The organism is Microbacterium sp. SWDP-B6, assembly GCF_059803615.1.
The window spans coordinates 56,724-104,417 of sequence record NZ_JAPFGV010000014.1; the positions used below are offsets into that span (position 1 = coordinate 56,724).

Annotated in this window: 46 protein-coding genes and 1 pseudogene; 21 read left to right on the forward strand and 26 right to left on the reverse strand. The window is 69.5% G+C overall.

Translation table 11 applies throughout. The features are described 5' to 3' along the window. Positions 1-45: 45 nt before the first annotated feature. The gene (locus tag OPU70_RS15260; RefSeq protein WP_498558160.1) at positions 46-480 is read right to left on the reverse strand and encodes a DUF3237 domain-containing protein; all 435 of its coding nucleotides are present in this window, start codon (positions 478-480) and stop codon (positions 46-48) included. Then, the gene (locus OPU70_RS15265; protein ID WP_498558161.1) at positions 477-2,135 is read right to left on the reverse strand and encodes a CocE/NonD family hydrolase; all 1,659 of its coding nucleotides are present in this window, start codon (positions 2,133-2,135) and stop codon (positions 477-479) included. Before OPU70_RS15265 ends, OPU70_RS15260 begins: the two co-directional genes overlap by 4 nt. Positions 2,136-2,282: 147 nt before the next feature. On the opposite strand from OPU70_RS15265, the gene OPU70_RS15270 reads away from it, so the two are divergent. Further along, entirely contained in the window at positions 2,283-2,852 is a 570-nt protein-coding gene (locus OPU70_RS15270) for a TetR/AcrR family transcriptional regulator (protein ID WP_042541471.1), read from the forward strand. Positions 2,853-2,901: 49 nt separating this feature from the next. Beyond that, positions 2,902-3,588 carry a hypothetical protein gene (locus OPU70_RS15275; RefSeq protein WP_498558162.1) on the forward strand — a complete coding sequence of 229 codons (687 nt, stop codon included), beginning with the start codon at positions 2,902-2,904 and terminating at the stop codon, positions 3,586-3,588. 47 nt (positions 3,589-3,635) lie between these two features. Here OPU70_RS15275 and OPU70_RS15280 read toward each other — a convergent pair whose 3' ends face one another. Genes OPU70_RS15280 through OPU70_RS15290 form a run of 3 tightly spaced genes read right to left on the reverse strand, consistent with a single transcriptional unit; the run spans position 3,636 to position 5,881 of the window. After that, positions 3,636-3,983: a cupin domain-containing protein gene (locus tag OPU70_RS15280; RefSeq protein WP_498558163.1), complete on the reverse strand. Its 348-nt coding sequence runs from the start codon at positions 3,981-3,983 to the stop codon at positions 3,636-3,638. Beyond that, entirely contained in the window at positions 3,980-5,386 is a 1,407-nt protein-coding gene (locus OPU70_RS15285; protein ID WP_498558164.1) for an NAD(P)/FAD-dependent oxidoreductase, read from the reverse strand. Before OPU70_RS15285 ends, OPU70_RS15280 begins: the two co-directional genes overlap by 4 nt. Positions 5,387-5,413: 27 nt before the next feature. Continuing rightward, complete coding sequence (locus OPU70_RS15290) at positions 5,414-5,881, reverse strand: Lrp/AsnC family transcriptional regulator (RefSeq protein WP_042541475.1); 468 nt, start codon at positions 5,879-5,881, stop codon at positions 5,414-5,416. Positions 5,882-5,981: 100 nt separating this feature from the next. On the opposite strand from OPU70_RS15290, the gene OPU70_RS15295 reads away from it, so the two are divergent. The 4 genes from OPU70_RS15295 to OPU70_RS15310 all read left to right on the forward strand — a co-directional run bounded on the left by OPU70_RS15295 (position 5,982) and on the right by OPU70_RS15310 (position 10,859). Continuing rightward, the gene (locus OPU70_RS15295; RefSeq protein WP_498558165.1) at positions 5,982-7,415 is read left to right on the forward strand and encodes a gamma-aminobutyraldehyde dehydrogenase; all 1,434 of its coding nucleotides are present in this window, start codon (positions 5,982-5,984) and stop codon (positions 7,413-7,415) included. Between the two features lie 77 nt (positions 7,416-7,492). Further along, complete coding sequence (locus OPU70_RS15300; protein ID WP_498558166.1) at positions 7,493-8,632, forward strand: ROK family transcriptional regulator; 1,140 nt, start codon at positions 7,493-7,495, stop codon at positions 8,630-8,632. Beyond that, the gene (locus OPU70_RS15305; RefSeq protein WP_498558167.1) at positions 8,629-9,537 is read left to right on the forward strand and encodes a polysaccharide deacetylase family protein; all 909 of its coding nucleotides are present in this window, start codon (positions 8,629-8,631) and stop codon (positions 9,535-9,537) included. The genes OPU70_RS15300 and OPU70_RS15305 overlap by 4 nt, the downstream gene beginning before the upstream one ends. Beyond that, positions 9,534-10,859 (forward strand): MFS transporter, encoded by a 1,326-nt coding sequence (locus OPU70_RS15310; RefSeq protein WP_498558168.1) that lies wholly within the window; start codon positions 9,534-9,536, stop codon positions 10,857-10,859. The genes OPU70_RS15305 and OPU70_RS15310 overlap by 4 nt, the downstream gene beginning before the upstream one ends. 2 nt (positions 10,860-10,861) lie before the next feature. Here OPU70_RS15310 and galE read toward each other — a convergent pair whose 3' ends face one another. From galE to galT, 3 genes are all read right to left on the reverse strand, one after another. Next, positions 10,862-11,839: a UDP-glucose 4-epimerase GalE gene (gene galE / locus OPU70_RS15315; protein WP_042541478.1), complete on the reverse strand. Its 978-nt coding sequence runs from the start codon at positions 11,837-11,839 to the stop codon at positions 10,862-10,864. A 64-nt stretch (positions 11,840-11,903) separates the two neighbouring features. Then, complete coding sequence (galK, locus tag OPU70_RS15320; protein WP_042541479.1) at positions 11,904-13,088, reverse strand: galactokinase; 1,185 nt, start codon at positions 13,086-13,088, stop codon at positions 11,904-11,906. Then, a complete protein-coding gene (gene galT / locus OPU70_RS15325) occupies positions 13,085-14,308 on the reverse strand; it encodes a galactose-1-phosphate uridylyltransferase (protein WP_498558169.1) in 1,224 nt (407 codons plus the stop codon). Before galT ends, galK begins: the two co-directional genes overlap by 4 nt. A gap of 167 nt (positions 14,309-14,475) precedes the next feature. Here galT and OPU70_RS15330 point away from each other — a divergent pair, with 167 nt between their 5' ends. From OPU70_RS15330 to OPU70_RS15360, 7 genes are all read left to right on the forward strand, one after another. Continuing rightward, entirely contained in the window at positions 14,476-15,426 is a 951-nt protein-coding gene (locus tag OPU70_RS15330) for a LacI family DNA-binding transcriptional regulator (protein WP_042541493.1), read from the forward strand. Positions 15,427-15,787: 361 nt separating this feature from the next. Beyond that, the gene (locus OPU70_RS15335; protein WP_079113566.1) at positions 15,788-16,951 is read left to right on the forward strand and encodes a Gfo/Idh/MocA family protein; all 1,164 of its coding nucleotides are present in this window, start codon (positions 15,788-15,790) and stop codon (positions 16,949-16,951) included. A gap of 2 nt (positions 16,952-16,953) precedes the next feature. Next, positions 16,954-18,153, forward strand: coding sequence for a dihydrodipicolinate synthase family protein (locus OPU70_RS15340; RefSeq protein WP_498558170.1), 1,200 nt, complete (start codon positions 16,954-16,956; stop codon positions 18,151-18,153). Continuing rightward, positions 18,150-19,013 (forward strand): sugar phosphate isomerase/epimerase family protein, encoded by an 864-nt coding sequence (locus OPU70_RS15345; RefSeq protein WP_498558171.1) that lies wholly within the window; start codon positions 18,150-18,152, stop codon positions 19,011-19,013. The genes OPU70_RS15340 and OPU70_RS15345 overlap by 4 nt, the downstream gene beginning before the upstream one ends. A 332-nt stretch (positions 19,014-19,345) precedes the next feature. Further along, the gene (locus tag OPU70_RS15350) at positions 19,346-20,104 is read left to right on the forward strand and encodes a sugar phosphate isomerase/epimerase family protein (protein ID WP_455905547.1); all 759 of its coding nucleotides are present in this window, start codon (positions 19,346-19,348) and stop codon (positions 20,102-20,104) included. Between the two features lie 81 nt (positions 20,105-20,185). After that, on the forward strand, positions 20,186-21,241 hold the full coding sequence (locus tag OPU70_RS15355; protein ID WP_498558172.1) for a LacI family DNA-binding transcriptional regulator: 1,056 nt from the start codon (positions 20,186-20,188) through the stop codon (positions 21,239-21,241). After that, positions 21,241-22,341, forward strand: a complete 1,101-nt coding sequence (locus OPU70_RS15360; RefSeq protein WP_498558173.1) for a glycerate kinase — start codon at positions 21,241-21,243, stop codon at positions 22,339-22,341. Before OPU70_RS15355 ends, OPU70_RS15360 begins: the two co-directional genes overlap by 1 nt. Positions 22,342-22,882: 541 nt before the next feature. On the opposite strand, the gene pgm is transcribed toward OPU70_RS15360, so the two are convergent. Further along, complete coding sequence (gene pgm / locus OPU70_RS15365; protein WP_498558174.1) at positions 22,883-24,526, reverse strand: phosphoglucomutase (alpha-D-glucose-1,6-bisphosphate-dependent); 1,644 nt, start codon at positions 24,524-24,526, stop codon at positions 22,883-22,885. 62 nt (positions 24,527-24,588) lie between these two features. Between pgm and pheA the strand changes: the two genes are divergently transcribed. Further along, entirely contained in the window at positions 24,589-25,539 is a 951-nt protein-coding gene (gene pheA, locus OPU70_RS15370; protein ID WP_042541487.1) for a prephenate dehydratase, read from the forward strand. 13 nt (positions 25,540-25,552) lie between these two features. Here pheA and OPU70_RS15375 read toward each other — a convergent pair whose 3' ends face one another. The 11 genes from OPU70_RS15375 to OPU70_RS15425 all read right to left on the reverse strand — a co-directional run bounded on the left by OPU70_RS15375 (position 25,553) and on the right by OPU70_RS15425 (position 36,535). Then, positions 25,553-27,619: a molybdopterin oxidoreductase family protein gene (locus OPU70_RS15375; RefSeq protein WP_498558175.1), complete on the reverse strand. Its 2,067-nt coding sequence runs from the start codon at positions 27,617-27,619 to the stop codon at positions 25,553-25,555. Continuing rightward, positions 27,616-29,157, reverse strand: a complete 1,542-nt coding sequence (locus OPU70_RS15380; RefSeq protein WP_498558176.1) for an FAD-dependent oxidoreductase — start codon at positions 29,155-29,157, stop codon at positions 27,616-27,618. Before OPU70_RS15380 ends, OPU70_RS15375 begins: the two co-directional genes overlap by 4 nt. A gap of 2 nt (positions 29,158-29,159) precedes the next feature. Then, positions 29,160-30,551: an MFS transporter gene (locus OPU70_RS15385; RefSeq protein ID WP_498558177.1), complete on the reverse strand. Its 1,392-nt coding sequence runs from the start codon at positions 30,549-30,551 to the stop codon at positions 29,160-29,162. Between the two features lie 127 nt (positions 30,552-30,678). After that, positions 30,679-30,963: a DUF6457 domain-containing protein gene (locus OPU70_RS15390; RefSeq protein WP_309691381.1), complete on the reverse strand. Its 285-nt coding sequence runs from the start codon at positions 30,961-30,963 to the stop codon at positions 30,679-30,681. Then, positions 30,960-31,655, reverse strand: coding sequence for a molybdenum cofactor guanylyltransferase (mobA, locus tag OPU70_RS15395; RefSeq protein ID WP_498558178.1), 696 nt, complete (start codon positions 31,653-31,655; stop codon positions 30,960-30,962). Before mobA ends, OPU70_RS15390 begins: the two co-directional genes overlap by 4 nt. After that, positions 31,652-32,917 (reverse strand): molybdopterin molybdotransferase MoeA, encoded by a 1,266-nt coding sequence (locus tag OPU70_RS15400; RefSeq protein ID WP_498558179.1) that lies wholly within the window; start codon positions 32,915-32,917, stop codon positions 31,652-31,654. Before OPU70_RS15400 ends, mobA begins: the two co-directional genes overlap by 4 nt. A gap of 91 nt (positions 32,918-33,008) precedes the next feature. Continuing rightward, positions 33,009-33,218: a methyltransferase gene (locus OPU70_RS15405; protein ID WP_042540132.1), complete on the reverse strand. Its 210-nt coding sequence runs from the start codon at positions 33,216-33,218 to the stop codon at positions 33,009-33,011. A 309-nt stretch (positions 33,219-33,527) separates the two neighbouring features. Then, positions 33,528-34,451: an endonuclease domain-containing protein gene (locus OPU70_RS15410; RefSeq protein ID WP_498558180.1), complete on the reverse strand. Its 924-nt coding sequence runs from the start codon at positions 34,449-34,451 to the stop codon at positions 33,528-33,530. A gap of 262 nt (positions 34,452-34,713) precedes the next feature. Beyond that, positions 34,714-35,754, reverse strand: coding sequence for an LLM class flavin-dependent oxidoreductase (locus OPU70_RS15415; protein ID WP_498558181.1), 1,041 nt, complete (start codon positions 35,752-35,754; stop codon positions 34,714-34,716). A gap of 64 nt (positions 35,755-35,818) precedes the next feature. Then, positions 35,819-36,055: a DUF2795 domain-containing protein gene (locus OPU70_RS15420; RefSeq protein WP_498558182.1), complete on the reverse strand. Its 237-nt coding sequence runs from the start codon at positions 36,053-36,055 to the stop codon at positions 35,819-35,821. Between the two features lie 57 nt (positions 36,056-36,112). Continuing rightward, a complete protein-coding gene (locus OPU70_RS15425) occupies positions 36,113-36,535 on the reverse strand; it encodes an Hsp20/alpha crystallin family protein (protein ID WP_498558183.1) in 423 nt (140 codons plus the stop codon). Positions 36,536-36,657: 122 nt separating this feature from the next. Between OPU70_RS15425 and OPU70_RS15430 the strand changes: the two genes are divergently transcribed. Then, the gene (locus tag OPU70_RS15430) at positions 36,658-36,942 is read left to right on the forward strand and encodes a MerR family transcriptional regulator (protein WP_498558184.1); all 285 of its coding nucleotides are present in this window, start codon (positions 36,658-36,660) and stop codon (positions 36,940-36,942) included. Between the two features lie 69 nt (positions 36,943-37,011). Beyond that, positions 37,012-38,742 carry a cation:proton antiporter domain-containing protein gene (locus tag OPU70_RS15435; RefSeq protein ID WP_498558185.1) on the forward strand — a complete coding sequence of 577 codons (1,731 nt, stop codon included), beginning with the start codon at positions 37,012-37,014 and terminating at the stop codon, positions 38,740-38,742. A gap of 62 nt (positions 38,743-38,804) precedes the next feature. On the opposite strand, the gene OPU70_RS15440 is transcribed toward OPU70_RS15435, so the two are convergent. After that, positions 38,805-40,232 (reverse strand): dicarboxylate/amino acid:cation symporter, encoded by a 1,428-nt coding sequence (locus OPU70_RS15440; protein ID WP_498558186.1) that lies wholly within the window; start codon positions 40,230-40,232, stop codon positions 38,805-38,807. Positions 40,233-40,376: 144 nt separating this feature from the next. After that, entirely contained in the window at positions 40,377-40,715 is a 339-nt protein-coding gene (locus tag OPU70_RS15445; protein WP_056374211.1) for a hypothetical protein, read from the reverse strand. Positions 40,716-40,822: 107 nt separating this feature from the next. Here OPU70_RS15445 and OPU70_RS15450 point away from each other — a divergent pair, with 107 nt between their 5' ends. After that, on the forward strand, positions 40,823-41,194 hold the full coding sequence (locus tag OPU70_RS15450; protein WP_042539917.1) for a YbjQ family protein: 372 nt from the start codon (positions 40,823-40,825) through the stop codon (positions 41,192-41,194). A gap of 1 nt (position 41,195) precedes the next feature. Here OPU70_RS15450 and OPU70_RS15455 read toward each other — a convergent pair whose 3' ends face one another. From OPU70_RS15455 to OPU70_RS15465, 3 genes are read right to left on the reverse strand one after another with little or no spacing between them, the layout of a single operon-like run. Further along, positions 41,196-41,426, reverse strand: coding sequence for a helix-turn-helix domain-containing protein (locus OPU70_RS15455; protein ID WP_042539919.1), 231 nt, complete (start codon positions 41,424-41,426; stop codon positions 41,196-41,198). Continuing rightward, positions 41,423-42,058 (reverse strand): hypothetical protein, encoded by a 636-nt coding sequence (locus OPU70_RS15460; protein ID WP_498558187.1) that lies wholly within the window; start codon positions 42,056-42,058, stop codon positions 41,423-41,425. The genes OPU70_RS15455 and OPU70_RS15460 overlap by 4 nt, the downstream gene beginning before the upstream one ends. Continuing rightward, entirely contained in the window at positions 42,058-42,678 is a 621-nt protein-coding gene (locus OPU70_RS15465) for a hypothetical protein (RefSeq protein ID WP_498558188.1), read from the reverse strand. Before OPU70_RS15465 ends, OPU70_RS15460 begins: the two co-directional genes overlap by 1 nt. Before the next feature lie 227 nt (positions 42,679-42,905). Between OPU70_RS15465 and OPU70_RS15470 the strand changes: the two genes are divergently transcribed. From OPU70_RS15470 to OPU70_RS15485, 4 genes are all read left to right on the forward strand, one after another. Next, positions 42,906-45,431, forward strand: a complete 2,526-nt coding sequence (locus tag OPU70_RS15470; protein WP_042539926.1) for an ATP-dependent Clp protease ATP-binding subunit — start codon at positions 42,906-42,908, stop codon at positions 45,429-45,431. Between the two features lie 122 nt (positions 45,432-45,553). Beyond that, entirely contained in the window at positions 45,554-46,057 is a 504-nt protein-coding gene (locus tag OPU70_RS15475; protein WP_079113549.1) for an amino-acid N-acetyltransferase, read from the forward strand. Positions 46,058-46,066: 9 nt separating this feature from the next. Then, the gene (locus OPU70_RS15480) at positions 46,067-46,732 is read left to right on the forward strand and encodes a hypothetical protein (RefSeq protein ID WP_079113548.1); all 666 of its coding nucleotides are present in this window, start codon (positions 46,067-46,069) and stop codon (positions 46,730-46,732) included. A 279-nt stretch (positions 46,733-47,011) separates the two neighbouring features. Next, on the forward strand, positions 47,012-47,422 hold the full coding sequence (locus OPU70_RS15485; protein WP_498558189.1) for a dehydrogenase: 411 nt from the start codon (positions 47,012-47,014) through the stop codon (positions 47,420-47,422). Positions 47,423-47,453: 31 nt separating this feature from the next. On the opposite strand, the pseudogene OPU70_RS15490 reads toward OPU70_RS15485, so the two are convergent. After that, positions 47,454-47,694 (reverse strand): annotated as a pseudogene (locus OPU70_RS15490) (DNA repair protein RadA); the annotation flags it as partial.

Consider the following 47,694-nt stretch of genomic DNA (forward strand, 5'->3'; position numbering starts at 1 on the left):
TGGAGCGGATGGTGCGGGCAGTGCGGGTGTTGCGGGTGCTGCGGCTCATCTGACGACGTAGACGCGGATGCAGATCTGCTCGTCCTCGTCGCGGGCGAGGCCGATGAACTGGTTGCGGCTCAGCCAGCTGTGCTCTGGTGCGTCGGTCTGGAAGACGGGGGCGGTGCGGAAGTACGACGTGCCATCGGCCTCTTCGCGGTAGTAGCCGCGGTTGAGGATGTCGATCGCCGATCCGTCCGATGCCCGCAGCAGGTAGCGCGCTTCGAGCTGGAAGGTGCCGTCGCGCTCGACCGACCAGTCGCCGCCGCCCGCGATGACCGAGCCCTGCAGCAGCGGGCCGTCGACGGTGCCGCCGGTGATCGGTGTGAAGGCGAGCACTTCGTGCGGGCCGCGGCCGAGGTGGATGTCGGTGTCGACGTCGACGCGGATCTCGAAGGCGTACTCGAGGATCGGTTCGGGCTGAGGGGAAGGCGTGGTCATGACAGTTCTCCATCCAGGACGGGAAGGTGGATCGTGAGGCCGTCGGATCCACCGATCGTGAGGTGCTGCAGGTTGGTCGCCGTCGGCCCCCAGGCCCAGGGGTCGGCGCCCGTGCCGGTCTGCGGCACGAACTCGGGGTAGTCGCTGCTCGACACGTGCACCCGAAGGCTGTGTCCGGCGCGCAGCCGGTAGCCGACCTGGCCCAGGTCGAGGTCGAGGGCCGCAGGTTCTGTGGCATCGGCGACCTGACGCTGCCCGCGGGCGATGCGCAGTGCGGTGCCGTCGGGTGCGAGATCGAGCAGCCGGACGAACAGATCCATCACGGGGCCGTCGGAGCGGACGGTCGCGGTGGCGGTCACGGGGCCCGCGAGGTCGACATCGGCCGCGACCGGAGCGGAGGTGAAGACGAGCACGTCGTCGCGTGCGCCGATCGGCGCCTCGTCGGGGAGTTCGAGCAGGAACGAGAACGCATCCTCGGCGCTCGATGGCACGAGGTCATCGGGGTCGTGGGTCCACGTCAGCTCGGTCGGCTGCGCCGCGGCATCCTGTGCCAGTCCTCCCTCGGCGGTCGCCTGCAGCGCGACGGAGCGGATGCCGGCGGGCGGCCACGCCGCATCCGTCCGCTCTTCTTCGGTGCCCGCGAGGTTCCAACGCACGGCGGGGATGTCGGCGGGGGAGCCGTTGCCGCGCACGTACACCTCGAAGAACTCGAGCGTCGGGTCGAGGGTGCGGGGGAGGAGCGCGCGGAGCTGCTCGTCGGTGCGCTCGGCGACGCGGTCTGCCGGGGCGCTCAGCAGCTCGTAACCTTCGTGATCGATCGACTCGATGCGCAGGTGGTGGTGTGCGGCCCACGCCGGGTTCTTCGTGATGTCCGCGACGTCGGACCACGACAGGGGCGAGCAGTTGTCCCACCAGCCGATCGTGTGCAGCGCGGGAACCGAGCGCGCGGCGAAGGGGGATCCGAGGGGGAAGCGGGGCAGGTGCACTGGGCGCGGGTACCACTGGTCGTACGAGATCGATCGCTCGCCCGCGTCGGCGAGGAACTCCTCGACCTGAGCTGCGAAGTCGCGTCGCGTCCAATCGGGCTCCCACATGTAGGTGTCGTTGCCGTGGAAGTGGCTGACCGGATACAGGTAGGTGATCGTCCATTCGACGTTCGAGGTGCGCTCGCCGGGTGCGCGATGCACGGGCTCGCCCAGGCCGGTGCCGGTGACGCGGGGTGCGATCGCCTTGAGGGCGGGGTGGCCGCTGGCGGCTGCCGCCCACTGCGTGTAGCCGTAGTAGCTGTCTCCCCACATCGCCACGCGGCCGTTCGACCAGGGCTGCTGCACGATCCAGTCGAGGGTGTCCTCACCGTCTCGCACCTCGTTGACGAAGAGCAGCGCCTCGCCCTCGGAGCGGAACTTGCCCCGCACGTCCTGCGCGACCACGCGGTACCCGTGCGCCATCAGGTATTCGGCGATCAGCGGGATGTAGGTGTAGCTGCCGCTCTTGTCGTAGGGCAGGCGGATGAGGATGGTGTCGCCGGCCGCATCGCCGTCGTCAGTGGGGAGATAGATGTCTGCCGCGAGCAGCACTCCGTCACGCATCCGGACGCGGGCGGGGCGTGCCAGATCGCTCTCGGGAGCCGCGGGAATGCGGATGAAGCTGGTCATGACTCTCCTTCTGGACCTCGGCGCCGGGGAGACCGCGGTGCTCGATGAATCACAACGTAAGTCCGGCGCAGTTAATAGTCAAGTCTGACTAGACTAAAAACTTGTAACATCTATGTATCCTGCTGATGCAGGGAAAGAGGGGGACCGATGGCACGTCCGACCGTGGCCGCAGAACGCCGCGACCAGATCATCGAGGCCACGTTGCAGACCGTGGCGGAGCACGGCATCGCCGGCACGTCGCTCGACCGCATCGCGGAAGCCGCCGGGATGTCGCGCGGACACGTGCGCCACTTCGTCGGCAATCGTGATCAGCTGCTCGCCGACACCGCCCGGCACGTGTTCGCCGACGAGACGGGCACCCTGACGATCCTGCCGTCGACGCTGGTGACGTTCACCGACGCGCTCGACTATCTGTTCGGCGAGGAGTTCACCCGATCAGACACCGAGAACGCCGTCGTCCTCGGGTTCGTCGAGCTCTCGCGTACCAACCCGCCGATCGCCGAGGTGCTCACCGAGGCCTATGGCCACACGCGCACCACCCTCGCCGAGCTCGCCGCCGCTGAGTACCCGAAGGCGGATGCCGCGACATGCGAGCTCGTCGCCGACGGCACGCTCTCAGCCGCGCTCGGCAACGTCTTCATGGGCGACTTCAACCCCGACGAGGTCCGCACCGCCCGGGTGCGCCGGGCCGTCGAGACGCTGCTCGCCGCCCTCTGACGTTCGACGTCGGGGGCCGCTGCGGGCCCCGACACGAGAGGATGGTTCGGTGCCGATCTCCTCCGACCGTCCGGATTGCTTCCGCCTGCCGGCCGTCGACGCCGCGGCGATCCGGACGCGCCCGGACCAGCTGCACCTCGTGCCGCCGGACAGCGAGGCTGACGCGTCGGCGATCATCGAGAGCCACCGGCGAGCGCGCGTCGCCCGCGGCAGGAGCGATGCGATCGGGTGTCTCGTCCCGATCGCCGGCGGTCTCCTGCTCGCGGTCGTGGCCGGCGTGGTGATCGCGTCGCTCCGACTGCCGTTTCGAGACGCGGCCATCGCCGTCGGGCTGCTGTTCGTCCTGGGTGCCGTGGTGACCGCAGTCATCGCCTCGCGCGCGCGACCGACCGTCCTCACCCCGAAGCCCTTGCCGTCGGTGCTGATCCATCCCCTCGTGGTGGCTGGGGCCCCGGCGGACCTGACCGCCCGGGACATCGAGCTCGCGTCGCAGGTGCTCGACGAGCGGGATCGTGCCGACGCCGACCTCCGAAAGGCCCGCGCCGACGCGCAGCTCACCGACGAGGAACGATACGTCTCCCCGGGAGACCGATCGACCTGGTACTTCCGTCCGGAAGACCTGCCCGGCCTCGAGCGCACAGAAGACGACGCGGAGAAGCAGGCGCGTGCTGTCGCCGACCGACTCGGTATCGTCCTCGGTTCGGACGGCGGCAGCGGCTCAGCACCGGAAGCCTGACGCCGCCTGCACGGCGATCCCCGCATTCGCGGCGATACCGGCACCCCTCAGGCGATGTAGATCTTGCGCAGCGTCTCGGTGACCGTCCATGCGGTGCGCTGACCCCCGGCCAGGCGCACGACAGACCCAGGGCCGACCTCGATCGCAGGCAGCGCCGGTTCGACGAACTCGATGCGAGCGTGACCTGAGAGCACGACGAACACCTCGTCGGCCTCGGTGTCGGATGCCGTGCCCGGCGTCATCTCCCAGATGCCGACCTCGACCTCGCCGAGGGTCGCCAGCGGGTGCGTGGCGGAGGTCGGCCGGCCGATGAGCACCTCGTCCGCCGGCAACGGGGCGTGCGCGAGCGGCACCACCGCGGCATCCACTCCGGTTCCCGGCACGAGCTCGCTCACGAGTCGAACCCCATGCCGACGGCATCCAGCGTCTTGAGAAACAGGTTGCGCTTGCCCTCGTTGTGGTCGGCCTGGTTCATCGCGGCGCGCACGAGGTTGACGCCGATCGAGGCGACGGGCTCGGGCGGGAACGGGATCGGCTTCTCGCGGACCATCGCGAGCTCGGTGCGCTCGGTCGGCTCACCCGACAGCTTGTCGAGCATGACGTCGGCGGCGAAGCGCGCCGCGCCGACGCCGAGGCCGGTGAAGCCGGTCGCATACGCGACCCGACCCTTGCGGGCGGTGCCGAAGAACGCGCAGAAGCGGCTCGACGAGTCGATCGCCCCCGCCCAGCGGTGAGTGAAGCGCAGGCCCTCGAGCTGCGGGAACGTCGTGAAGAAGTGTGAGGCGAGCTTGCGGTGGCTCTCGGCACGGTCCTCGTATTCGGGACGCACCTTGCCGCCGAAGTGATAGACCGCATCGTATCCGCCGAACAGGATGCGGTTGTCGGCCGTGAGCCGGTAGTAGTGGAACTGGTTGGCGCTGTCGGCCAGGCCCTGACGGTTCGACCATCCGATCGAGGCGAGCTGCTCGTCGGTCAGCGGCTCGGTCATCAGCACGTAGTCGTAGACGGGAACGGTCATCAGGCGGTTGCGCTTGAGCAGCGAGGGGAAGACGTTGGTGGCGAGTGCCACGGCATCCGCTCGCACCCGTCCGCCGTCGCGGGTCACGAGCGTGATCGCGCTCGACCCGTCGCCGATCACCTCGCGCACGAGCGAGTGCTCGTAGATCTCGACCCCGAGCTCGACCGCGACACGGGCCAGTTCGAGACCGAGCTTCGCGGGATGCACGAGCGCGCACGCGTCGCGTTCCCACGCTCCGGCGAGGAACGTGTCGGAGTGCACCTCGGCCTGCACGGCCTCGCGGTCGAGGAAGCCCTCCTCCTCGCGCAGCCACTCGACCTGGTGCGGCTCGACGGCCACGGCCAGCTGGCCTGTGCGCTCGAAGTCGACGTCCATGCCATAGCGCTTCACGGTCGCTTCGATGCCGTCGAGGTTCTCGAGCCCCAGCTCTTCGAGGCGGTCGATCTCGTCGGGCCAGCGGGTGACGCCGTTCTCATGCCCGTGCGTGAGGGTCGCCTCGCAGAACCCGCCGTTGCGGCCGGATGCCGCCCACGCGATGCGCGACGCCTCGAGCAGCACGACACGTCGCTGCGGGTCGCGCTCCTTGGCGCGCACGGCGGTCCAGAGTCCGGCGTAGCCGCCGCCGACGATCGCGAGGTCGGCCGTGATGCTCCCGGCCAGGGCGGGGTGCGAGACACGCTCGACGTCGTCGAGCCAGAACACGCTGAGTGCTGTGTCGCGCAACGAGGCGTCGATCACGGCATCCGCGGGGCGGCGACGTTCGAAGACCGTGGTTCCCATGATCAGTCCCGTTCTCGGAGCCGCGCCTCAGCGCGTGCCCCAGTTGTAGAGGTCTTTGTAGAGACCGGCGTAGAGCAGACTCTCGGTGTGGGTGATGCCGGGGATCGTGCGGATGCGGGTGGCGATCAGGTCGAGCAGGTGGCTGTCGCTCTCGCACACGGCCTCGACGAGGATGTCGAAGGTGCCCAGCGTCACGACGACGTAGGCGAGCTCCGTGATCTTCGTCAGCTCCTCGGCGATGAGCCGCGGGTCGCCCGTCACTCGGATGCCGATCATCGACATGCGGTTGAAGCCGAGCTGCATCGGGTCGGTCACCGCGACGATCTGGATGATGCCTGCCTCGGTCATCCGCTGCACGCGCTGGCGCGCCGCCGCCTCGCTGAGCCCCACCTCTCGGCCGATCTCGGCGTAGGGCCGTCGCCCGTCCTCTTGCAGCAGCTCGACGATCCGCTTCGAGATGTCATCCAGCACGGGCTGCTTCGCTGTGGCGCTCATGTGTCGATATTGACATTTTCGCCGCCTTCTGGCAACTGATTCCGTCGTTCAGGCCAGCAGGCTCTTCTGTATTCGCAGTCGGATCGCTAGCATGGCGACCATGGCCACAGAACTCCTTCAGAACTTCATCGGCGGGCAGTACGTTCCCGTGAACGGACAGGGGCGGATGCCGCTCATCGATCCCGTCACCGAGGAGACGTATGGCGAGCTGCCGGTCTCGGACGCCTCTGACGTCGATGCGGCGTACGCCGCGGCATCCGCTGCCTTCCCGCTCTGGCGCGACACGACCCCGGCCGACCGCCAGCTCGCGCTGTTCCGCATCGCCGACGAGATGCAGGCGCGTGCCGAGGAGTTCGCCGACCTCGAGTCGAAGGACACCGGCAAGCCCCGGGCGAGCCTCGTGACCGACGAGATCCTGCAGTCGATCGACCAGCTGCGGTTCTTCGCCGGTGCTGCGCGCAGCCTCGAGGGGCGGGCGGCGGGGGAGTACCTCGCCGGACACACCTCGTTCGTGCGCCGCGAGCCGATCGGCGTGATCGGTCAGGTGACCCCCTGGAACTATCCACTCAACATGGCGGTGTGGAAGATCGCCCCCGCGCTCGCCGCAGGCAACACCGTCGTGCTGAAGCCCGCAGAGTCCACGCCGCTGACCACACTGCTGCTCGCCGAGATCGTGGCGCTGCACACACCGGCCGGCACGCTCAACGTCGTGCTCGGCGACCGCGACACAGGGGTGGCGCTCGTCGAGCACCCGACCCCGCAGATGGTCGCGATCACCGGCTCCGTGCGTGCGGGCATGGCCGTCGCGCGCTCGGCGGCGAACGACGTCAAGCGGGTGCACCTCGAGCTCGGCGGCAAGGCGCCCGCGATCGTGTTCCCCGATGCGAACCTCGACAAGGCGGCATCCGGCATCGTCTCCGGAGCATTCTTCAACGCCGGGCAGGACTGCACGGCCGCGACCCGCGTGCTCGTGCACTCGTCGGTGCACGACGAGTTCGTCGCGGCGCTGGTCGAGAAGGCGAAGACGGATGCTCGTACGGGCGGCCCCCACGAGGAGGGTGTGCTCTACGGTCCGCTCAGCAGCGCTGCCCAACTCGCCCAGGTGCAGGGCTTCGTCGACCGGCTGCCCGCGCACGCGAAGATCGAGACCGGCGGGGCGCGTCAGGGCGAGAAGGGCTACTTCTTCGAAGCGACGATCGTCTCGGGTCTGCATCAGGACGACGAGGCCGTGCAGGGCGAGATCTTCGGCCCGGTGCTGACCGTGCAGGCATTCGACACCGCCGAGCAGGCGCTCGAGATGGCCAACGACGTGCCCTACGCACTGGCCTCATCGGTGTGGACGACCGATCATGCCCGTGCGATGCGCTTCTCACGCGACCTCGACTTCGGCTGCGTGTGGATCAACACGCACATCCCGTTCGTCTCCGACATGCCGCACGGCGGGTTCAAGCACTCCGGCTACGGCAAGGACCTCTCGCAGTACGGCTTCGACGACTACACGCGCATCAAGCACGTGATGTCGGCGCTCGACTGAGGATCGGGGTTCGGATTCCTCGACACGTATGACGCGATGTGTCAAGCTGGGCGCACGTCGAATCCGGGGGGATCATCTTGGCACGACCACTCGCGGGGCCCCAGACCCTGCTTCGAACGCTCAACGGCCGCGCGATCCTCGAGACGCTCGCGCGCCGGGGCCCACTCACACGGGCGGAACTCGTCGCCGAGACAGGTCTGTCGCGCACGGCGGTGACGCAGGTGCTGCGAATGCTCGAGGCATCGTCAGCGGTGGCCGCGGCCGGGGTCGATCGTGACACGCGCGGACCCGCAGCGGGGCGCGTCGCACTGCATCCGCAGCTCGGGTTCGCCGCAGCCGTGCACGTCGACGCCCACGCCGCTCATGTCGCCCTGGTCGACCCCGCCGGGGCAGTGCGAGCAGAGACTCACGCCGCATTCCCGCCGCGCGGCGACCGGGTGCAGCACATCGCCGGGCTGGTCGACGCGTGTCGCCGCACGGTGACCGGGCCGCTGCTGCTCGCTGTCGTCGGCATCCCCGGCATCGTCACCGCCGACGGAGGCATCCGCGACGACCAGGGTCCCGACGGCGGCGCGTTCAAGAACGGGCTGGCCGTGCGGCTCGGATGCCCGGTGCGGGTCGAGAACGACGTCAATCTCGCGGCTCTCGCCGAACTCTCCGAAGGCACCGGCGCAGGACTCAGCAGCTTCGCGCTGCTGCTCCTCGACGACGGTCTCGGAGCCGGGATCGTCATCGACGGGTCCCTGCACCGCGGATTCTCGGGTGTCGCCGGCGAGGTCATGTATCTGCCGCAGAGCCCGCTGCCGATCGGCGCCCCGGTGCTCGGCGACGCCGTCGTGCGCGACCTCGCGCTCGCCCATGGACGCGACCCCGACGAGACGATCGACCAGCACCTCGACGCTGCGTGGGCCGGCGATGCGGCCGCGCTCGCCATGACCGCCGAGATGGGGCGCAGGCTCACCCTGATCGCCGGCAGCATCGCGCTCGTGCTCGACCCGGAGGCGTTCCTGCTCAGCGGCACGGCCGCGCACCCGGCGCTCGCCCGTGCAGCAGCCGAGTTCGCGGAAGAACTCGCACCGCAACTGCCGCTCACACTCGTGGTCTCGTCGTTCGGTCCGGAAGCGCCCCTGGTCGGCGCGGTCGGCGAGGCGGCATCCGCGCTTCGGGCATCGGTCTTCGCCCGGCTGCTCCCCGCCTCGGACAGGAGCCGAAGATGACCTCGGACCTCGCGGATCGCCTCGGCCTCGCACCCGGAGCCAGGGCCGTGATCATCAATGCGGACGACTTCGGCATGTGCCACGCGGCCAACACGGCGATCACCCAGCTGCTGGACGCAGGCCATGTCGACTCGACGACCCTGATGGTGCCGTGCGCCTGGGCGCCGGAGGCGATGGCATTCGCGGCCTCGCGCACCGACCTCGACGTCGGCGTTCACCTCGTGCTCACGAGCGAGTGGACGGACTACCGCTGGCGACCGCTCACGGGCGCCGCCAGCACCCTCGTCGACGGAGCGGGGTACTTTCCCGCCGACGTCCTGGCCATCGAAGAGCTCGCGACGGTCGATGACGTCACCGCCGAGATCGCCGCGCAGCTGCAGGCGGCGCTGGATGCCGGGGTCGACGTGACCCACCTCGACAACCACATGGGATCGGTCTACGGTCTGCTCACCGGGCGGGACTTCCTCGGTCCGGTCTTCGAGCTCGCCGCCCGCAACGGACTGCCGTTCCGGCTGCCGCGCAGCATGGAGGGCACAGACGACGACGCCGCGCTGCAGGCGAAGCTCGCGGAGGCATCGGCCGCAGCCGACGCCCTCGGGGTCGAGATCATCGACCGGCTGTGGAGCCACCCGTTCGAAGAGGTGCCCGGCGAATCCTATGAGCAGGTCCGCGACGGCTTCATCGCGCTGCTGCGCGCTGTTCCGGCCGGGGTGACCGAGATCTACCTGCATCCGATGGTCGACGACGACGAGCTGCGGGCCGTCGTCGACTTCGCCGCCGCCAAGCGCGGACACGAGCTTCGCCTGCTCTCCGACCCCGCTGTGCTGCAGGCGTTCGCCGACGAAGGACTCGTGCGACTCGGCTGGCGCGACCTGCGCGATCTGCAGCGGAGCCGGCGCGCATGACCTCGATGGCGACGCGGCTGCGCGATCGTCGACTCGACGGCGCTCCCACCAGAGCGCAGGCGCTCGCGTTCGGCGCATCCGGGTTTCCCACGCAGCTCATGGCGCAGACGTTCTCGGCTTTCGTCGTCTACTTCTACGTCACCCACCTCGGCGTCGCACCGGGGTGGGTCGCCGCGGCGATGATCGCGCACGGCATCCTGAACGCGGTGCTGAACCCCGTCGTGGGCGCGCTGTCCGACCGCATCCGCACACCGTGGGGCCGCCGCATTCCGTGGATCGGGCTCGGCATCGTGCCGCTCGTGGTCGCCTTCGCGCTGGTGTGGATGCCCCCGGAGCTGCCGACCGCCGGGCTGATCGTGTGGTTCCTCGTCGTCGTGGCGGTGTACGACATCGCATTCGTGGTGGTGGTGCTGAACATCTCGGCGCTGTTCCCCGAGATCTTCCGCACGACCGACGAGCGGGCGCGGGGCAACGTGCCGCGCCAGATCTTCGCGATCCTCGGAATGGTGCTCGGCACCGCGGGCGCCCCTGCACTGTACGGGTCGATCGGCTGGCCGGGCATGGCGATCGTGCTCTCGACCGTCTGCCTCGTGCTGCTGGTGTGGTCGTTCTTCGGTGGCATGATCGAGCGCCGGGTGCCGGAGGCGGCATCCGAGGCTATGCGGTGGCGCGACCAGCTGAAGTACACGTTCGCGAATCGGGCGTTCGTCCCCTACGTGCTCGGCTCGCTGTTCATCCAGACATCTATCGCCGTGATCCTCGCCGCTCTGCCGTTCTACGTGAGGTATTCGCTGGGCGCCGCCGAGGGCGAGGCCAGCCTGCTGCTGGGTGCGATCTTCGTGACCGCCATCCCGTCGATCGTGCTGTGGAGCGCGGTCGTGCGCCGCACCTCACCCCGCGCGGCGCTGCTGTGGAGCGTCGCGGTGTTCGGCATCGCCATGCTCGGCTACCTGCTGCCGTCGACCGTGCCGGTTGCGGCTCTGGTCGGCGTCGCGGTGGGTGTCGGTGTCGGAGGCCTGCTGCAGCTGCTCGAGGTCGTGCTCGCACAGATCATCGACGAGGACGCCACCCGCACCGGTCATCGACGAGAGGGCGCCTACTTCGGCGTGAACGGCTTCGTGGTGCGCGGCTCGGTCGTGCTGCAGGCCGTCGTCGCGGCGGCCGTGCTGACGGCGTCAGGCTTCGATGCGTCGCTGGGCGATGCGCAGCCCGAGGCGGTCGATGGCGGCATCCGCGCGATGGTCGCAGTGGTTCCGCTCGTCTTCGCCGCCCTCGCGTGGCTGTGCTTCTGGCTCTACCCGATCCGCTCCCGAGACCTCTGACGTCAGGACGCGGCCCGACGCGCTTCCCACCCCGTCCGCACCATCTCGTCGACCGTGTACCGCATCTTCCAGTCGAGGTCGCGCGCGGCGAGCTCGCCGGTCGCGACGATGCGGTCGGGGTCGCCGGGGCGACGGGGGCCGATCTCGGGGGTGAAGTCGATGCCGGTGACGCGTGCGACGGCATCCATGATCTGCTTCACGCTGAGGCCGTCGCCCGAACCGAGGTTGTAGGCCGCTTCGATCGGCGCGCCGGTGGCGAGGCGCTGGGCCGCGGCGACGTGGGCCGCCGCGATGTCGCCGACGTGCACGTAGTCGCGCACGTTGGTGCCGTCTTCGGTGTCGTAGTCGTCGCCGTTGATGCGCGGGGTCTCTCCCGCGATGAGCTTCTCGAACACGATAGGGAACAGGTTGTGCGGGCTCACGTCGTAGACGGTCGGGTCTGCGGAGCCGACGACGTTGAAGTAGCGCAGCGACGTGTGTCGCAGCGGCTTGTCGGACTCGGCGGTCGCGATCGCCTGATCGCGCAGCAGCCATTCGCCGATCAGCTTCGACTCGCCGTAGGGGCTGGCCGGCTTCTTGGCGGTGTCTTCGACGACGAGCGCCACATCGGGGGTGCCGAACACGGCGGCCGACGACGAGAACACGATGTTGGTGACGCCCGCGGCCTCCATCGCCTCGAGGATCACGCGGGTGCCTTCGACGTTCTGCGCGTAGGTGTGCAGCGGACGCTGCACCGACACCCCGGCGTACTTGTATCCGGCGACGTGGATGACGCCCTCGGCGTGGTGGTCTCGGAGGGTCTTCTCGACGAGCTCGCGGTCGAGGATGCTGCCCTGCACGAAGGCCACGCCCTCGGGCACGAACGATGCGACGCCACTCGAGAGGTCGTCGAGGATGACGGGCGTCAGCCCCGCATCCGACAGTGCGCGAACGACGTGCGAGCCGATGTAGCCGGCGCCGCCGGTCACGATCCAGGACATTGTGCTCCTCAGGGTGGGGAAGTGTTCAGTATCTCAGGTCGCGACCAGCGGACCCTGACTCCGGTCAGGCGTCGCGGCGCGCTCCGGCCGACGGGGTGACGGTGAAGATCACGGGGGCCGTGAACCCGGAGGCGGCGAACGCAGCGTTCACGGCATCCGTCACCTGCTGCACGGCATCCTGCTCGATGAGCGCGATCGCGGCTCCGCCGAACCCACCGCCGGTCATCCGAGCGCCGATGGCACCGGCGGCGAGGGCGGCCTCGACCGCCGTGTCGAGCTCGGGCACCGAGATCTCGAAGTCGTCGCGCATCGAGGCATGAGAGGCCACGAGCAGGTCGCCGATGGAGCGGGGGCCCTCTTCGCGCAGCACCTTCACAGTGTCGAGCACGCGCTGGTTCTCGGTGACCACGTGGCGCACTCGACGGAAGGTCACGTCGTCCATGAGCTCTTCGGCGCGGGCCAGGTCGTCGACCGAGACGTCGCGCAGGCTCGGCACGCCCATGATCGCGGCGCCGCGCTCGCAGGCGGCGCGGCGCTCGCCGTAGCCGCCGGTGGAGTGGGCGTGCTTGACGCGCGTGTCCATCACGAGGATCGCGAGGCCGGCCTCGGCGATGCCGACCTGCACGAGGTTCGCGTCGAGCGAGCGGCAGTCGAGGAAGATCGCCGCGTCGGGCTCGCCGAGCATCGAGGCCATCTGGTCCATGATGCCGGTCGGAGCGCCGACTGCCTCGTTCTCGGCTCGACGGCCGACGCGCGCGAGGGCGGTGCGGTCGAGTCCGGCGGCCCAGAGGTCGTTCAGGGCGGATGCCGTGGCGCTCTCGATCGCGGCGGACGACGAGAGTCCTGCGCCGACCGGGACGTCGGAGGTGATCGCGATGTCGAGGCCGCGGCCGTCCGCACCCGCCTGACGGAGCGCCCAGGCTACGCCGAGCGGGTATGCGGCCCATTCGGGCACCCCGGGGGCGGTGCCAGACGGGGTGGGGAACAGCTCGTCGAGCTCGTCGAGGGAGACCTCGACCGGTGCATCGGCGAAGGTCGATGCGACGCGCACGCGGCCGAGGCCGTCGTCGCGGATCCCGACGGCCGCGTAGGTGCGGTGCGGGATCGCGAACGGCAGCACGAAGCCGTCGTTGTAGTCGGTGTGCTCGCCGATCAGGTTCACTCGTCCCGGCGCCGACCAGACACCGTCGGGGGCGCGGCCGGTGAGGTCGGTGAAGAGCGCCGTCGCGGCCTCGATGGTGGTGGTCATGCGGATGCCTCGTCTGCGGTGTCTGCGGTGTCTGCGGATGCGTGGGTGGAGTCTGCCTTCGCGATGGCCTCGCGGATGCGGGCGGCGCCCTGTTCGGGGGTGACCTCGGCGGCCCAGGCCCACATCGCGGCCTCGGAGCCGGCGAGGAACTTGAGCTTGTCGGCGGCCCGGCGGGGGCTGGTCAGCTGTAGATGCAGCCGCACGCTGTCGCGACCGACGTTCACGGGAGCCTGATGCCAGGCGGCGATGTACGGGGTCGGGGTGTCGTAGAGCGCGTCGACGCCACGGAGCAGGCGCAGGTAGAGGGGAGCGAGCTCGTCCCGCTCGGCATCCGTCGTCTCGGCGAAATCGGGCACGTGGCGGTGCGGCATCAGGTGCACCTCGAGAGGCCAGCGGGCGGCGAAGGGCACGAAGGCCGTCCAGTGCTCTCCGCGGAACACGACGCGCTCGGACGCCTGCTCGGACTCGAGGATGTGCTGGAACAGGTCGGGAGCGGTGCGGTCGATCGAGTCGAGCAGCCGCGTGGTGCGCGGCGTCACGTAGGGGTACGCGTAGATCTGGCCGTGGGGGTGGGGGAGCGTGACCCCGATGGCCTCGCCGCGGTTCTCGAACGGGAAGATCTGCTGGATTCCCGGGAGCTGGGAGAGCGCTGCGGTGCGGTCGGCCCAGGCCTCGATCACGGTGCGGGCGCGCGTGACCGACTGCGTGCCGAACGATCCGGTGTGCTCGGGGCTGAAGCAGACGACTTCGCAGCGTCCGACCGACGTGCGGGTGCGGCCGAGGCCCAGAGCGCTGAGGTCGTCGAGTCCGCGCGGAGGGTTGCTCGCTGCGGGGGCGGTGCCGGTGGCCTCGGCCAGGGCGGGGCCGAACGCGGGCGAGCGGTTCTCGAACACGGCGACGTCGTAGAGCGACGGCACCTCAGACGGGTTGGTCGGCGACTGCGGAGCGAGCGGGTCGGCGTCGGCGCTCGGCATCATCACGCGGTTCTGCCGGTTCGCGGCGACGGTGATCCAGTCGCCCGTCAGCACGTCGAGGCGCATCGTGGCGGTCTCGCCGCGGGCATCGAGGGTGCGTGCGTCGACCGCGCGCTCGGCATCGAGCGTCGTGTCGGGGTCGTCGAAGTAGATCAGCTCGCGGCCGTCGGCGAGCGTGGTGGCCCGTTTGATGATTCCGGCTGAGAGAGTCTCGGTTCGCAACTCAGGAGATTCGTGCGTGTTCACGTAAACATGGTACGCACATCGTCGTGGTAACGTCAACATTCCGAGAGTTGTGGACAGACTTCGACGGAGACGGACCGAGTGATGTGTGGAGGATGCCGATGAACGACGACCTCGCGCTCAGCGGAGACCGGCCGCGTCGCAGTCGCCCCGCATCGGGTCGGGTGTCGATGGCGATGGTCGCCTCTCGCGCCGGCGTCTCGGGTCAGACCGTCTCACGCGTCGTCAACGACAGCCCCCGCGTCGACCCCGCCACCCGTGAACGTGTCGAGACGGCGATGGCCGAGCTCGGTTATCGCCCGCATCGCGCCGCGCGGGCGCTGCGCACCGGCCGCTCGCAGACCATCGGGCTCGTCGTCACCACTCTCGCGACGGTCGGCAACTCGCGGATGCTGCAGGCCACCGCCGAGGCAGCGGCGGAACGCGGCTATGCGCTCACCCTCGTGACGGCGGGCGACAGCGTCGCCGACGCCTTCGAGCGGCTCGCCGAGCAGGAGGTCGACGGGGCGATCGTGCTGAACGAGGCGTCCGCTCTGGTTCCCGAAGCCCAACGCCCGCCCGGTCTGCGACTGGTCGTGGTCGATGCGCCGGCGTCAGCCGAGCTCGCCGTCGTGCACAGTGACCACGTTGGCGGCGCCGCCGCGGCGACCGCCCACCTGTTGAGCCTCGGCCACGAGACCGTGCACCATCTCGCCGGTCCTTCCGGGTCGTTCGCCGCGGCGGAACGCGAGCGCGGGTGGAGGCAGGCCCTCGCGGACGCGGGCATCGAGCCCGCGCCCGTCGTCCGCGGCGACTGGACGGCCGAGGCCGGTTTCGTCGCCGGGGAGGCGTTGCGCGCAGCATCCGCCGTCTTCTGCGCCAACGACCAGATGGCGCTCGGGCTGCTGCGGGCCTTCGCCGAGGCGGGGCGGCGGGTTCCCGAAGACGTCGGCGTCGTCGGGTTCGACGACGTGCCGGATGCCGCGAACTACCGGCCTCCGCTGACGACGATCCGCCAGGACTTCACGGCGCTCGCGCAGCGCGCCGTGGGTCTGCTCGTCGCAGAGATCGAGGGCACGCCGGGCGTCGCGGCATCCGCTGTCGTCCCGACTCTTCTGATCGACCGCGCCAGCACCCGCTGAGGCGCTCGGTTCTTCACGCGGGCAGCCGCCCGTCTCGCCCTGCGGGGTCAGAGGCGCGCCCGGCGCACGGTGTGGGGCCAGAGATCGCACCCGGCGCACGGTGCGGGGTCGAAAACGCATCTGGCGCACGGTGCGGGGTCAAAAAAGCACCCGAACAGGCCGGTTCGGATGCGGAATTGACCTCTGCACCCGGCCCCGCCCAGCGAGACCCCTCGCAGAAGTAAAGGAGAGCGTTTTCCCCACTGCTTGCACATAAGCCTCGGGCGTGGCATGCTGACGGAAAGCGCTTACCCGCGCCGGATCGCACACAGGGGTTTCCCCGCAGAGGATGCGGGATCTGAAAGAAGAGAACGGACCAGCAATGTCGCAGACGACAACCCGCGAGATCGGGATCATCATGAACGGCGTCTCGGGACGCATGGGCTACCGGCAGCACCTCGTGCGGTCGATCCTCGCGATCCGCGAAGAGGGCGGCATCGAGCTGCCCGACGGATCCCGCATCACGGTGAAGCCGCTGCTCGTCGGCCGCAATGAGGCCAAGCTCGCCGAGCTCGCCGCCAAGCACGGCATCGAGGACTACACGACCGACCTCGACGCGGCCCTCGCCGACCCGAAGTGGGAGATCTACGCCGACTTCCTCGTGACCAAGGCCCGTGCCTCCGCTCTTCGCAAGGCGATCGCGGCAGGCAAGGCCATCTACACCGAGAAGCCCACCGCGGAGTCGCTGGACGAGGCTCTCGAGCTCGCGCGTCTCGCCGATGAGGCGGGCGTCAAGACCGGCGTCGTGCACGACAAGCTCTACCTGCCCGGCCTGCAGAAGCTCAAGCGCCTGATCGACTCGGGCTTCTTCGGCCGCATCCTGTCGGTGCGAGGCGAGTTCGGCTACTGGGTGTTCGAGGGCGATTGGCAGCCCGCGCAGCGCCCCAGCTGGAACTACCGCACCGAAGACGGCGGCGGCATCATCGTCGACATGTTCCCGCACTGGAACTACGTGCTCGAGAATCTGTTCGGCGAGGTCAAGAGTGTCTACGCGCAGGCTGCCGTGCACATCGCCGACCGCTGGGACGAGAACGGCGAGCACTACACCGCCACCGCCGAAGACGCGGCATACGGCATCTTCGAGATCGAGGGCGGCATCATCGCCGAGATCAACTCGAGCTGGACGGTGCGCGTGAACCGCGATGAGCTCGTCGAGTTCCAGGTCGACGGCACCCACGGATCCGCCGTGGTCGGACTCTTCGGCGCGAAGATCCAGCCGCGCAACGCGACGCCGAAGCCGGTGTGGAACCCCGACCTCGAAGACAGTCATGACTACGACGCCGACTGGCAGCAGGTGCCCACGAACGACGTCTTCCTCAACGGCTTCCGTCAGCAGTGGGAGGAGTACCTGGTCTCGTTCGTCGAGGGCACGAAGTACCCCTTCGACCTGCTTTCGGGTGCTCGTGGCGTGCAGTTCGCCGAGGCCGGTCTGACCTCCAGCGCCGAGGGCCGCAAGGTCGCGCTCGAGCCGCTGACGCTGGGCTGAGCATGAGCACTCTCCGACTTCTCGACACCGCGGGCGCGGTGACGGACGCCGAGCTGCGCGAGGGCGGTGGGTACTCGCGACCGTCCTCGCCGCTGCAGAGCCGCGTCGCTTACGCCGCAGCTCACGTCGTGCCCAAGGTGCACGCCGACAACACCCCGGGGCAGCCCGCCGACATCGATTGGGATTCGACGCTCGCGTTCCGCCGCAACGTGTATTCGTGGGGACTCGGCGTCGCCGATGCCATGGACACCGCGCAGCGCAACATGGGCCTGGATGCCGCGGCGACGCGCGAGCTCATCGCACGCAGCGCCGAGGTCGCCCGCGAGGAGGGTGGCTCCGTCGTGGTCGGCGTCAACACCGATCACGTCGCCGAGTCGCACATCACGCTCGACCAGGTGATCGATGCCTACAAGGAGCAGCTGCACTTCACCGAGGAGCAGGGCGCGGGCCCCGTGCTCATGGCCTCGCGCCACCTCGCCCGCGTCGCGGAGAGCGCCGACGACTACCGTCGCGTCTACCGCGAAGTGCTCTCGTCGGCCACGGTTCCGGTCGTGCTGCACTGGCTCGGCACGGCCTTCGATCCTGAGCTCGCCGGCTACTTCGGCGCGGACGACTGGCAGACGGCATCCGCTGTGCTGCTCGACGTCATCGCGGAGCAGCCCGACAAGGTCGCGGGCGTGAAGATGAGCCTGCTGAACGCCGAGTCCGAGATCTCGGTTCGTGAGCAGCTTCCGCAGGGCGTGCGCATGTTCACGGGCGACGACTTCAACTACGTCGGCCTCATCGGCGGCGACACTACCCGGTCGTCGAGCGAGGAGCGAAGCACCGAGACGAAACGCACCCATTCCGATGCGCTGCTCGGCGCGTTCGCGGCGATCACCCCGGTGGCGTCCGCAGCGATCCAGGCGCTGGATGCCGGAGCCCCTGCCCGCTACCTCGAGATCCTCGGACCGACCGAAGAACTGAGCCGCCAGGTGTTCGCCGCTCCGACGTTCTATTACAAGACCGGAGTCGCCTTCCTCTCCTGGCTCAACGGGCATCAGCCCGCGTTCCAGATGGTCGGCGGTCTGCACTCGGCGCGGAGCCTTCCGCACCTCAGCCGCATCGTCGAGCTGGCCAACGCGTCGCTCGCATTGGAGAAGCCCGAACTCGCGCGCGAGCGCTGGCACGGGATGCTGCGCCTGAACGGGGCGGATGCATGATCGTCGATCCCCGCCTGTCGATCAATCAGGCGACCATCAAGCACGCCGACCTCGCGACGGCGCTGCGGGTGACGGCGGATGCCGGCGTCCAGGCGATCGGTCTGTGGCGCGAGCCCGTGAACGAGGTCGGGCTCGACGTCGCCGCGCAGATGCTCGCCGACTCGGGTCTGCGCTTCACGACGCACTGCCGCGGTGGCTTCTTCACCCTTCCCGAGGGTCCGGAACGCGTCGCCGCACTCGACGACAACCGCCGAGCGATCGAGGAGACCGCAACCCTCGCCGCGGCCGGTGCCGACGGATCGACGGCCGTGCTCGTGCTCGTCGCCGGCGGGCTGCCCGCCGGTTCCCGCGATCTGATCGGCGCTCGCGAACGAGTGCGCGACGCGATCGGCGTGCTCGCTTCCGACGCGAAGGCGGCGGGGGTGACGCTGGCGATCGAGCCGCTGCATCCGATGTACGCCTCCGACCGCGCTGTCGTCTCGACCCTCGGGCAGGCGCTCGACATCGCCGCCGACTTCGACGCCGATGTCGTGGGCGCAGCAGTCGACACGTTCCACATCTGGTGGGATCCGCAGGTGCTCGAGCAGATCGCGCGCGCCGGTCGAGAGGGCCGCATCGCGACCTATCAGGTGTGCGACTGGAAGACCCCGCTCGCCGCCGACGTGCTGCTGTCGCGGCACTACACCGGCGACGGCGTGATCGACTTCGGTGCGCTCACCCGCGCCGTGATCGAGACGGGCTACGACCGCGATATCGAGGTCGAGATCTTCAACGCCGACGTCTGGTCGGATGCTCCCGAGAACGTCGTGCGGCGCACGGCCGAGACCTTCGCCGCCGCGGTCTCGCCGTACCTGCGCTGACGTCGGGGACTCGATCGCCGAAGGCGGGCCGCTCGCGTGCGAAAGGCGTGCCACATGCAGGACCAGGGCACGGATGCCGGGCCGGAACACGGCTTCTCGTCCTGCATCCGTGCCTCGATCCTGCAGGCGGCAGAGGGCTCTTCGGACGGCGGCCCGGATCGGAACCGGTCGGGGTCCCACGTGCAGGGCCAGGGCACGGATGCCGGGCCGGAACACGATTCCGGTCCTGCATCCGTGCCTCGATCCTGCAGGCGGTGCAGCGGGCTGACACGAAGAGAGCCGCCGGGCGCAACCCCCGAGACACCCACGCAGACCGTTGAGAGGATGAACCCATGACAACGATCCGGCCAGGACTCTGCTCGGTGACCTTCGCGTCGCTGAGCGTCGAACGCGTCGTCGAGCTCGCAGCCGAGGCGCGACTCGAGGTCATCGAGTGGGGTGCCGACACGCACGTGCCGGCCGGGGACGTCGAGCAGGCGGCGAGGGCGGCGAGGCTGACGACGGATGCCGGGCTGGTGTGCTGCTCGTACGGCTCGTACTTCCGCGCCGGTGCCGACGAGGCGGTCACTCCCGTGCTCGACACCGCCGAGGCTCTCGGCGTCGACCGCGTGCGCGTCTGGGCGGGTTCGATCGGATCCGACGAGGCCGCACCGCAGGACTGGGCGGCGACGATCGCCCGACTGCAGGATGCGGTCGACGAGGCGAGCGCGCGGGGCATGTCCCTCGCGCTCGAGTTCCATTCGGGCACGCTCGCCGACACCGCGCCGACGACACTCCGAGTGCTCGAGGAGGTCGCGAGGCCCACGCTCAGCACCTACTGGCAGCCCACGGTCGGTGCCGCGGTCGACGCGGTGCTCGACGAGTATCGCGCGATCGCAGACCATGTGAGCGCCGCGCACGTGTTCTCGTGGTGGCCCGACCACGACCGGCTGCCGCTGCGGGCACGTGATGCCCTCTGGACCCGGTTCTTCGGAGAGGCGCAGTCTGCGCCGACGCCCCCGAGAGACGCACTGCTCGAGTTCGTGCCCGGTGATGATCCGGCGATGCTGCGTGGCGAGGCCGCGACGCTCCGCTCGTACCTCTCGCTCTAAGGCCGGCATGCACGTCAGCACTCGGGATGCCGCCGCCCACTGTTCCTCGGCGACGCCCGCATCGCACAGTATGCTCGGGGCATGAGTCAGCAGGAAAGCCCTTCCCGGGTGCGTCAGCCGCGGCACTCCCGAGGCGCAGCCCCGACCCTGCACGACGTGGCCCGAGAGGCCGGGGTCTCCCTCGCCACGGCATCCCGCGTTCTGAACGGATCCGAGCGCAAGGTCGCCGAGTCCTTCCGTGAGCGCGTCGAGCAGGCGGCGGCCGAGCTGGGCTACACGGCGAACGCGTCTGCTCAGGCCACCGCCCGCGGCAGCTCACCCGTGATCGCGCTGCTCGTCGCCGACATCGCCGACCCGTACTTCGGACTCATCGCCGCGGGCGTCGCTCGTGGAGCCGACGAGCACGGTCTCGTCGTCACGATCGCGATCACCGAGCGCGACCCGGCTCGCGAGGCGCGCATCGTGCGCGCGCTGCGCGGACAGCGACCCCAGGGCCTGATCCTCGCCGCCTCACGCACGAACGAGCCGACCGACTCCGACACCTCGCGCGAGCTCGCGGAGTACGCCCGGTTCGGCGGGCAGGTGGTCACCTTCGGGGCCGGCAGCGCAGAGAACCGCCACGTCGAGATCGACAACCGCGCCGGTGCGGAGGCGCTGGGCCGCCGCATGGCGTCGCTCGGCTACCGCTCGGCCACCGCGATCGGCGCGGCCGAGGGGGTCCTGACCTCAGACGAGCGTCTCGCCGGATTCCGCGCCGGCTTCGAATCAGGCGGCGGCACGATCGATCGGCTGATCCGTGGCGACTTCCGTCGCGAATCCGGTGTGCAGGCGATGTCGGCGGCGCTCGCCGATGGCGTCGAGCCGGGCACTCTCGTGTTCGGCATGAGCGATGTCGTCGCGATCGGTGCGATGTCGGCGATCCGCGACGCGGGTCGTGAGATCGGCTCCGACATCGCCGTCTGCGGTTTCGACGATGTGCCGTCGTCGAGCGATGTCACGCCGGCGCTCACGACCGTGCGGGTGCCGCTGAGCGAGGTCGGCTACCAGGCCTTCCGAGCGACGGTCGACGCCGACTGGCAGCAGGCGGCGCTGCCGCTCGAGGTCATCGTGCGGTCGAGCACCCCCGGTATCACCTGATGACCCGCGTCGTGCTGGCGCCGGACAGCTTCAAGGGCACGATCACCGCGGCGGATGCGGCGGCATCCCTCGCCGCGGGCTGGGCGTCGGTCGATCCTTCCGCGACGTTCGTGCACCGGCCGATGGCAGACGGCGGCGAGGGCACCGTCGCCGCATTCGCCGCGGCCGTGCCGGGGGCGCGACGCATGCCGGTCGTCGTCGACGGGCCCGCTGGCGTGCCGCTGAAGACCAGCTGGCTGCTGCTGCCCGCATCCGCCGGGTCTGCTGGCGGCACCGGCGTCATCGACCTCGCCTCGACCTCGGGCATCGAACTTCTCGACGACCTGCGCCCGTGGGACGCCGACACCACCGGCTTCGGTCAGGCTATCGCCGCGGCCCTCGACCACGGCGTCACACGACTGGTGGTCGGCATCGGATCGAGTGCGTCGACAGACGGCGGCACCGGGATGCTGTCCGCACTCGGTGCCCGATTCCTCGACGCCTCCGGTGAGTCCGTCGTCCACGGTGCGCGCGGCCTCGCAGACATCGCATCCGTCGACCTGAGCGCCCTGCGCACCGCGCCTCAGGTGCGCGTGCTCACCGACGTCACCAACCCGCTCGTCGGCCCTCGGGGTGCCGCCGCCGTGTTCGGACCGCAGAAGGGTCTCGACGCCTCCGAGCTCTCAGACGTGGATGCCGGGCTCGCCCGACTCGCCGACCTGCTCGGCCTCGATGCCGCTCTGCCCGGCACCGGAGCCGCCGGGGGCACGGGTGGTGCGCTCGTCGTCTGGGGAGCGGCACTCGCTCCCGGAGCCGCCGAAGTGGCGGAGCTCATCGGGCTCGCGGACGCGATCTCCGACGCCGACGTCGTCATCACGGGCGAGGGCTCGTACGACGGTCAGTCCGGCGACGGCAAGGTGCCTTCGTTCATCGCGGGCCTCGCGGCATCGGCCGGGGCCGTCGCGCTGCTCGCGGCCGGGCGCATCACCGCCGACTCCGATGTGTCGCTGTTCGCGGCATCCGCGTCTCTCACCGACATCGCCGGATCGTCGGATGCCGCTCTCGCGGAGCCTGCGCGCTGGTTGCGCGAGGCCGGCGCGCTGCTTGCCAGTTCGGTCTGACCGGCCGCTGCTGCCGCCTCTGCTTCGGGCTGCCCCCGCGCAGCATCCGATCGCGCTCGTCTGCGGTGGTCGAAAGAGCATCCCAGGCGGCCGTTTCCGGTGGTTCTTCGACCACGCACGTCTGTGCAACCCGCAATGGCGCGCAGTCACGGTCTGCGGTGGTCGAAAATGCATCCCAGGCGGCCGTTTCCGGTGGTTCTTCGACCACGCACGTCCGTGCAACCCGCAATGGCGGGCAGTCACCGTCTGCGGTGGTCGAAAACGCATCCGAAGTCGCTGCGTCGGATGTGTCTTCGACCCCGCACCCGCGTTGGGTGGCTGTTTCGACCCGGCCTGCGCATGGCGTCCGCCAGGTGGGGTCGCTTTCGCATCGCTGAGCCCAGGCGCTCCCGATCCCGGATGCTCTCGACCCCGGCATGCGCGACCCCGGCATGCGCGACCCCGGGATGCGCGACCCCGGCGTGCGCTGACCCCGGATGCACTTCTGCCCCCGCACGGGCGGCGTGCGGGGGCAGAAGACGGACGGAAGCGGTACGCCGGGTCAGTCGCCGAGGGCGGCCGACACGACGGCGCGAGCCTCGGCCTGCACCTCGGCGAGGTGCTCGGGGCCGCGCAGGCTCTCGGCGTACAGCTTGTAGACGTCTTCGGTGCCGGACGGGCGCGCGGCGAACCATGCGTGCTCGGTCTGCACCTTGAGTCCGCCGATCGCGGCGCCGTTGCCCGGTGCGTGCGACAGCTTGGAAGTGATCTCCTCGCCCGCCAGGGTCGTCGCCGAGACGGCATCCGGCGCCAGCTTGCCGAGCGTCGCCTTCTGCGCCGGCGTCGCCGGGGCGTCGACGCGCTGGTAGGCCGACGAACCGAAGGCCTGCTCCAGCTCGGCGTACCGCTCCGACGGGGTCTTGCCCGTCACGGCGATGATCTCGGCCGCGAGCAGGCACAGCAGGATGCCGTCCTTGTCGGTCGACCACACCGTGCCGTCCTTGCGGAGGAACGATGCTCCGGCCGACTCCTCGCCGCCGAAGGCCACGGATCCGTCGAGCAGCCCGGGCACGAACCACTTGAAGCCGACGGGCACCTCGAGCAGGCGGCGTCCGAGCGACTCGGCGACGCGGTCGATGATCATCGACGACACGAGGGTCTTGCCGATCGCGGCGTCGCGCGGCCACTCGGCGCGGTGCGAGAACAGGTAGTCGATGGCGACCGCGAGGTAGTGGTTGGGGTTCATCAGCCCGGCGTCGGGGGTGACGATGCCGTGGCGGTCGGCATCCGCATCGTTGCCGGTGAGCACGTCGTAGTCGGCCTTCTTGGCGACCAGCGAGGCCATCGCCGACGGGGATGACGGATCCATGCGGATCTTCTCGTCCCAGTCGAGCGTCATGAAGCGCCAGGTCGGGTCGACCTCGGGGTTCACGACGGTCAGGTCGAGGTCGTAGACCTCCTTGATGAGCGCCCAGTACTCGACCGAGGCTCCGCCGAGGGGGTCGGCTCCGATGCGCACCCCGGCGGTGCGGATCGCGTCGATGTCGATGATGGTGGCCAGATCGCGCACATAGGCGTCGCGGAAGTCGTATCCGGGAAGCGCGTCCCAGTCGATATCGGCGAAGCGCTCGCGCTTGACTTCGACCAGACCGCCGGCGATCAGCTCGTTGGCGCGGTCGGCGATCCAGCCGGTCGCGTCGGTGTCTGCCGGTCCGCCGTGCGGCGGGTTGTACTTGAACCCGCCGTCCCTCGGCGGGTTGTGCGACGGGGTGACGACGATGCCGTCGGCGCGGCCGGCGGCATCCGGCGCGAGGTCGCGGTTGAAGGTGAGGATCGCGTGGCTGAGCGCCGGGGTCGGCACCCACGCGTCGCGGGAGTCGACTCGGACGTCGACGCCGTTCGCGACCAGCACCTCGATGGCGCTGCGCTCGGCCGGCAGCGACAGGGCGTGCGTGTCACGACCGAGGAACAACGGGCCGGTGATGCCCTGCGCCGCGCGGTAGTCGACGATCGCCTGGGTGGTGGCCAGGATGTGGTTCTCATTGAAGCTCTTGGTGAGCGACGACCCGCGATGACCGCTCGTCCCGAACGCGACCCGCTCGGCGGCGACGCCGGGGTCGGGGACACGATCGTAGTAAGCGGCGATCAGCTCGTCGACATCGATCAGATCGGATTCTTCGGCTGGTAGGCCGGCACGGCTCGTCATGCAGACAGTCTGCCCCCATCTCGGCATCCGCGCATCTTCTGGGCCCCTACCCGTGCCCTAAGGTGAAACGCGTGACTGAACGCCGCACCTACAGCTATCTCGGCCCCGCCGGAACATTCACCGAAGCGGCGCTCGAGCAGGTCGCCGAAGCGCGAGGCCAGGACTGGCGTGCCGTGCACAACGTCGGCGAGGCGCTCGCCGACGTGCTCGAGGGTCGAAGCGATGCCGCCATGATCGCGATCGAGAACTCGATCGAGGGCGGCGTCTCGACCACTCAGGATGCTCTGGCGACGCTGCCCGGCCTGCGGATCGTCGGCGAGTACCTGGTGCCGGTGAACTTCGTGCTCGTGGCTCCGCGCGGCACCACGCTGGCCGATGTGCAGGTGATCGCCGCGCACCCCGTCGCCTATGCGCAGTGCCATGGCTGGCTAGGCGAGCACCTTCCGACGCACTCGCACGTCCCGGCGGCGAGCAACGTGGCGTCGGCGATCGGCATGCTCGACGGCGGTCTTCCCGCGCAGGCGGCCATCGCCGCTCCCGGCGTCGTGAAGCACCTCGACGTCGACGTGCTGGCCGAGGACATCGGTGACAACGCCCAGGCCGTCACCCGCTTCGTGCTCGTCACCCGCACCACCACGGCACCGGCTCCCACCGGCGCCGACAAGACCTCGCTGATCGTCGAACTGCCGAACGATCACCCGGGTTCGCTCCTCGAGATGCTCGAGCAGTTCTCGACCCGTGGCATCAACCTCTCACTGATCCAGTCGCGTCCGATCGGCGACGAGCTCGGCCGCTACCGGTTCGTGATCGACGCCGACGGCCACATCGAGCACGAGCGCATGGCAGATGCTCTGCTCGGCATCCGTCGTTTCAGCCCCCGCGTGGTGTTCCTCGGGTCCTACCCGCGGGCCGACCGGCAGATCGTGCAGTACCCCGAGCGCTACTCCGACGACATCTTCGTCGAGGCACGCGACTGGCTGCGCGGCATCCTCTCGGGCGAACCCGAGGACTGAGACCGACCCCGGGTCAGACCGCGCTGAGCTGCACGAGCGCCCGCTTGAACTCAGGCATCGCCGAGTGCGGATCGACCCGGTCGTCGGTGAGCAGATTCGCACTCTCGCCATCGGGGTAGTGGAACGGCAGGAACACCGTGTCGGGCCTGATGTCGTGCGTCAGCTCGGCCCGCGCCTGCACCGTGCCGCGGGAGTTCGAGAGGCGGATGCCGTCGCCCTCGCCGATCCCGTGGCGACGCGCCGTGGCGGGGTGCAACTGGGCGACGAGGGAAGGCCGCTTCTCGGTGAGTTCGGAGACGCGGCGGGTCTGCGTACCGCTCTGATACTGCTCGAGCAGTCGCCCGGTGATCAGTGTGAGCCGGTCGGCGCTCGGCGTCTGCTGCGCCCGCGCCCGCACCGCCACGAGCTTCGCGCGCCCGTCGGCGTGCGCGAACCGGTCGGCGAACAGACGGGGCGTGCCGAGGCTGCCGATCGGGAACGGCCAGTGCGCCTCGATGCCCAGGTCGAGCAGGGCGTGACTGAGCCCCGAGTAGTCGGCGCGGCCGCCGGCCGATGCGCGGGCGAGCTCGTCGAACACCTCTGAGGGGTCGAGGCTCCAGACGCCGGGGGCGTCGAGGCGGCGGGCGAGCTCGGCCATGATCCACAGCTCGCTGCGGGCTCCGGCGGGGGCGTCGACGGCCCGTCGGCGACGCAGCACCCGGCCCTCGAGGTTGGTCATGGTGCCCTCCTCCTCGGCCCACTGCAGCACGGGCAGCACGATGTCGGCGGCCTTCGCGGTCTCGGAGAGGAAGAAGTCGGCGACGACGAGCAGGTCGAGCCGGCCGAGGGCCTCTCGCACCGTCGAGACGTCGGGTGCAGACACGAAGACGTTGGAGCCGTGCACGAGCAGGGCGCGCACGCCGCCTGGCAGGCCGGCGGTCTGCAGCAGATCGACGGCCGGCACACCGGCGCCGGGGAGATCGTCGGGGTCGACACCCCACACCGCCGCGACGGACGCGCGCGCCACCGGGTCCGTGATCGACTGATACCCGGGCAGCTGGTCGGCCTTCTGCCCGTGCTCGCGTCCGCCCTGCCCGTTGCCCTGGCCGGTGAGGGTGCCGTAGCCGCACCCCGGAGTGCCCGGCAGTCCGAGCAGCAGCGCCAGGTTGATGGCAGCGGTCGCGGTGTCGGTGCCGTCGACGTGCTGCTCGACCCCGCGGCCGGTGAGGATGTACGTCGAGCCGGGTTCGGCCAGCCGGCGGGCGAGATCCCGGATGCTGCGCGCGGGCACCCCTGTGACGGTCTCGGCGCGCTCGGGCCACCACGCCGACACCGACTGCCGGAGCGCATCGAAGCCCGAGGTGCGCTGCCGCACGTAGCCCGAGTCGTACAGCTCTTCGGCGATCACGACGTGGGTCAATGCCAGCAGCAGAGCGAGATCGGTGCCCGGCACCGGCTGCAGATGGATGCCGGCCCCGTCGGCGCACAGCCGGGCCGTCGAGCTGCGGCGAGGATCGACGACGATGAGGCCGCCCCGTGCCCTGGCGCCCTGCAGGTGCGACACGAACGGCGGCATGGTGTCGCCGACGTTCGAGCCGAGCAGGAGAACCGTCTCGGCGGTGTCGAGGTCGGTCAGCGGGAAGGGGAGACCGCGGTCGATCCCGAAGGCGCGGTTGGCGGCGGCCGCGGCGGACGACATGCAGAAGCGGCCGTTGTAGTCGATGCGCGAGGTGCGCAGCGCGATGCGGGCGAACTTGCCGAGCTGGTAGGCCTTCTCGTTCGTGAGGCCGCCGCCGCCGAAGACGCCGATCGCATCGTGGCCGTCCTCCGCGGCGATCCCCTCCAGCTGAGCGGCGATCAGGTCGAGGGTGGAGTCCCACTCCGCCGGATGCAGCTCGCCGTCGTCGCCCCGCACCAGGGGAGTGGTGAGGCGCCCGGTGTCGGCGAGCAGCTCCGCCGACGTCCATCCCTTCTTGCACAGACCGCCGCGGTTGGTCGGGAAGTCGCGGCCCGTGACGGTCACCGGCAGGGCTTCTCCCGCGGTGGGAGTCAGCGTCATCGCGCACTGCAGCGCGCAGTAGGGGCAGTGGGTGTCGGTCATGCGACGGCCTCCGCGCGGTCGTGCAGCAGTTCGGTGATCCTGGCTCGGCATCCGCCGCATCCGGTGCCGGCGCGCGTGCAGTCCCCGATCGCGGCGACCGAGCTGCAGCCGTCATCGATCGCATCCTCGATCTGCCCGACGGTGACGGCGTTGCAGATGCAGAGCGTCGCGTCACGACCGGCAGGCGCCACCACGTCGGCATCGGGATCGTCGAGGCGCAGCAGCAGCGATCGGTCTGCGGGCAGCTCGCCGCCGCGCAGATACAGCACGCTCAGCTCCGCGGCGGCCCGCGGCATCCCGACCGCCACGAAACCGGTGAGGATGCCGTCGCGCGTCGCCATCTTGACGTAGGTGCCGTGCTCGGGGTCGGCCCACACCGCGATGCCCGGCGCATCCTCGCCCACAGGGACCGGCGCGAACGGGTCGGCCGAGACGTCGCCGGCCGAGGCGATGTCGACCAGCTCGCCCTTCAGCACGACGACCCCCGGATGCTCGTCCGTGAACTCGGCCGCGTCGCCGATGCCGTCCAGCTCGGCAGCGATGGTCGCGGCCAGCCAGCTCGCCTGCCGCCACCCTGGGCCGATGAGGCCGTGCGGTCCGCCGGGCACCTGGCGCTCGTGCAGGTGCTCGGCGGGGTCGGCGAGGTGGGCGCAGTCGCCGATCGCATGGATGCGGGGATCCGACCACGATCGCAGCGAGCTGTCGACGAGCACGCCGTTGCCGATGCGCAGTCCTGCCGCCTCGGCGAGCTCGGTGCGCGCCCTCACCCCGCACGACAGCACGAGCAGGTCGCCTTCGATGCGCTTGCCGTCGGAGCTGGCCAGCGCGCGGAACCGGCGGATGCCGTCGTCGCCCTCGACGCCGATGACGCCCTCGGCGCGCGTGTGCGGCACGAGCGTGACGCCGGCGGAGGCGAGGGCGGTCGAGAGGATGCTCGCCGATCCGCGGTCGAGCTGACGCGGCATCGGCATCGGGCCGAAGTGGGCGACCGAGGGCACGGCACCCGCATCGGCGAGCAGCATCGCGAGCTCGATTCCGAGCACGCCGGCCCCGAGCACCACCACCCGGCCGCCGCGCTCGACCACGGCCCGCACCTGCTCGGCATCCGCCAGGTCGCGCAGCACGCAGACGCCCGCGGTGAGGCTGGTGTCGAGGCCCGTGCCGTCCGGCCCCAGCGTGTCGAGTCCGTCGAGTGTCGGGACGATCGATCGCGCGCCGGTCGCGAGCACCAGCCGGTCATAGCCGACGTCCGAGCCGTCGGCGAGCTCGACGAGCTGCGCCTCGCGGTCGATGCGCACCGCTCGCGCTCCGAGACGCAGATCGATTCCCGGAAGGCCCGCTGCGGTGGCCAGGGTGAGTTCGTCGGCCGAGGCCTCGCCGACCGCGAGCTCCGCGAGGAGCACCCTGTTGTAGGGATTCGCCGTCTCCGCACCCAGCACGGTCACCGTCGCCCGGCCCTCGGAGACGAGGGGCAGGAGCTCCTCGGCGAAGCGGATGCCGACGGGCCCCGCGCCGATGACGACGATGCGCTCGGTCATGATCAGATCCGGTGTCCGGCGAGGGAGGCCCGGGGGATCAGGTAGACGAAGATCGTGATCAGGAGCAGCGCGACGTAGCCGGCCACGAACCCGCCGAACGCCGGGGCGTACGACCCTGTGCCGCTCTTCGCCGCGGCGAGCACCTGGGGGATCACGAATCCGCCATAGGCGCCGATCGCCGAGATCAGGCCCAGGGCGGCCGCACCCTTGCGCTGGGTGCTGACCGCGAGTGCATCACCCGCGGTCGCGGCTCCTCGCGCGGCGAAGACGTTGGGGATCATCCGGTAGGTCGCGCCGTTGCCGACGCCCGCGGCGACGAACAGCAGCAGGAAGCAGCCGAGGAAGAGCGTGAAGCTGTTCGCTTCGAGTGTGACGAGCAGCGAGAGGGCTCCGACGATCATGAGCGAGAAGGCGGCGATCGTCATCGGCGCACCGCCGAAGCGGTCGGCGAGCTTTCCGCCGTAGGGGCGGGCGAGCGAACCGACCAGCGCGCCGAGGAACGCCAGTGTGATCGAGGCGCTGCCGATCTGGAAGGTCGAGAACTCGGGAAAGGTGTCGGCGATGAGCTTCGGGAAGACGCTGGCGAAGCCGATGAACGATCCGAACGTCCCGATGTAGAGCAGCGAGAGCACCCACAGGTGCGGTTCGCGCAGGGCGGCGGCGGCTCCGGCGAAGTCGGCCTTGGCGGACGAGAGGTTGTCCATGTGGCGCCAGGCGCCCCAGACGGCGACGAGGATCAGCGGCACCCACATCCACCCGGCGAGCGAGAGGTTGAACGTGAAGGCGGCGGTCATCGAGACGACGATCGGCACCGCGAGCTGCGCCACGGACGTGCCGAGGTTGCCGCCGGCGGCGTTGAGGCCGAGCGCCCAGCCTTTCTCCTTCTGCGGGAAGAAGTAGGTGATGTTCGCCATCGAGCTGGCGAAGTTGCCGCCGCCGAAGCCGGCGAGGGCGGCCACGGCGAGCAGCACGCCGAACGGGGTCTCGGGGTCTTGCACGACGATGCCGAGCAGGACAGCCGGGATCAGCAGCAGGAGGGCCGAGACCATCGTCCAGTTGCGTCCGCCGAAGCGGGCGACGAGGAACGTGTAAGGGAATCGCAGGGTCGCGCCGACGAGGCTCGGCAGCGAGATCAGCCAGAACGACTCGGTGGTGCTGAGCGTGAAGCCGGCGGCCGGGAGCAGCACGACGACGATGCTCCAGAGCTGCCAGATGATGAACCCGAGGAACTCGGCGAAGATCGACCAGCCCAGGTTGCGGCGGGCGATCGCCTTGCCTTCGGCGGCCCAGAACGTCGGATCCTCGGGGTTCCACCCGTCGATCCAGCGACCGGGTCGATGGGTGAGCGTGACGGCGGGGGCATCGACGCTGCGTGTTCCGGTGGTCTGTGACATCGCGGCTCCTGGCGTTCGAGAGGGTGAATGCTCTGAACGTAGGCGGCGGATGTTGCAGGGCCGCGCGCATGCCGTTTCGGTGTGATTACTTCTCGATCACATCGGGGAGGGCGGCGATGAGAGAACTTCAGGAATCGTGGTCGTCGGCGCGCCAGGATGCCGCCAGCGCGGTGATCGCGGCGACCGCCGCGGCCGTGTCCTCGCGGCTGCCGCCCGCGCGACCTGCGGCGAGGCCGGCGAGGTAGGCACTGAGCGGGGCGGCGGGGCGCGCGACGCCGTGCGCGACATCGCGGGCGAGATCGAGGAGCAGGCCGATGTCGACGGACGCGCGGTCGATCCCGAGGGCGGCGCAGGCGGCGGACGTCCAGTCGTCGAGGGCCTCGACCGGAAGATGCTGCGGCTGGTCGGTCATGTCGTCTCCTCGTTCGGTGCGCTGCCACGCAGGGCGTCTGTGCCGTTGTCGTGGTCGGCGTCTGTGCCGTTGCGGGTGGGTGCCTGCACCGTGGCGCGGGCTCGTTCGAGATCGTCCCACGTGTCGACGTCGGCCGCCAGGGCTCCCGCCGGCAGAGCGCCGATGGTGAGGCCCGCGAGCAGTGAACGGATGGATGCGTCTCGGCCGCCGTCGGGGAGGGTGGCGACAGCTCGGCGCAGCGCGTCGGTGCGATAGAGCCCGATCAGCCACTGCATCCGCCCGGAGTCGTCGGTCAGGCAGACGCCGTCTTCGCCGCCGGCGAGGGGCGGATGCCGACGCAGCAGCGCGACCGCCTCTTCGGCGTTCGGCAGGTCCGCCGCCAACACGAACACGTCAGCGCTCTCGGTGCGTGCGAGTCCGGCCGCGATGCCGGCGACCGGGCCGCCGAACTCGGGGGTCTCGCGAGTCCAGACGACCTCGCCCTGCACGGGCGCGGGCGGGCCGACGACGATGATCGGGGCGCAGCCTGCGACGGCCGCGACCGCCCGATCGAGCAGCGTGCGACCGCCCACGTCGAGCAGCGGCTTGGCGGCACCGTCTAGTCGAGACGCCCGCCCGCCCGCAAGGACGATCGCCGCGGTTGCGCCGCTCGTGTCGGCGGCGCTCGTGTCGGCGGCGCTCGCCGCGGTCACGAGAGCAGCATCACGTCGACGAGGTCGCCGGCGGCCACCGCCGACACCTCGGCGGGCACGACGGCGTAGGCATCCGCTCTGGCGAGTCCTGCGGCGAGGTGCGCGCCGGACGACCCGTCGGCGGCTGCCGGGTGCACCGCCCAGGCGGCGGGGTCGGATCGGTCGAGAGCGACCGGCACATACTGCTGTCGTCCTGCCGGGCTGCGCCACCCGGCGGTGGTCGTGAGACGGATCATCGGGCGCTGCAGCGGCTCACGCCCCTGGAGAGCGAGCAGTGCCGGGCGCACGAACGCCTCGAACGAGGCGGCGACGCTGGCGGGGTTGCCCGGCAGACCGAAGATCAGCGCGTCGTCTATTCGTCCGAAGGCCTGCGGTCTGCCGGGCTGCATGGCGACCGCGACGAACTCGATGCGATCGCGCAGCACGTTCTTGACGACCTCGTGGGCGCCGGCGCTGACACCGCCCGAGGTGACCACGACATCGACGCGGCCGGAGTGCAGCGCACGGTCGACGAGGGCTGTGAAGGCGGCATCCTCGTCGGTCACCGTGTCGACAGAGATGACGTCGGCGCCCGCCTCGGCGCACATCGACGCGAGCAGCACCGAGTTCGACTCGGGGATCTGCCCTCGGTCGAGGTCTGCGCCGGGGGCGGCGAGCTCGGTGCCCGTCGAGATCACGGCGACCCGGGGGCGGCGACGCACCTGCACGGTGTCGATGCCCGTGGCCGCGATGGCCGTCAGCTGCAGCGGCCCGAGCACGGTGCCCGCCGGCGCGACGACCTCGCCGGCGCGCAGTTCCTCTCCGCGGCGGCGGATGTGAGCGCCCTCCCGGGCAGGAGCCGTGGTCACGATGGCCGGGGCGTCCCAGGCCTGCAGCCCGTCACGGGTGTGCTCGAAGGGCACGACGACGGTCGCCGTACGGGGCACGGGAGCGCCGGTCATTATCCGAGCGGCCAGCCCTGGACGCAGCTCGGGCTCCTCGGACGACCCCGCCGGCAGGTCGGCGATGACGCGTAGTTCGACAGGGTGCTCGGCCGTCGCTGCCTCGACGTCGGCGAAGATGACGGCATATCCGTCCATCGCGGAGTTGTCGAACAGCGGTACATCGACCCGGGCGCGCACGTCGTCCGCGAGGGTGCGACCGGCTGCCAGTGCGATCGGCACCGCCTCTGCGCGGAGCGGCCGGGCGGCGGCCGACACCTTCGCCTGCTGCTCCTCGACCGTCAGCATGGCACGAGGAGCGAGGGAGGTGGCGTGGTGCATGCAGTCAGCGTACGACGGTCGCGGGGGTGTCCCCGCGACCGCGTCGCCCCTCTTCCCCTTGTTTCCCCGTTCTCGTGTCAGCGCTCTCGAGTCAGTGCTCGCGGAACATCGGCCAGCCGCTGCCCGGCAGCATGTGCGAATGCAGCGCACCCTTGGCCGATTCCAGGGTCGGATACGTGCCCGTCGCGGCATCCGCTCCGGCCATGACGACGGTGTATCCCCCGTCATCGTGTCGGATGCTGCCGACGACTCCGTTCGTGCCGTACGCCACCCAGAGGGCCAGAGTCTTGGTCGTGCTCATCATCGAACCCCTTCCGTTGCTGGTGAGGGTACGCCCCGGCGCACCGGAATACCAGCCCCTGTCGGAGGGTGCGCGGGCGCCGGTGCGGCGGCGCGTGGTCAAAAGCGCAGCGTTCAGTCGGTGGGTGGTCGAAAAGGCACGGCTACGGGCCGGTGGGGATGCGTTATTGACCACTCAGCGCGTCGGTCGTGGGGGCGGTCGTGCGCACGTGAGGAGAGCGGTGGGCAGGCGCAGGCACGGGCGCAGGCACGGGCGCAGGCACGGGTGCAGGGGCGGGCGCGGGCACGGGCGCAGGGGCGGGGGGCGATGTCAGGAGCGAGACGCGATCGCACGGCGGATGCGTTCGAGCAGCATCCGTCCTCCGTCGTCGAGGTCGAGTTGCGTCACTCGGATGACGATCCAGCCGATGTCCTCGAGTTCTCGCTGCCGCTGAATGTCACGGCGCCACTGGTCGCGGTCGGTTCGGTGTCCGTCGCCCTCGTATTCGACGGCGATTCGGAGCTCGGGATACGCGAGGTCGCTTCTCGCGATGATCACGCCGTCGCGACGGATCTCGTGCTGGACAACGGGCTCGGGAAGGCCTGCCGCGACGAGCAGCAGACGCGTCTCGGTCTCCTTCGGGGACTCGACGGACGCCCGCACCGCGGGCAGCGCAGCTCGCACGCGCGCGCACCCGGCGAAGCGCCCCCAGTGGCGCAGGCGTTGATCGATCTCCTCGACCGTGTGCAGGGGTCGGTCGGCGCGCAGCCCCGGGTAGTTGTCTGCGGTCGTGACGAGAGCGTCGAGGGCCACCACGAGCTCGTCGTCGGTGAACGACGCGACGCAGAGGAAGAGGGCGGTCAGAGGGTCGACGACGGGGACGCGGCCGATCCACCACAGCTGTGCTCTGCCGGTTGCGAGCCTTCGACTCCTCACACCCCGCGTGCGCGGCCGGACGGCATCCGTCGCCACGACGACGTCGATGTCGTCGGTGACCTTCCACGAGCCCGGAACGGGATAGCCCCACACGCGCATCGCGGTCGCGCCCCCGATCAGCTGTCCCGGTCTCAGTCGCGAGGCGAGCGCGAACACTCTGTGCAGAGGTGTCGTGTGAGGCGTGAGCGATCGCACACCGTGGAAGGGGCGGTGCAGGTCGGCGGCTGCCGCACGTCCGCGTCCCACCCCCGCTGCCGCTGCCGCTCGAACGGTGAAGGTGGCTCCGAGTGTGGGCGGCAGCACAGATCGACGACGCATCTCCCCAGCATCCGCGTCCGGGAAGCGCCATTCGGAGAGCTGCGCGTTGCGGGCCGGGAGCTGTGCATAAGTCGGTCTCACCCGCCGCAGTGGTGGAGGAGTTATTCAGGCCGTCGTCGCGTCAGCGAGGTCGCCCGTGCGCCGATGGATGGTCGAAAGAGCATCGGTGCGGAGGAGCGTGGTCAAAAACGCATCCCACGCGGCCCTCAGGCGTGCGCTTTTGACCATCCATGCCCGCGGGCGGGACGCGCGGGGACCGCGACTAGAGAGCGGCGGCGATGAGCTCGAGCGTCTGCGCGCGGCCGGCGGCGGCGGCGCGCGGCTCGGACTCGTAGGCCCCGGCGACGGGCGAGAGCATGACCTCGTCGACGCCGTACTTCGTCGCGAACGCACGCACCTCTTCGGCGACGGACTCTCCCGTGCCGACGAACCACCGCGAGCGGGCTGCTTCGACGACCTGGTCGGTCGCGGGATCCGACTCGGCGGCGAGCGCCTCTTCGACGGTCTCGAGCGCGATGAGCGGCTTGTTCAGCCGCAGCCGCGACATCATGCGCAGCTGCGGCAGGGCACGGGCCTCGGCCTCCTCCTGCGTCGGCGAGGCGACGACGTTGACCGTGAGGAACGTGCGGGGCTCGGGGTGCTCCTCGCTCGGCTGGTAGCCGGTGCGGTAGAGGTCGAGTGCGCGTTCGAGACCCTGGCCCGAGAAGTGGTTCGCGAAGACATAGGGCAGCCCGTGCGATGCGGCGAGCTGCGCCGAGTAGTCGCTCGACCCGAGCAGCCAGACCTCGGGGCTTCCGCCGGCGGCGGGCGTCGCGTGCACCGTGTACTCGCCACCCGACGTGAAGCGCACGGAGGCGCCGTCGCTCGAGAGAAGCGCAGCGATGTCCTGCACGTTGCGGGGGAACTGCTCGACGTCGCTCGTCGTGCCCGATCCGCGCAGCAGCTGAGTGATGACCGGGTCGCTGCCGGGGGCGCGGCCGAGGCCGAGGTCGATGCGTCCTGGCGCGATCGCCTCGAGCGCGGCGAACTGCTCGGCGACGATGAGCGGGGCGTGGTTGGGCAGCATGACGCCGCCCGATCCCAGACGGATCTTCGTCGTACGCATCGCGGCGGCGGCGATCAGCACCGGGGGAGTGGTGGACGCCACGGCCGGCATGTTGTGGTGCTCGGCGAACCAGTAGCGGCGATAGCCGAGGCGGTCAGCGGTCGCGGCGAGATCGAGGGAGGAGGAGATCGCCTCGGCACTGGTCTGGCCGGTGCGAACGGGGACGAGGTCGAGGACGGAGAGCGCGGTGGAAGTCATCCCCGAATGCAACGGCGGGGGCGGGCGGGGAATTCCCGCCCGCCCCATCGTCGCCGGTGGGTCGTCACGCTGTGGCGAGGGCGGAGGATGCCGACGGCGAGAACTCCTCGGCCAGAGCGTGGCGCGCGAGGTGGTAGCGGATGTGCCAGGCCGCGCTGAAGCTCTGCTCGGGAAGCCGAGCGAGCACCGCTCTATCGTCGGAGCCGAGACCGTCACGGGCTGCTTCGCGCAACAGGTCGTCGCGCGTCGCCGGGTACTCCATCCCGCGCAGGAAGCGGTCGAGTGCAGCGGAGTCGTGCATGGGTCGTCCTTTCCAGAGGAGGAAGCGGGGGCCGGGTGCGCCCCGGCCCCCGTGCTGTCAGGCACCGATCGACTGTCGGCTGTCGCTCGACTCGACCTCGATCTTGCGCGGCTTCGCCCTCTCGCTGACGGGGATGATCACCGAGAGCACGCCGCTCTCGTACGAGGCGCTGATCGCGTCGAGGTCCACTCCGTCGCCGAGCGAGAACTGACGGAGGAACGAGCCTGCTCCGCGTTCGCGGGCGAGCCAGCGGACGCCTTCGCGACCGTCGGCCGTGCGCTGCGCGCGGATCGTGAGCTGGCCGCCGTCGAGGTCGACGTCGATGGACCCCGGATCGATGCCGGGAAGATCGGCATGCAGGACGTACCTGTCGCCGTCGCGGTAGAGGTCCACCGGCATGAGACGCGGTGCGCGGACGGAGTCCAGCACGCTCGCAGCGAAGCGGTCGAGCTGACTGAACGGATCGAAGGACATGGCCATGAGTGTCTCCTTTCGTGTGGCCCGGGTGGGCGTTGTGGATGCAGATTATCTGCATCCGTTGCTATAGATTTGTTATAGAACAACATCGAATAGAATGCAAGTGCCACGAGAAGGAGCTGCCGATGGATGACCGTGATCCGAGCATGCCGGTGTACGGCATCGCCGTCGCCGCCCAGCTCAGCGGCGTCCCCGAAGCGAGTCTGCGGCTCTTCGAGGCGAAGGGCCTGGTCACGCCTGCGCGCAGCGACGGAGGCACGCGCCGATACAGCGACGACGATCTCGCCCGCATCCGTCGGGTGACGGGCCTGCGTGTCGAGGGCATCAACATCGTCGGCATCCGACGAGTCCTCGACCTGGAGGACGAGAACGCGGGACTCCGCGACGAACTCGCGGACGAGCGTCCCTGACCACGTCGGAACCGCCCGACCCCGTCGGAACCGCCCGGCGGCGGCGTGGCAGGGCAGTACTTTAGGGGCATGGATGCCGAGATCTTCTACGTGCTCGTCGGTGCTGTGGTCGTGGCGGCGATCGCCCGATGGCGCGGGTGGCCGGCTCCGCTGCTGGTCACGGTGGTCGCGCTCGCGGCATCCTTCCTGCCGTTCGTTCCCGAGGTCGAGATCGACGGGCACCTGCTGCTGAACCTCGTGCTGCCGCCGCTGCTGTATTCGGCGGCGCTCGACGTGTCGTTCGTGGGCTTCAAGCGCAGCCTGCCGCAGATCCGGCGACTCGGCGTCACCCTCGTGCTGCTCACGGCTGTCGCCGTGGGGCTGGTGGCGTGGTGGATCCTGCCGTCGCTGACCCTGCCGGGCGCGCTGCTGCTCGGCGCCATCGTGGCACCGCCCGATGCCGTCTCGGCCGCGGCCATCGGCCGCAAGCTCGGGCTTCCGCGGCGCATCATGACGGTGCTGTCGGGAGAGAGCCTGATCAACGATGCGACCTCGCTGACTCTCTATCGCGTGTTCGCGGCGATCATCGCCGGGGCGACCCTGACCGTCTGGGACGGCATCTGGCAGTTCCTGCTCGCGGTCGGCGTCGGCGTCGCGGTCGGACTCGTCTTCGGCATCGTGCTGCACCAGCTGCGCATGCGCATCAGCGACCCGGTCGTGATCGGCACGTTCGGGCTGCTCGCCCCGTTCGGTGCATATGCGATCGCCGAGCACCTGCTCGGCTCGGGCGTGCTCGCGGTCGTCGCGATGGGTCTGTATGTCGGATACAACTCGCCTCGCACCGACTACACGACCCGTCAGCAGGAGGCGCCCCTCTGGCTGTCGGCCGACCTGCTGCTCGAGAGCTTCGTGTTCGCCTACATCGGCCTGCAGTTCCCGCGCGTGCTCAGCGACCTCGGCGGCGAGGAGGTCGGTCGCATCCTGATGCTGTCGGGTGTCGTGCTGCTCGTCGTCCTGCTCGTGCGGCCGCTCTACGTGTACCCGACGAATCTCTGGGCGAACTTCCAAGACCGCAAACGGTTGGAACGCTGGGATCGAACGGTCGAATCCGGAGCCTTCGACGACCGCCGCCGCGACTCGAAGCGCTGGAAGCAGTACAGCGCAGAAGAGCTGCGCTCCAAGATCGTGCGCGACCGCATGGCAGGGCTGCAGCTGACCTGGAAGGACAACGCCGTCATCTCGTGGGCGGGCATGCGCGGTGTGGTGACGCTGGCGACCGCGCTCGCCGCAGCCGATCTCGCTGCTCTCGACACCGAGCCGTCGCACGCGATCGTCGTCGTCGCCTACGTCGTGACCCTCGGCACGCTGCTGCTGCAGGGCCTGACCCTGCCGCTGCTGATCCGCAGTCTCGGCATCGCCAGCGACGTCGATGACGAAGAGGACGAGCGCGCGATCGCCGACGTCAAGGCCAAGAGCCGCGAGGCGGGCAAGGCCTTCCTCGCCGAGAAGCGCGACGAGTGGGTCGACAAGTACGGCAGCGTCGACATCGGCGTCTTCGATGCCTTCACCAAGCGCATGACCAGGGTCGAGAAGGCCGCAGACGAGGCGCAGGAGGTCGAGGAGGCGGTGACCCGCCCCTCGTACGAAGACCTCGCAGCGCTCACCCGCGGGTGGCTGCAGGTGCGCCGTGACATCCTGCTCGCAGAGCGAGACGCCGGCAACCTCGACGAGGAGGTCATGCGCGAGCTGATGGCCGCGATGGATGCCGAGGAGCTCGCCCTCGACACCCGCGCCGCCACGCGTCTGCAGGGTCGCGCATAGCGGGAGACAGACGAGCGCCCCGCCCCTGAGTGGGCGAGGCGCTCGATCTGTGCGGCGAAGGGTCAGCGGGTGCCGGCCGGCTCCTTCTCGGATGCTGCGGCATCCGCCTCGGGTGCCTCGTCGTCGGCCGAGTCGTCGGCGAACGGCAGGCCCTCGCGCGGTGCGTTGTAGAGCTCCTCGTCGAGGATGCCCTCGCGCTTCGCGACGATGGTCGGCACGAGCGCCTGGCCCGCGACGTTGACCGCGGTGCGGCCCATGTCGAGGATCGGGTCGATGGCGAGCAGCAGTCCGACGCCCTCGAGCGGCAGGCCCAGCGTCGACAGCGTCAGCGTGAGCATGACGGTCGCACCCGTGGTGCCGGCGGTGGCGGCGGAGCCGACGACCGAGACGAGCACGATCAGCAGGTACTGCACGAGGTTCAGTTCGATGCCGAAGAACTGTGCGACGAAGATCGCGGCGATGGCGGGGTAGATCGCGGCGCAGCCGTCCATCTTCGTGGTCGCACCGAACGGCACGGCGAACGAGGCGTACGAGCGGGGCACGCCGAGGTTGCGCTCGGTCACGCGCTCGGTGAGGGGCAGGGTGCCGATCGACGAGCGGCTGACGAACGCCAGCTGCACGGCGGGCCAGACGCCCGAGAAGTACTGCTTGATCGAGAGTCCGTGCGTCTTCACCAGGATCGGGTAGACGGCGAAGAGCACGAGAGCCAGGCCGACGTAGACGGCGATCGCGAACCAGCCGAGCGACGCCAGCTTCTCCCAGCCGTATTTGACCACCGCGGCGCCGATGAGGCCGAACGTGCCGAGCGGGGCGATGCGGATGATCCACCACAGCACGCGCTGGATGACCTTCAGAAGCGATTCGGTGAACGCGAGGAACGGCTCGGCCTTCTTGCCGGCCTTGAGAGCGGCGATGCCGACGGCGACCGCGATCACGATGACCTGCAGGATGTTGAAGTTCACGCTCGACGAGAACGTGCCGTCGGTGGCTCCCGGGTTCGTGCTGACGCTGAGCCCGAGGAAGTTCTGCGGGATCAGACCCAGCAGGAAGTTCCACCACGTGCCTACCGTGTACGGGTCGCCGGGCTCCAGGCCCTCACCGGCGCGGTTTCCCGGCTGGATGACCAGGCCGAGCGTGATTCCGATGATCACGGCGATGAATGCGGTGATCGCGAACCACAGCAGGGTCTGGCCCGCGAGGCGCGCGGCGTTCTGCACTCGGCGCAGATTCGAGATGCTGGCGACGATCGCGGTGAAGATCAGCGGCACGACGGCGGCGCGCAGCAGTGTCACGTACGAGCTGCCGATCGTGTCGAGGGTGGCCGAGAGGCCGTTCGGGCTGTCGGCGGTGGCGCCCAGCTGGCGGGCGATCAGGCCGGCGGCGATGCCGAGGACGAGGGCCGCGAGGATCTGGAAGCCGAACGAGGTCAGCAGCTTCCGGACGGGACCGCGGGTGTCAGGCGCCTTCGTGGGGCGGGCGGTGGTGCTCATTGGATTGGGGACTCCAGAATCGGTGCGCGCCGTGTGCGCGCTATAACGCCCAACGCTATGAGGGCGAGTGAATTCCGAGGCTGAGATGACGAAGGATGACGGATGCCGCGGCATCCGTCATCCTTCGTCAGGCGACCCGGCGGGTCAGGCCGCGCACTTCTCGAGGTTGTCGGTCAGGATCTGCGTGGTCAGAGCCTTGTCCTCTTCGCTCGACTGCTTGTCCTCGCCGTTGGCGATGTAGGTGAGGGTCTCGTTGCTCAGGTCGGAGTCGACGAGCGCCTCGGCGAAGCAGGTCGCGACGTCGTCGGTCACGGCGTCGCCGAGCCCCTGGTCTTCGTAGACCTTCTGGATGCCGTCTGCGACGTCGTCCACCGCTGGACGCGACGTGCCACCGCAGGCGGCGAGAGAGAAGGCGAGTGCGGCAATGGGCAGGGCCATGAGGATGCGGGAGGGTGTGCGCAGGTTCCGGTCGTTGAGGTTCATGCGGTCGACGCTATCGACACACAGAAATTTCATAGCAGGGGTTGCGCCGGGCGCGGTCTTCGTGATGCAGCCTGGTCGCGTCGGCTGTGTTCTGCCACGATGGCCTCATGTTCATGGTGACCACGAACGACATCCCCGGCTACCGCATCACCCAGGTGCTGGGCGAGGTCATGGGTCTGACGGTGCGATCGACCGACTTCGGGCAGGGTTTCGCCGCCGGGTTCCGCTCGCTCGGCGGCGGCGAGATCCCCGAATACACGCAAGTGATGTACGAGGCGCGGCAGGTCGTGATGGGCCGCATGTGGGCCGAGGCGCAGCAGCGCGGTGGCAATGCGATCGTCGCGATGCGCTTCGATGCCGGGTCGATCCAGAACTTCACCGAGATATGCGCCTACGGCACCGCCGTGGTCGTCGAACCTCTCGCGCCGGTCGCGCAGCCGCCGCAACCGCCGCAGGCCCCGCAGCCGCCGCAGGCCTGACCTACGCCAGCACCAGCAGGTCGCCGACCTCGCATCCGAGGGCGTCGCAGATCGCCCGCAACGTCGAGTACCTGATCGCTCGCGCCCGGTCGTTCTTCAGCACCGACAGGTTGACGATGCTCACGCCGACGCGCGCGCTCAGCTCGGTCAGAGTCATGCCGCGCTCCGCGAGCAGCTCGTCGAGGCGGCAGTGGATGCCGGTGAGTTCGTCGTCGTTCTCGGCCGGGGTCATACGAGTCCCCTCGTCTCGTCCTCGAGGGCCGCGTTCGTGCGCTGCAGGCGGATGCCCTGCCGGAACGCTGCCGCGATCAGTCCCACCGCGACGCCGGTCGCGAAGATCGGGACGATCGACCAGAACTCGATCGGATGCACGGGCTCGCCGGAGCCGAGGCCCAGCGCAGCGGACACCCCGTTCAGCCCCTGCTTCTCGAGCAGCACGATGAACATCGGAGCGAGTACGAGAGTCCAGCCGATCGCGTCGAAGGCCCGCGCGTTGCTCCGCACGAAGAAGCGTCCGCGGAGGAAGTTCCAGGCGACGAGCATCACGCCGACGATGACGATCAACGGGGCGAGCGCCCACAGCACGAGCGAGCCGATGATCGCTGCGGTCGCGGCGGCATCCACTCCGGTGGCGAACACCATCGCCTCCTGAGCGATCCCCTCGATCGACGCGGCTCCTGAGCCGACGGTCGCGTCGATCGGCTGCTCGTCGATAGGGATGGACCACGCGATGCCCTGGTCTCGGAAGGTTCCGAGCACGCGCAGGACGGTGCTGATCGCCGTCACCACCAGAGCGGCGGCGCCGAAGAGGATCACGGTGATCGCATCGGCGGTCTGGGAACGTGTCGCGGTCACGATGCTCATCAGACGAGCCCGTCCGTGTCGCGCTGCAGGCGGTCGCCGATGGAGAACACCGTGCAGATGAGGGCGATGACGAACGCCCCGAGGATGAAGGTGAAGGGCTCGACGCTCATCACGGCGTTGTCGATGCCGTTGTCGGTGATCCGCGCGGCGGTGGCGTTCGCGAGCATGTTGTCGAAGAAGCGCACCGACGCGAAGCCGAGGAGTCCGGTGATGCCGGCTGTGGCCACGAGGGCTGTGCGACCGCGGCCGAAGATGCGGCCGCTGACGGTGCTGCGCGCGAGCAGGATCAGGCATCCGATCACGACCAGGATCGTGATGATCTGCAGCACCTGGCCGATGATGCCCGGCACCGCGGCGATCGCCGGCAGCTGAGGAGCGATGATCGTGCCGCTGTCGAGCCCCACGGCCACGCTGCCTCCGGTCGAGAGCGGCAGGTCGACGGCGGACGCATCCGGGGCGAACTCGATCAGCACCGGCACATCGACGCCCCGGGCGAGTTCGATGATCCGGATGATCGAGAACACCGTGATGTAGGCGGCGATCAGGGCTCCCGCGATGCAGAAGCCGATCAGGGCGCCGGAGTCACCGCGAGAGATCGTGCGGTCTTTCGTCGAGGTCATCATCCACTCCTTATCGAGAGTCGTTATTACCGATAATCGTTAACATAACGACTGTCGATAAGTGAGTCAACCCCAGCCGCACGAGAGCGCCGTCACCGACCGTCACGGCGCTATGCCGACGGCGAACACGGGCATACAGCATCCGCACGGTGGTTACTCTCGATGTACAGGCGCGGAGACCCGTCGAGGACTCAGCGCTTCGCCCCGTGCGAATAAGGAGTCACAGCATGTTCGAGAGATTCACGGACCGAGCCCGTCGAGTGGTCGTCCTCGCCCAAGAAGAGGCGAAGATGCTCAACCACAACTACATCGGCACTGAGCACATCCTGCTCGGCCTCATCCACGAGGGTGAGGGTGTCGCAGCCAAGGCGCTCGAAAGCCTCGGTATCTCCCTTGACGCCGTCCGCGAGCAGGTGCAGGACATCATCGGTCAGGGCCAGCAGCAGCCCACCGGTCACATCCCGTTCACGCCGCGCGCCAAGAAGGTGCTCGAGCTCAGCCTCCGTGAGGCTCTGCAGCTCGGCCACAACTACATCGGAACCGAGCACATCCTGCTCGGCCTCATCCGCGAGGGCGAGGGTGTCGCAGCCCAGGTGCTCGTCAAGCTCGGCGCCGACCTCAACAAGGTCCGCCAGCAGGTCATCCAGCTCCTGTCGGGTGCTCCCGGACGCGAGCCGGCAGCCGTCGGCGCGCAGTCGAACGACACCCCGAGCGCCCAGGGCGGCTCGCAGGTGCTCGACCAGTTCGGTCGCAACCTGACGCAGGCCGCGCGCGACAACAAGCTCGACCCGGTCATCGGGCGCGAGAAGGAGATCGAGCGGGTCATGCAGATCCTGTCTCGCCGCTCCAAGAACAACCCCGTGCTGATCGGTGAGCCCGGCGTCGGCAAGACCGCCGTCGTCGAGGGCCTCGCCCAGGCGATCGTCAAGGGCGATGTGCCCGAGACGCTGAAGGACAAGCAGCTCTACTCGCTCGACCTCGGCTCTCTCATCGCCGGCTCCCGCTACCGCGGTGACTTCGAGGAGCGCCTGAAGAAGGTCACCAAGGAGATCCGCACGCGCGGCGACATCATCGTCTTCATCGACGAGATCCACACCCTCGTGGGTGCGGGTGCCGCCGAGGGCGCGATCGACGCGGCCAGCATCCTGAAGCCCCTCCTCGCTCGTGGAGAGCTCCAGACCATCGGTGCCACCACGCTCGACGAGTACCGCAAGCACTTCGAGAAGGATGCCGCTCTCGAGCGTCGCTTCCAGTCGATCCAGGTGAACGAGCCGAGCCTCCCTCACACGATCAACATCCTCAAGGGACTCCGCGACCGGTACGAAGCGCACCACAAGGTGCAGATCACCGACGGCGCGATCGTCGCGGCATCGAACCTCGCCGACCGCTATGTCTCCGACCGGTTCCTGCCCGACAAGGCCATCGACCTGATCGACGAGGCGGGTGCACGCCTGCGCCTCAGCATCCTGTCGAGCCCGCCCGAGCTGCGCGAGTTCGACGAGAAGATCGCCAAGGTGCGCGAGCAGAAGGAAGTCGCGTCCGAGGACCAGGACTTCGAGAAGGCCGCATCGCTGCGCGACGAGGAGAAGAGCCTCCTCGCCGAGCGCCTGCGCCTCGAGAAGCAGTGGCGTTCGGGTGACGTCGCGACCCAGGCGGTCGTCGACGAGGGCCTGATCGCCGAGGTGCTCGCACAGGCCACCGGCATCCCGGTCTTCAAGCTGACGGAAGAGGAGTCCTCGCGACTCGTCTTCATGGAGAAGGCACTGCACCAGCGCGTCATCGGTCAGGAGGAGGCCATCGCGGCGCTCTCCAAGACGATCCGGCGTCAGCGTGCCGGCCTCAAGGACCCGAAGCGTCCCTCCGGTTCGTTCATCTTCGCCGGCCCCACGGGCGTCGGAAAGACCGAGCTGGCCAAGGCGCTCGCCGAGTTCCTGTTCGACGACGAAGCTGCTCTCATCTCGCTCGACATGAGCGAGTTCGGTGAGAAGCACACCGTCTCGCGTCTGTTCGGTGCCCCTCCCGGATTCGTCGGATTCGAAGAGGGCGGCCAGCTCACCGAGAAGGTGCGCCGCAAGCCGTTCAGCGTGGTGCTGTTCGACGAGATCGAGAAGGCCCACCCGGACATCTTCAACTCGCTGCTGCAGATCCTCGAAGAGGGTCGACTGACTGATGGTCAGGGCCGCGTGATCGACTTCAAGAACACCGTCATCATCATGACCACCAACCTCGGTGCTCGTGACATCGCCGGTGGTCCGGTCGGATTCCAGATCGAGGGCGTCAACTCGACGAACTACGAGCGGATGAAGGGCAAGGTCAACGAAGAGCTCAAGCGCAACTTCAAGCCCGAGTTCCTCAACCGCGTCGACGACATCATCGTGTTCCCGCAGCTGTCGAAGGAGGAGCTCGTGCAGATCGTCGATCTGTTCACCAAGCGCCTCGGCGAGCGTCTGCTCGACCGCGACATGACGATCGAGCTGTCTCAGGCCGCCAAGGAGCGTCTCATCGAGATCGGGTTCGACCCGGCACTCGGTGCCCGCCCCCTGCGTCGCGCGATGCAGCACGAGGTCGAGGACCGTCTGTCCGAGAAGATCCTGCACGGCGAGCTCAACCCGGGCGACCACGTGAAGGTCGACTCGAAGGACGGCGAGTTCCTCTTCGAGCACGGCCCCCGCGGCGAGAAGGTCGCGGTCGGCGTGAACACCGGCGGAGCGATCTCCGGCACCCCTGACCTGGCGGTCGCCAGCGGGGAGTGACCTGATCACAGAAGGGGCGGATGCTGCGGCATCCCCCCCTTCTGCGTGTCCGGGTGATCCAGCACTCCGGCATTCCGCGTCCGCTCAGGGTCTCGGGAGGTGACGGGTTCTAGGCTTGACGTGTGAGCGAGTACATCGTCCGGCCGGCGCGCAGCGCTGACATCATCGGCATCCGCAACCTGCTGCAGCCGATGGTCGAGCAGCGCATCCTGCTCGGCAAAGACCTGGCAGTGCTCTATGGCGCGGTGCAGGAGTTCGTCGTCGCCGAAGCCGACGGCGAGCTGATCGGATGCGGCGCGCTTCACGTGTTCTGGGAGGACCTCGGCGAGGTGCGCACCCTCATGGTCCGCGGTGACTGGCTGCACCATGGCGTGGGCGGTGCCATCGTCGGCGCGCTCGAAGAGCAGGCGCGCGAGCTCGGCCTCAGTCGACTGTTCTGCCTCACCTTCGAAGTCGACTTCTTCGGCCGGCGCGGCTATTCGATCATCGGCGAACAGGTCGTCGACCCCGACGTGTACTCCCAGCTGCTGCGCAGCGGCGACGCGGGTGTCGAGGAGTTCCTCGATCTCGCGCACGTCAAGCCGAACACGCTCGGCAACACCAGGATGCTGAAGCGCCTCAACTAACCTGAACTAATGCCTCGTCACTCCGCCGCCGTATATCGTCGCCGGAGATTGGTGACCCTCGTCGCGGCGATTCTGGTGGTCGCGGTCGTCGGCGTGGCGGTATGGCTGCTCGTGGCTCGTCCGTGGGCGAATGCCGCCGAGGCGACGCCATCGCCCAGCGCATCGGCGTCTGCGCCGGAGTCGCCGACACCCGATCCCACCGCGGGCGAGTCGCCCGCAGCCGAGTCGCCCGCGCCTGAGTCGTCGGCAGAGGAGACTCCGGGGATCGTCGCGTGCGAAGCCAGAGACGTCGAGGTGGCTGCTGTCACCGATGCTGACGCATACGACCCCGGGGTCATGCCGCAGCTGTCGATCTCGCTGACCAACCGCGGTTCGACCGACTGTGCGATCGACGTGGGGTCGACGACCCAGAGGCTCACGGTGTCGAGCGGATCCGACGTCTGGTGGACGTCGACCGACTGCCAGGAGAATCCGAGCAGCATGGTCGCCACGCTTCCGGCCGGCGCGACCGTGACGAGCAAGGTGCCGGTCACCTGGGATCGCACCCGCTCGAGCGTCGAGACCTGCGCCGACGAGAATCGTCCGCGTGCACCCGGCGGCGGAGCGTCGTACCACGTCGCCGTCGAGATCGGTGGCTTCAAGGGCACGACCACGAAGCAGATCCTGCTCTATTGACGCCGAATCTGGCCAAACGTCTCGAATACAGTCCTGCACTCAGTTTCGGGTGACACTGGTCGTTCTTTGGGATACCATTGAAGTGACCCTCGCAGACTTGCGGCGCATGCCATCCCCAGTGGCGTCGAGCACAGCGTCCCCAGCGCTTCGACATGCCGCCCGAGGGTCCGAGGGCCCTCTCGAGTACCCCAGTCCCCAATGGATGACTCGAGAGGGCCCCTTTCCATCTCTCCTCCCGTTTCGGGACGCGCATCGCCATCCGCTCAATATGCTGGATGCATGGCAGCGAAGAAGTCGAGATCAGCGAAGAGCGCACCCGCACCCGAGGATTTCCGGTCGGATGCCCTCGCTCAGGCGCTGGAGAAGCAGGACATCGCTGCGGTCGCTCTGGCTCTGCGCCACGGCACCACGGTCGTGCCGCTCGTGAAGCCCGGTGCTCGCGACAATCCGCTCGACAGCGGAGAGGTCTGGACCTATCGCGACCCGAAGTCGGGCGATCTGGCGCTGCTGCTGTTCAGCGACGCCAAGAACAAGCCGGTGAACCTGCCCCCGGGGGTGGGGATCTACACCGCGGACTGGCTGCGCAAGTTCCTCGCCGCGCACCCGATCACCACCGTCTTCCTCGACATCGCCGGGCCGCATCCGATGCAGGCCGCGCCCGACGAGCTGCTCAAGGCGCTCGACGCCTGAGACCCGGCGGCGCTGCGGCGGGATCGCGCGCTCAGAACGGCGGGATGTCTGCGTCGCTGCGCCGGGTGGTGTTTCGGGCGCGCACGTCGTTCAGTGCCGCGCGCAGAGTCTTCGAGCGATCGTCGACCACCTGGTCGTAGCCGAGCCGCGCTGCTTCCGACCGGCGCTGCGCCGACTGGGTCACCGGGCGGATCTCGCCCGCGAGGCTGAGCTCCCCGACGGCGGCGACCGTGCGCGGCACGGAGATCTGCTGGATGGACCCTGCCACGGGG

Coding starts and splice junctions, on each gene's coding strand:
- OPU70_RS15260 (WP_498558160.1), bottom strand. CDS start 480: ATGACCACGCCTTCCCCTCAGCCCGAACCGATCCTCGAGTACGCCTTC.
- OPU70_RS15265 (WP_498558161.1), bottom strand. CDS start 2,135: ATGACCAGCTTCATCCGCATTCCCGCGGCTCCCGAGAGCGATCTGGCA.
- OPU70_RS15270 (WP_042541471.1), top strand. CDS start 2,283: ATGGCACGTCCGACCGTGGCCGCAGAACGCCGCGACCAGATCATCGAG.
- OPU70_RS15285 (WP_498558164.1), bottom strand. CDS start 5,386: ATGGGAACCACGGTCTTCGAACGTCGCCGCCCCGCGGATGCCGTGATC.
- OPU70_RS15290 (WP_042541475.1), bottom strand. CDS start 5,881: ATGAGCGCCACAGCGAAGCAGCCCGTGCTGGATGACATCTCGAAGCGG.
- OPU70_RS15295 (WP_498558165.1), top strand. CDS start 5,982: ATGGCCACAGAACTCCTTCAGAACTTCATCGGCGGGCAGTACGTTCCC.
- OPU70_RS15305 (WP_498558167.1), top strand. CDS start 8,629: ATGACCTCGGACCTCGCGGATCGCCTCGGCCTCGCACCCGGAGCCAGG.
- OPU70_RS15310 (WP_498558168.1), top strand. CDS start 9,534: ATGACCTCGATGGCGACGCGGCTGCGCGATCGTCGACTCGACGGCGCT.
- galE (WP_042541478.1), bottom strand. CDS start 11,839: ATGTCCTGGATCGTGACCGGCGGCGCCGGCTACATCGGCTCGCACGTC.
- galK (WP_042541479.1), bottom strand. CDS start 13,088: ATGACCACCACCATCGAGGCCGCGACGGCGCTCTTCACCGACCTCACC.
- OPU70_RS15330 (WP_042541493.1), top strand. CDS start 14,476: ATGGCGATGGTCGCCTCTCGCGCCGGCGTCTCGGGTCAGACCGTCTCA.
- OPU70_RS15335 (WP_079113566.1), top strand. CDS start 15,788: ATGTCGCAGACGACAACCCGCGAGATCGGGATCATCATGAACGGCGTC.
- OPU70_RS15340 (WP_498558170.1), top strand. CDS start 16,954: ATGAGCACTCTCCGACTTCTCGACACCGCGGGCGCGGTGACGGACGCC.
- OPU70_RS15345 (WP_498558171.1), top strand. CDS start 18,150: ATGATCGTCGATCCCCGCCTGTCGATCAATCAGGCGACCATCAAGCAC.
- OPU70_RS15350 (WP_455905547.1), top strand. CDS start 19,346: ATGACAACGATCCGGCCAGGACTCTGCTCGGTGACCTTCGCGTCGCTG.
- OPU70_RS15355 (WP_498558172.1), top strand. CDS start 20,186: ATGAGTCAGCAGGAAAGCCCTTCCCGGGTGCGTCAGCCGCGGCACTCC.
- OPU70_RS15360 (WP_498558173.1), top strand. CDS start 21,241: ATGACCCGCGTCGTGCTGGCGCCGGACAGCTTCAAGGGCACGATCACC.
- pgm (WP_498558174.1), bottom strand. CDS start 24,526: ATGACGAGCCGTGCCGGCCTACCAGCCGAAGAATCCGATCTGATCGAT.
- OPU70_RS15375 (WP_498558175.1), bottom strand. CDS start 27,619: ATGACCGACACCCACTGCCCCTACTGCGCGCTGCAGTGCGCGATGACG.
- OPU70_RS15380 (WP_498558176.1), bottom strand. CDS start 29,157: ATGACCGAGCGCATCGTCGTCATCGGCGCGGGGCCCGTCGGCATCCGC.
- OPU70_RS15385 (WP_498558177.1), bottom strand. CDS start 30,551: ATGTCACAGACCACCGGAACACGCAGCGTCGATGCCCCCGCCGTCACG.
- OPU70_RS15390 (WP_309691381.1), bottom strand. CDS start 30,963: ATGACCGACCAGCCGCAGCATCTTCCGGTCGAGGCCCTCGACGACTGG.
- OPU70_RS15400 (WP_498558179.1), bottom strand. CDS start 32,917: ATGCACCACGCCACCTCCCTCGCTCCTCGTGCCATGCTGACGGTCGAG.
- OPU70_RS15405 (WP_042540132.1), bottom strand. CDS start 33,218: ATGAGCACGACCAAGACTCTGGCCCTCTGGGTGGCGTACGGCACGAAC.
- OPU70_RS15410 (WP_498558180.1), bottom strand. CDS start 34,451: ATGCGTCGTCGATCTGTGCTGCCGCCCACACTCGGAGCCACCTTCACC.
- OPU70_RS15415 (WP_498558181.1), bottom strand. CDS start 35,754: ATGACTTCCACCGCGCTCTCCGTCCTCGACCTCGTCCCCGTTCGCACC.
- OPU70_RS15420 (WP_498558182.1), bottom strand. CDS start 36,055: ATGCACGACTCCGCTGCACTCGACCGCTTCCTGCGCGGGATGGAGTAC.
- OPU70_RS15425 (WP_498558183.1), bottom strand. CDS start 36,535: ATGGCCATGTCCTTCGATCCGTTCAGTCAGCTCGACCGCTTCGCTGCG.
- OPU70_RS15430 (WP_498558184.1), top strand. CDS start 36,658: ATGGATGACCGTGATCCGAGCATGCCGGTGTACGGCATCGCCGTCGCC.
- OPU70_RS15435 (WP_498558185.1), top strand. CDS start 37,012: ATGGATGCCGAGATCTTCTACGTGCTCGTCGGTGCTGTGGTCGTGGCG.
- OPU70_RS15440 (WP_498558186.1), bottom strand. CDS start 40,232: ATGAGCACCACCGCCCGCCCCACGAAGGCGCCTGACACCCGCGGTCCC.
- OPU70_RS15445 (WP_056374211.1), bottom strand. CDS start 40,715: ATGAACCTCAACGACCGGAACCTGCGCACACCCTCCCGCATCCTCATG.
- OPU70_RS15450 (WP_042539917.1), top strand. CDS start 40,823: ATGTTCATGGTGACCACGAACGACATCCCCGGCTACCGCATCACCCAG.
- OPU70_RS15455 (WP_042539919.1), bottom strand. CDS start 41,426: ATGACCCCGGCCGAGAACGACGACGAACTCACCGGCATCCACTGCCGC.
- OPU70_RS15460 (WP_498558187.1), bottom strand. CDS start 42,058: ATGAGCATCGTGACCGCGACACGTTCCCAGACCGCCGATGCGATCACC.
- OPU70_RS15465 (WP_498558188.1), bottom strand. CDS start 42,678: ATGACCTCGACGAAAGACCGCACGATCTCTCGCGGTGACTCCGGCGCC.
- OPU70_RS15470 (WP_042539926.1), top strand. CDS start 42,906: ATGTTCGAGAGATTCACGGACCGAGCCCGTCGAGTGGTCGTCCTCGCC.
- OPU70_RS15480 (WP_079113548.1), top strand. CDS start 46,067: ATGCCTCGTCACTCCGCCGCCGTATATCGTCGCCGGAGATTGGTGACC.
- OPU70_RS15485 (WP_498558189.1), top strand. CDS start 47,012: ATGGCAGCGAAGAAGTCGAGATCAGCGAAGAGCGCACCCGCACCCGAG.